Below are 55,851 nucleotides of genomic sequence, written 5' to 3'. Positions count from 1 at the left end.
CTCGAGCTGCCGGTCGACGTCCGTCAGCGCCGCGTACGCGAGGCTCGTCGTGGCGACCGCGGTCGAGGCATCCGGGACGGGCGCGGTGGTCGGTGTGGGCGTGGCGGTCGCGGAGTCCTGAGTCGCCCCGGTCTGCCCGTCGTTCGCGGCGCTGCCGTTGCCGTCCGAGGACTGGTTCGCCGACGGCGACGGCTCGATCGCGGTCGTGAAGAGTGCGACGTCCGCCGATCCGGGCGTGTACATCGCCTGGTGCGGTGCCGTGAACGTCACCTTCGTGGCGGTCGCCGTCACGTCGCGCGCGGCGATGCCACCGACCGTGACGCCCTTGACCGCTGCCAGCCCGGAGCCGGCCACGGTGATCGTCACGCCGCCGGCGAGCGGGACCTTCGCCGGGGTGAGCGCCTTCGCGACCGGCTTCGCGGTGGGCGTGGCCGATCCGCTGCCACCAGCGGGCCGACCTGTGCTCGTGCCCGCGTCCGTGCCGTCGCCTCCCGACGAACACGCGGCGACGGCGAGCCCGATCCCGGTCACCCCGGCGAGGGACAGCAGGGAGCGGCGCGTCAGGGAAGCAGTCATGGTGGTTCCCAGGGTAGGCGACGGCACGGCATGATCGCTGGCAGGAACCACCATCGAGAGGATCAGCACGCACATGCCCGAGAGCCACGACTTCTTCGTCGCCGCCGACCCCGAGTCGGTCCGGACCCGCGTCCGCGGCGCCCTCGCCCGCGAGGGCTACACCGTCGAGGACGGCGAGCAGGGAGCCCTCCGCGCCACCCGCGGCAGCATGGGCCTCACCCTGCTGATCGGCGGGATGGCGAACGACCGCACGTTCCACACCCGGCTCGACGTGCAGATCATGGTGACACCGGACGGCCGGACGGTCGCGCGGCTCCTGCGCGGCGCCGGGAAGTCGGCGCTCAAGGGCGGTGCGCTCGGGATCGCACGGGGCAACCGCGCCTTCGAGCAGGCCGCGAACGCGATCCACACCGACCTCGCGCACGCGGGCGTCCTGACGGACAGCGTCCCCGGCTGACGTCGGACGACCCCGGGAACGGGAGAAGGCCACCCGATCGGGTGGCCTTCTGCCGTGGAGTGGAGCTAAGGGGATTCGAACCCCTGACCTTCTCATTGCGAACGAGACGCGCTACCAACTGCGCCATAGCCCCAAGTGCTCGACCACACTAGCACCAGCGCGCGGTCGATCCGAAATCGACCACTCAGACGGCGCGCCGCCGACGCATGATCGCGTCGAGGTCGGTCTGCTGGTAGCCGTCGTCGTCGATGACCCCCATCCCCGCCCACTTGCTCGGCGGTGCCGGGGGCGCGGCGGGTGCGGGCGACGGTGCGATCGACGGCTCGGCGGCCGCCGTCTCCGTCACGGGGGCTCGGAGTCCCAGACGCTCCGCGAGTCGGCCCTGGTCGTGCGCGGACAGCGACGCGACGGCCTCCTCGACGTCGGGGCGCATGCGCGACACCCGGGCGAGCGACGGGTCGGTTTCGGCGGCACGGATCGCGGCCGCTTCGGCCTCGGCTTCCGCCTTGGCCGCGGCGACGCGCTCCCTGAGTCGCGCGGCGAGCTCCGCCGACGACTCCGGCGACGCCACCGGCACCTTCGGGCGCTCGACGTACAGCGGCTTCGGCATGCTGTTCGGCGTCCAGCTTCGGTCACGAGCGGGCTCGGCGGCCTGCTCGGTGGACAGCGGCGGCGCCGGGTCCGTCCACTCGCTCGCGGGCCTGGAGGCGCGGCTGGGCTCCGGCACGGCCGTCGCGGTCCGCGCCTTCCGCGCCGTCGCGACCTGGTGCAGCTGCGCGAGGACCGCTGCGGATCCACCGACGGCGACGAGACCGGCGACGCCGACGAGCCAGGCGGCGGGTGCGGCGACGAACACGACGACGGCGACGACGAGACCCGCCGTGCCGAGCAGGGTGGCGCCGAGCCGCGACCGGCGCATGCGCATCGCGGTGAGGGCGGGGACCGACGAGGCACGTTCGAGCACGGGCGCCTGCTCGGCGAGGCGACGGGTGATCTCGCGCTGCCGGGCGGCCTCGTGCGCGCGGACGATCGCGGTGCGCTTCGCCTCTTCCGACTTCGCGACCCGCTGGGCCTCGGCGAGGGACTTCGCGTTCATCTCGATGCGGACCTCGTCCGGCAGCTCGGCGGTCTGCGCGAGGATCCGGAGGGTCTGCTGCAGCCGGATCGCGTTCCGCTCGGTGGCGAGGTACTGCCGACGGGCCGCCCAGGACGGCATGAGGTAGACGAGCCAGAGCACGGCCGCGATGAGCAGGACGATGCCGCCGCCCCAGGAGCCGATACCTGCCATGGGGACACGGTAGGGGCGGGCGTTCCCCCGTCCGGTGATTGCCGGACGCGTGTTGCGCGTGTCGCGACGAAATCACCGGGGACGAGCCGCGCCTCCCGGGCCGTCGCGCCGGACGGACCGGACCCTCGGATCAGACGCGGGGCGTGGTGTGCAGCGGCATCGCCGCCTCGTCGCGCGCCGCGAGCGGGACGGAACCGAGCCCGGGCGGCACCTGGCCGCGGACCCAGCGTTCGAGGACGCCCTCGCGGACCTCCTCCGCCACGAGGGCGAAGCAGAAGTGGTCGCGCCAGTCGCCGTTGATGTGGATGTAGCGGCGGCGGAGCCCCTCGTACCGGAAGCCGAGCTTCTCGACGACGCGCAGCGACGGCGCGTTCTCGGGGCGGATGCAGATCTCGATGCGGTGGATGCCGACGACGCGGAAGCAGTGGTCCACCGCCAGTGCGACGGCGATCGGCGTGACGTTGTGGCCGGCGGCGTCCTCGACCACCCAGTAGCCGATCGACGCACTGGCCAACGAACCGTACGTGATGCCGGAGACGTTCAGCTGCCCGACGAAGCGGCCGTCGAGCTCCATCGCGAACGGGAGCCCGAGCCCCGCGCGGGCGTTGGCCTGGAGCGCGCGGATGCTGCCGCGGACGTCGGTGGAGACGTGTCCGGAGGGGTTCGTGGCCTCCCACGTGCGGAGCCAGGAACGGTTGGTCGCGAGGGCGACGTCGAGGTCTCGGGTGTCACGGAGGCGGAGGGGCCGGATGGTGACCCGCCCGTGGGACAGGGTCGGGATCGTCGTCATCGCGCTGGTTCCTCCGGGAGCGTCGAACGGGCCCGGGGATGATCCCCGGACCCGTTCGGCGACGGGTCGTCTATTCGCCCGCGTTGAACTCCTTGAGCCACGACTTGAGGTCGGGGCCGAGGTCTTCGCGGTCCGAGGCGAGCTGGACGATCGCCTTGATGTAGTCGAGTTTGTCACCGGTGTCGTACCGGCGTCCACGGAACACGACGCCGTACACGCCGCCGGTCCACTCCTCGGCGTTCGCCATCTTCATGAGCGCGTCGGTCAGCTGGATCTCGCCGCCCTTGCCCGGCTCCTGCTTCTCGAGGACGTCGAAGACCTCGGGGCGGATGACGTAGCGACCGATGATCGCCAGGTTGGAGGGCGCCTCGCCCTGCGGGGGCTTCTCGACGAGCCCGGTGATCTTCACGACGTCGTCGGTGTCGGTCTCCTCGACCGTGGCGATGCCGTACAGGTGCGTCTGCGACTCCGGGACCTCGAGCAGCGCGACGACGGTGGCGTTCTTCTCGCCCTGGACCTCGATCATGCGCTTGAGCAGCGGGTCGCGGGCGTCGATGATGTCGTCGCCGAGGAGCACGGCGAACGGCTCGCGGCCGACGTGCATCTTCGCGCGGAGCACGGCGTGGCCGAGGCCGAGCGGGTCGCCCTGGCGGACGTAGTGCATGTCGGCGAGGTCCGTGGACTGGTTCACCTTCTGCAGCTTCTCGTGGTCGCCCTTCTTCTTCAGGGTCTCCTCGAGCTCGGACACGTGGTCGAAGTGGTTCTCGAGCGCGTTCTTGTTGCGGCCCGTGATCATCAGCACGTCGGTGAGCCCTGCGCCGACGGCCTCTTCCACCACGTACTGGATGGCCGGCTTGTCGACGACGGGGAGCATCTCCTTCGGCATCGCCTTGGTGGCGGGGAGGAAGCGCGTGCCCAGGCCTGCGGCGGGGATCACGGCCTTCGAAATCTGGAAGCCCATGCCTGGACGGTATCGGATGACCCTTGGACGGGGCATGTCGTCGCTACGGAGGACACGGCTTCCCGCGCTCGGCGGCGGAAAGCCGCAACACGTGCCCTCGGTAGACTCCTCGGCATGACCGCCGATCTCGGGAACGAGAAGCGCGCCCTGCGAGCCGAGCTCCGGCAGCGGCGGCGCACCCGGACCACGACCGAACGCGAGACGGACACCGAGTCGCTCACCGCGACCCTGCAGCGCTTCGCCGAGGAGCGGCAGGTCGAGTCGATCGCGGTGTACCTCTCGGCGCCGGACGAGCCGGACGTCCGGCCGTTCCTGGACTGGGCGTTCGAGCGCGGCATCCGGGTGCTCCTGCCGATCACGCGCGAGGACGGGCTGCTCGACTGGGCGGTCGGCGACGGCGTCTCGGAGACCGAGGGGATCGCCGGTGTGCCCGAGGTCGTCGGTGAGGTCCTCTCCCCCCTCGCGATCAACGACGTCGACGCGATCCTCGCCCCGGCCGCGGCGGTCGGCCACGACGGCGTCCGGATGGGCTGGGGACGCGGCTACTACGACAAGACCCTCGGGTCGATGGCGAACCGACCGCCCGTCTATGCTGTGATCTTCGACGCGGAGTACCTCGACGAGGTCCCGCGCGAGACCCACGACGAACCCGTCGACGGCATCATCACGCCGTCCCGCATCATCACCTTCCGGAGCTAGGGTGCCCACCTACTCGTACCGCTGCACGGAGTGCGGCAACGCCTTCGACATCAAGCAGTCCTTCTCCGACGCCACGCTCACCGAGTGCCCGGCGTGCGGCGGCGTCCTGCGCAAGGTCTTCTCGCCGGTCGGCGTGACGTTCAACGGCGGCGGCTTCTACCGCACCGACTCCCGTCCGGCCCCGAAGGGTTCGTCGGAGTCGTCCGGTTCGTCGGAGTCCGGCTCGTCGGGCTCGTCCGGCTCGTCGTCGTCGACGCCCGCGAAGACCGAGTCGAAGCCCGCGGCCGCGAAGCCCGCCGCCTCGACCACGCCGAAGCCCGCCGCGTCCTGACCGTCGTCCGGACTCCTCGGTAGGTTGAGAGCGTCGCCGTCCGGCGGCCGTCCTCGACCCGGAAGGAGTCCCGTGAAGGGGTTCAAGGAGTTCCTGCTCCGCGGCAACGTCATCGACCTGGCCGTCGCAGTCGTCATCGGTGCGGCGTTCACCGCCATCGTGACCGTCATCGTCAACGCACTCATCAACCCGCTCATCGGGGCCGTGTTCAACGCGTCCTCGCTCGACACGGCGTTGATCCTGAAGATCCCGACCGCGACGGGCACCGATCCCGCCGAGCTCAAGTTCGGTGCGATCATCGGCGCGGTCATCAACTTCGTCATCGTCGCCGCGGTGGTCTACTTCGCCCTCGTGCTGCCGGTGAACCACCTCAAGAAGGTGGCGTTCGAGCGGGTCAAGAACGACGAGGAGCAGACGCCGCAGGACGTCCCGCCCACCGACGTCGAGGTGCTGCTCGAGATCCGCGACCTGCTCCGTTCGCAGAACGGCGGCGCCGTGGCCACCGGCGGGGGTGCGCACGTGGCACCGTCCACCGCTCCCGAGGGTCCCGGCATCGGCGGCACGACGAAGCTCTAGCCCGGCGCACCACCGAAGTCCGTCCGAACCGCGCGATCGCGTGGCTCGGGCGGACTTTCGTCGTGCGGGGCGCAGCTGCGGCGCGCGGCGTCAGCGCGCGGCGGCGACCGAGCGGCGCTTGGCGAACATCGCCATCGCGTACTGCGCACCCGCGAGCACGTGGCCGACGGTGCCGAGGTACACGAACACCAGGGCGACGACCCGGACCCACGGGGCGTTCTCGTCGACGGTGTGCACGGCCGAGAACAGCAGCACCGGCAGTCCGACGAACAGCAGCGCCGAGCGGATCTTGCCGGTCCACGTGACGTCGAGGTCCGGGTTGCCGTGGAACAGCACGCTCGAGAGCACGACGAGCACCAGGTCGACGAGCACCACCACGGCGACGACCCACCACGGCAGCAGCCCGGTCAGCACGAGCGACAGCACGATCGCGATGATCGCGAGGCGGTCGGCGACGGGGTCGATGGCCTTGCCGAGCTTCGATCCCTGGTCGAACTTGCGGGCGATGAAGCCGTCCGCCCAGTCGCTCACGCCGATGACGACGAGCGTGACGAGCGCCCAGCCGGGGTGTCCCGCGACGACGAGCCAGACGAACACCGGGATCAGCAGCAGGCGGACCAGGGAGATCAGGTTCGGCCAGGTCTGCCAGTCGGGGCGCTCCCGCACGGTGTCAGTCATCGCAGGACAGGCTACCCGCTACCAGTGGGGCGGGACGTCCCGCCGGAGCTGGTCGTCGTTCTCCCCGTCGCGGTGCCGCGCCGGTTCCGGCGGCGCCACCGGGTCGTACCCCGGCACCGGCTGGGTGGTGACGCGGCGGCGGGGCCGAGCCGCGCCTCCTGGACGAGGTTCCGGCTCGTCGCCGTCGGTCGCCGGGCGGTCGGGAGGCGCGGCTGACGACGCGTCGTCGGCCCGCGACCACGTGCCCACCAGTTGGTCGGTCTCCGGCGTCACCGGACCGGCCGGCCGGGAGGCCCGCCGGCTCGGCCGAGGGCTCATCGGCGGGCGGGCCCGGTGGCGGGCACGCCGGGATCGAGATCCGACGTGCTCATCGGCGGGCGGGGATCGGCGGGATCGAGATCTCCTGCGTCACGCCGCGGTCGACGCCGAGCACCTGGGCGACGGTGTTCGCGACACGGTCCGGGTCGGAGAAGAGTTGGAACGCGTGCACGCGCACGTAGTGCCAGCCGAGTCGGCGCAGGACCTCGGGGCGGAGGCGCAGGGACTCGCGGAGCGACCCCTGCACGAGCGTCGCGTCGGTCTCGATCGTGACGCACACCCCGCCGTGCGCGGCGACGAGGCCGAGCTTGCCACGGTGCCCGAGCGCGACCGGGATGCCGCGCATCTCGAGCCGGCGGGCGAGGTCGACGAGCAGCGGGTCGGAGTCGTCCGGCACGTACTCGGCGGTGGTTCGGGCGCGGACCTCGGCGAGGATCTCGGCGAGGGCGACGGTGCCGTGCCCCATGCGCTCGGCCTCGATGTCCGACGGCTGGAAGCACGTGACGATCACCATCGAGCGGCGCGCACGGGTCATCGCGACCGCGAGCAGCCGCTCGCCGCCGGGCTTGCCGAGCGGGCCGAAGTCGCGGAGCACCCGGCCGTGCGGCGTCCGGCCGTAGCCGATCGAGAAGACCACGCGATCGCGGCTCTGGGCGACGGACTGCTCGAGCGTCGCGACGATGAACGGCTCCGCGCGGTCGCCGATGACGAACTCGGTGAGGTCCTTGTGCCCCTGGGCTGCGGTGAGCACGGCCTGCTCGACGCGGACCGCGTGCTTCGCCGACGCGGTGATGACCATGAGCGACTCGGTCGGGCGGGTGCGGGCGTGGTCCATGACGAGCCGGACGACACGGTCCACCTCGGCGTCGACGCTCTCGACCGCTCCGGACTCCGGATCCGGCACGGCCTTGCCGTCGCTGACGTAGTCGAGCGCGATCGAGCCGTGCCCGAGGAACGAGCCGGCCCACGGGAGCGACTCGATGCGACCGCCGTAGAAGCGACGGTTGACGAGCTCGGCCAGGTCCTCGCCGCCGGCCCGGTACGAGCGCGTGAGCGACAGCGTCGGCAGGAGCGTGGAGAGCTTGGCGAGCGCGGAGTCGGCGTGGAAGGCGTCGAGCGTGCCCTCGTCGACCTGCAGCGCACGGTGCGCCGGGTCGACGGCGATCCGGAACGGCGACGGGGTCTGCGTGACCGGGTCACCGAACACCACGGTCTGTCGGGCGCGACGGACCGCACCGACCGTTTCGGCGATGGTGACGGCACCGGCGTCGACGAGGATGACCGTGTCGAAGGGCATCGTGTCGGCGATCTGCGACACCTCGTACGGGCTCGCGAGCCAGACGGGCGCGATGGACCGCGACAGGTGCGGCGCGGAGTCCTGCAGCAGACGCGAGGTGATCGCGCCCTCCTTGAGCTGCGTCTTCAGGGCGGTGGCCTCGTCCGGCCAGTCGACGAGTCCGACCTTCCAGTTCTCGGCGAGCTGCCACGCGAGGCCCTGGGAGACCCCGGCCGCGTGGGCGTCGTCGACGAGCCGGAAGTCGGCCTCGACCCGGTCGAGCATGTCGGTGTTCGCACCGAGCAGCGCCCGGTCGGACTCGAGCATCGTCTCGAGGGCGGACTGCCACCACGCGAGCTCGAGCTCGGCGGGCACGTGGGTGTCCGGCACGTGCCGGTTCGCCAGGTCCGTGATGAGCGGCTCGAGCTGCAGGTCGCGCAGGGTCTGCATGAGCTCGGTGCGTTCCTGCAGGTTGTGCAGGACGTCGGACTCCTCGGCGAGGCGGGCGATCGTCGGGACGAGCTCGTCGATCGGCACGTTCGCCAGCTGGGTCTCACGGGCGGTGCGGCCGAGCGGCTCGTCGAGGCGCGCGAGGTCCTCCACCACGTTCGAGAACAGCACCTGGACGTCCGCGATGCCGGTGGGCACCTCGGGGTTCACCCCGGCGGCGACGTACCGCTGCCACAGGACGCGCTGCTGCTGGACGCGGGTGAGCGCCTCGTGCAGGTCGGACACGTGCACACCCGGGCGGACGTACTCGCGGGCGAGCTTCTTCAGCCGGCGCCGGTTCGTCGACGACATCGGCGCGCCCTCGCCCCGGGGGGCCGTGGCGGCGACGAGCTCGGAGACCGAGCGGTCGAAGACGACGGGCAGGAAGCGGTCGAGCGTGTCGCGGATCTCGGTGAGCAGGCGCAGGTAGATGCCGAGCTCGTTGATCGTCGTGAACTGCCGCATGTGGGTGGTGGCGACGAGGTCGTGCGCGCGGCGGAGCAGGGTCGGCAGCGCGTCGGCGTCGAGGTCCTTCGCGATCCGGTGTGCCCGCTGGGCGCCGTCGCTCGTGGAGAACTTCGCGCCGTACCAGGGCGAGTCGTCGGGGCCGTAGCGGAACTCGCCGAGGTTCGCCGCGCTGACCATCGTCTCGGCGACGCGCGAGCGTCCCTCGACCATGCTCGTCACCGACGTCGCGGACAGGCGCGCGGTCGTCGACGGCGGGACCGGCAGCAGCGACAGGCGGGAGAGCTCGACGAGGCAGTCGAGCACCGAGACCCGGAAGTCCGGGTCGACGCGGGTCAGCGAACCGCGGTAGTCCTTCAGCACCTTGCGGAGCCGGACGAGGGCGTCGTCGACCTCGCGCAGGTTCGGACGAGACGCCTTCTCGTTGCGGGCGATCGCGCGGACGACGTCACGGCGGAGGGTGCCGGGGGTGACCGCGACACCGGGGAGCTGGACCTCGGCGAAGCGCGCCGCGATGCCGCGGAGGGTCGCCCGGCGCGGGCTGACCACGAGCACGCGCTTGTTCGCCGCGACGAGACCGCCGAGCGCGTTCACGATCGTCTGCGTGCCACCGGTGCCGGGGAGGGTCTTCACGACGATCGAGTTGCCGGCCGTGATCTGCGCGATCACGTTCTCCTGCTCGTCGTCGGCGTCGAGCAGGAGCGTGTCGGTCTCCGGGCTCCGCTCGTCCGACGGGGTCTGCTCGACCGGGTGGTAGGACTGCTCGACCTGCCACTTGGCGCTGGGGTTGCCGGCGAGGGCGTCGAGCACGGGGTGCGACAGGTCCTCGGTGTCCTCGACCATGCCGGTCGCGACCTCGGCGAAGGTCGACACGACGAGGCGTGCGTGCACCGAGAAGCCCGGGATGTGCGCGGTGAGGCCGCGCAGCCGGTCGATGACGGGGTTCGGCGTGAACGAGCCGTCCTGCTGGGCCAACGCCACGAAGGACTGGGCGTCGAGGATGACGCCGAACTGCTCGTGCAGGGCGTCGGCGAGTCCGGGGTTCAGGACGGGCTCGCCGAGCAGGCGGACCTCGAAGTCGCGGCCGTGCCGACGGATCGCGAGCGGGCGCAGCAGGACCGGTCCGCGGAACTGCTCGTCGCTGTGCTGCCAGTCGGCCATGCCGATGCCGAGCTTGACGGCGTCGATACCGCGCACGGTGGACAGCTCGGTGCCCTTGGCCTCGACGTGACCGGCGGCGATGCGGGCCGCGCGGAGCGCCACCTCGTCGCGGATCAGGCTCGACAGGAGCGTCGTCTTGCCGGTGATGAACTGTGCGAGGCCACCAGGGTGCGTCGTCGAGAGCTCGATGCGGGCACGCGGGTGGTCGCTGAAGTGCGTGAGGGGGCTCGTGCCGCCGACGCCGGCGAGCTGGCCGCGCCAGACGTCCCACACCGGCTCGGCGGCGTTGCCGGCCTGGAGGCGCGGGTCACCCAGGCTGATCGCCTGCGGACTCGTCAGCTGGAGTTCCGGGCGCAGGGTGCGGTCGGGTTCGTCCGTCACGGCGGTCTCTTCCTGCTGCCCCCGCTGGTCCTGCTCCCCCTGCTGTCCGTCCCGCCCGTCCGCGGGCGCGTCGGCGCCCTCGACGGGGACGTCGTCGTTCACGTCGTCCTCGCCGTCGGTCACCCTGTCCGCTCGCCACACATCCGACACTGTAGGCGGAAGCGGGCTGGCACTCTGGCAATGACCCGAGGTTTCGGACTTTCCGGACCCCGCCGACGCGCGACCGGGCGCGCCGGTGTGGTACCAACGGGGCATGGCCATCGACGACCGCACCGCCCCTCCCACCCCCACGCCGAACCGGCGTCGATCGGTCCCCGCCGAGATCTCACGCTCGTGGCTCCTCGTCGCCGGCACCGCCGCCGACCGCTTCGAGAAGGCCCAGCGGTCCCGCGCCGACCAGATCATCCTCGACATCGAGGACGCGGTGGACCCGGCGGCGAAGCCCGAGGCCCGCGGCACCGTGGCGTCCTGGCTCGCGGGCGGCGGCGAGGCCTGGGTGCGGATCAACGACGTGACGACGGACTTCTGGGCCGACGACGTCGAGGAGCTCCGCGGCCTGCCGGGGCTGCAGGGCGTGATGCTCGCGAAGACCGAGTCCCCGGCGCAGGTCACCGACACGTGGCACCGGCTCGGCGGGCAGACCCCGGTGATCGCCCTGGTGGAGTCGGCGCTCGGCATCGAGGAGTCGGTCTCGATCGCGAAGGCACAGGGCGCGTTCCGCCTGGCGTTCGGCTCGGGCGACTACCGACGCGACACCGGGACGAGCGCGGACACGCTCGCGATGGCGTACCCGCGCTCGAAGCTCGTCGTGGCCTCGCGCGTCGGTGACCTGCCCGGACCGATCGACGGCCCGACGGTGGGGTCGTCGCACCCGATCCTCCGCGAGCAGTCCCAGGTCGCGGTCTCGCTCGGGCTGACCGGCAAGCTGTGCCTCGACACCGAGCAGCTGCCGGTCATCAACGAGGTCATCTCCCCGACGCCGACCGACGTCGCCTGGGCGCAGGACTTCCTCGACGACTTCGAGGCCCGGGGCCGCGTCATCCGTGACGGCTCCGACCTGCCCCGACTCGGGCGCGCGCAGAAGATCCAGCGCCTCGCACAGGCGTTCGGCGTCGAGGCGCGGTAGGACTGCAGCCATGACCTGGTCCAACGTCCCCGGCGGCCCGCCGCAGTCCTCGCCCGACCCCCGGGACCCGCAGCGCGGCGCCTGGGAGCGGGGCGGCACGACGCTCTTCCCACCCGCGAAGCTCGCCGACCGGATCTCGACCGTGCTGCTCCTGGCGTTCGGCGCGGTGATGACGATCGTCACCGCGGTCGTCGGGATCATCGCGGTCGTGTCGGCGACCGCCACGTGCGACGCCACGTCCGGGTGCACACCCGGCGGCTACCTCGGCGGGGCGGCGATCGCGGTCGGTGGCGCCTTCGTCGTCGGCGTCGCCACGCTCGTGCTGTCGATCGGCGCGTGGATCCGCCGACGGTCGTCGTGGTGGATCGCCGCGATCGGGTTCGTGCTCGCGATCGTCGTGATCGCGTGGGGCGGCGTGGTGTTCGCGGACGCCGCCGACGGCCCGTCGGCCTCGTCCTCGGTCTCCGCGAGCGCGTAGGGCGCACGTCGCTCCGATCGGCGTAGCGTCCCCGGCATGGTGACGGTCTCGCGGACGACGGTCGCGGTGGTCGGCGGCGGCCCCGCCGGGGTCGTCCTCGGCCTGCTGCTCGCCCGCGCCGGCATCGCCGTCCGGGTCGTCGAGAAGCACGACGACTTCAACCGGGACTTCCGCGGCGACACCGTGCACGCGTCGACGATCCGGCTGCTCGACGAGCTCGGACTCGGTGCCCGCTTCCGGCGCCTGCCGCAGTCGCGCCTCGACGACTTCTCGCTGCCGATGCCGGACGGGTCACGGCTGCTGCTCGGTGACTTCTCCCGCCTGCGACCCCCGTACGACCACGTGGCGATGGTGCCGCAGTGGGACCTGCTCGACCTGCTCGTCACCGCCGCTCGCGAGGAACCGTCGTTCCGGATCTCGATGGGCCTCGCGGCGACCGGCACCATCGAGGAGAACGGGGTGGTGACGGGCGTGCACCTCCGCCCGTACCGCGATCCCGACGGCCCCGTCGAGGAGCTCCGCGCCGACGTGGTGATCGCCGCGGACGGCCGCGACTCGGTGCTCCGCGACGCCACCGGTCTCCGCCCGCGGTCGTTCCCGGTACCGTTCGACACGTGGTGGTTCCGGCTCCCCCGCGAGCCCGGCGACCAGGCCACCGCGCTCGTCCCGGCGTTCTCCGGCACGGACGTCCTGCTGAGCTTCCCCCGACCGGAACACCACCAGGTCGCGTACTTCGCCCCGAAGGGCTCGGACGCCGCGCTCCGCGCCGAGGGGCTGGCGTCCTTCCGGGAACGCGTCGCCAGGCTCCGACCGGACTTCGCCGACCGGGTGGACGCGATCGCCTCGATGGACGACGTGCACGTGCTCGACGTCCGGATGGACCGGCTCCCCCGGTGGTGGCGTCCGGGGCTGCTCTGCATCGGCGACGCCGCGCACGCCATGTCCCCCGCGGGCGGCGTCGGCATCAACCTGGCGGTGCAGGACGCCGTCGCGACGGCCGCGGTCCTGGCCCCGGCGCTCGGGCGCGGACTCCGCGGCGCAGCCCTCGACGGCACCCTCGCCGCCGTGCAGCGTCGCCGGATCCCACCGGCGGTCGTGGTGCAGGCGGCGCAGGCGGTGCTGCACCGGGTGGTGTTCGCCCGGGCCTTCGCGGGGGCGCTCCGGGACGGGCCGCCCCTGCTCCCCGTCCTGCTCGCCCGGTACGTGCCGCCGGTGCGGGGGCTCTACGCGCGGGGGATCGCCTTCGGTCCGCTCCCCGAGCACGCACCGGCGTGGGCGCGACGTCCGACGGTGTGACCGGCCCCTGACGCACCTGGGCGCGTGCACGCCCCTCCGGCGCATGCTGGGGGCATGAAGCAACGAGTCATCGGAGACGTGTCGGTCAGTGCCATCGGACTGGGCGGCATGCCCATGTCCATCGAGGGGCGTCCGGACGAGCGGCAGGCCGTCGCGACGATCCACGCGGCGCTCGAAGCGGGCGTGACGCTCATCGACACCGCCGACGCCTACCACCTGGCCGCCCACGACGAGGTGGGGCACAACGAGGAGCTCATCGCCAAGGCCGTGCGCGGCTTCCACGGCGACACCTCGGACGTCCTCATCGCCACCAAGGGCGGACACCTCCGCCCGGAGCCCGGCGCCTGGGCCCAGGACGGCCGTCCCGAGTACCTCAAGGAGGCCGCGAAGGCCTCGGCGAAGCGCCTCGGAGTCGACGCGGTCGGGCTCTACCAGTTCCACCGTCCCGACCCGGCCGTGCCGTACGCCGACTCGATCGGCGCGCTCGCCGAGCTCCTCGACGAGGGCGTCATCCGGATGGCCGGCATCTCGAACGCCGACCCCGACCAGATCCGCACGGCGAACGAGGTCCTCGGCGGCCGGCTCGCCTCGGTGCAGAACCAGTTCTCCCCGAAGTTCCGTTCGAGCGAACCGGAACTCGCGCTGTGCGACGAGCTCGGCATCGCGTTCCTGCCGTGGAGCCCCCTCGGCGGCATCGCGAACGCCGCGACCCTCGGCACCGCCTACGAGGACTTCGCCACCATCGCCCGCGACCGCGGCGTCACCCCGCAGGTCGTCGCGCTGGCGTGGGAGCTGCAGAAGAGCGACGTCGTCGTCCCGATCCCCGGCGCCTCGCGGCCGCAGTCGATCCTCGACTCGGTGACTGCCGCGACGGTCAAGCTCCGTCCGGAGGACGTCGCCCGCCTGGACGCGTCGCGACCGGCGGCTGCGTAGACGACGCGACCCGCGCCTCCAGGACGGTCCGTGACGGTCCAGGAGGCGCGGGTCGCGCGCGCGTGTCGGCCAGCGTCAGGACTGGCAGACCTGCTGGAACTCCTTGCCCGTGGTCTCCAGCTTCTGGAGGCCCTCGGTGAAGCCGGAGCTCGACAGCGCGGACGGGTCCTTCGAGGCGGCGAGCTCCTTCGTCATGCCGACGAAGTCCGAGAAGGCGCCGGCGAACGCGTCGGTCTTCGGCTTCACCTCGGTGTTCGTCACCTTGTCGGCGCTCTCCTTCAGCGTGGCGTCGAACTCATCGAGCTTCGCCATCGCGGCCTGCGGGTCGCTCTGCAGCTCGGTGAGCTGCGACTGCATGCCCTTGGTGGCGTCGGTGACCTCGGTCGTGAACAGCTTGCATGCCTCGGCCTTGGTCTGGGTCGCGGTCGGCGTCGACTCGGCGGCCGTCGTGGCGTCGGACCCCGAACCCGAGCCGCCGGCCGAGCAGCCGGTGAGGAGTGCGACGGCGATGACGGCCGTGGTGAGCGAGACGAGTTTCGTGCGCATGGTGATGGTCCCCCGGAGATCGTGCCCGCGACCCCGGACGGGGTGCGGATCCGCATCGAGGCTACATGGGAGACGCACAGGAGGGACGGGCCCACGGGGACGGCTCACCGGCCCTGAGTACCGTCGGGTGCATGCGAGCGATCACCTCCGAGCACGGCACCCTCGACCTGCACGACGTCCCGGACCCGGTCCCCGGCGCCGGTGCGGTCCTGATCGAGGTCGTCGCCGCCGGCGTGAACAACGCCGACCTGCAGCAGGCCGCCGGCAACTACCCGCCGCCGCCCGGTGCCTCCGACGTCCTCGGGCTCGAGGTGTCCGGCGTGGTCCGCGCGCTCGGTGACGGCGTCGACGGGTTCGCCGTCGGCGACCGGGTCTGCGCCCTGCTCTCCGGCGGCGGCTACGCGTCGCTCGTCGTCGCCCCGGCCACCCAGGTGCTGCCGGTCCCGGACGGGGTCGACCTCATCGAGGCCGCCGGGCTGCCGGAGGCCGCGTGCACGGTGTACTCGAACGTCGGCATGCTCGCCGGGCTCCGACCGGGGCAGACCCTGCTCGTGCACGGCGGCACCGGCGGGATGGGGTCGCACGCGGTGCTCTGGGCGAAGGCGCTCGGCGCACGTGTGGTCGCCACGTCCGGGGGCGAGCGGAAGGTCCGGGCGTCACGGGAGCTCGGCGCCGACCTCGTGGTGGACCACCGCACCGAGGACTTCGTCGCGCGCACGCTCGCGTTCACCGACGGCCGCGGGGTCGACGTGGTGCTCGACGTCGTCGGACCCGACTACCTGGCGCGGAACCTCGAGGTCCTCGCCCCGAACGGGCACGTCGCCGTGATCGCCTCGGGCAGCGGGAGCACGGCCGAGCTCGACCTCGGCGCGATGATGCGGAAGCGGGCGACGATCAGCGCGACGACGCTCCGTGCCCGCCCCCTCGACGAGAAGGCCGCGATCGTCGAGGCCGTCCGACGGGAGGTCTGGCCGTTCGTCGCCGACGGTCGGGTGCGTCCGGTGGTCGACTCGGTCCTGCCCCTCGACCAGGCCGCCGAGGCCCACCGCCGGGTCCGCGACGGCGAGGTCGTCGGGAAGGTGCTGCTGACGCCCTAGGCGCGCGGTCAGGCGTGGACGCGGGCGAGGAACGCGACGAGGGCCGGGTGCTGCGGTGCGTCGAGGACGTCGGCGGGGGCGCCCTGCTCCACGACCTCGCCCCGGTGCAGGAACACGATCCGGTCCGCCACGTTCCGCGCGAAGTGCATCTCGTGCGTGGTCATCAGGATCGTCGATCCCTGACGCTTGAGCTCGGTGACGAGGTCGAGCACCTCGCCGACGAGCTGCGGGTCGAGGGCGCTCGTGACCTCGTCGAGCAGCAGGAGCTCGGGGTCGGACGCGATCGCCCGGACGATGGCGACGCGCTGCTGCTGCCCGCCGGAGAGCCGGTCCGGGTACGCCCCGGCGAAGTCGGCGAGACCGATCCGGTCGAGCAGCCGCCGCGCGGTCGCCTCGGCCGAGGCCTTGCCGACGCCGTGCACCTGTCGCGAGGCGAGCGTCACGTTGTCGAGCACGCTCATGTGCGGGAACAGGTTGAACTGCTGGAACACGACGCCGATCCGCGCCCGGGTCGCGTCGACGTCGATCCGCGGGTCCGCGATGTCCGTGCCCTGCAGCAGGATCTCGCCGTCGTCGATGCCCTCGAGCAGGTTGACCGTCTTGAGGAGGGTCGACTTGCCGGAGCCGGACGCGCCGATGACGCAGATGACCTCGTGGCGGTGCACCGCCAGGTCGATCCCGCGCAGCACCTCGTGCTCACCGAAGGACTTGCGCACCCCGCGCAGCTCGAGGACGCGAGCCGACGTGTCGGGCGCGACCCGCTCCTCCTGGCTGACCTCGCTCACACGGTCCCTCCGATCTGCTCACGGCGCTGCTGCCGGCGCGCGATCGCGTCCGTGACGCGGATCAGCGGCAGGCTGATCAGCACGAACAGCAGACCGGCGACGAAGTACGGCGTGAAGTTGTAGGTCTCCGCCTGGGCGATCTGTGCCGACCGGACGGCGTCGACGGCGCCGAGGATCGACACGAGGCCGACGTCCTTCTGCATCGAGACGAAGTCGTTCATGAGCGCGGGGGTGACCTTGCGGATCGCCTGCGGCAGCACGACCAGGCGCAGGGTCTTCGCGTGCGACAGCCCCAGCGACCGGGCCGCGAGACGCTGCGACGGGTGCACGGCCTCCATGCCGGCGCGGAGCACCTCGGCGATGTACGACGAGTAGGTCAGGATGATCGCGATCGTGCCCCAGACCTCGGCGGGGAGGCGGGGGAAGACCCCGAGCCCCGGGATCCCGTAGCCGACCAGGTACAGCACGATGATGAGCGGCAGACCGCGGAACAGGTCGGTGTACCCGGTGGCGAGCATCCGCAGCGGGAAGAACACCGGGCTCCGCAGCCCCCGGACCACGGCGAGCAGCGTGCCGAACACGGCGACGCCGATCGCGCTGAAGAACAGGATCCGGATGTTCAGCCAGAGGCCCAGCAGGATGTCGGGGAACGAGTCGATCGCGGTCTGCGGGTCGAAGAACGACTGCTGGACCGCGGCCCACCCCGGGGTGTTCACGACGCCGAAGTAGACGACGGCGACGACCACGAGCGTCGACACCACGGACACCACGAGCGATCGCCGCCCGCGCTGGCGACGGTACAGCCGACGCTCCAGCTCGACCTGGCTCGGCGCGGGTGCGGTCACCGGGGACCCGGCGCCGGCTGGCAGGCTCACGGAGCTACTTCAGGACCGGAGTGCCGGTCTCCGAGGAGAGCCACTTGGTCTGCAGGTCCTCGAGCGTGCCGTCCGCCTTGAGTGCCTTCAGCGCCTCGTCGACCTTGCTCGTCAGCTCGGAGCCCTTCGGCAGCACGAAGCCGAACTGGTCGCCGGAGCCGTCCGCCGGGAACTGCGCCGAGACGGTGCCCTTGCCGTCGAGCTGCGCGCCGGACATGTAGAACGCCGTCGGCAGGTCGGTGACGATCGCGTCGATCTGGCCGGACTTGAGCGCGAGGATCGCGTCGTCGTTCGAGTTGAAGACCTGCGGGGTCACGCCGAGGACGTCCTTGACGCTCTGGATGCTCGTCGAACCGGTCGCGACGCCGATCGCGTCCTGCTTGAGCGCGGCGATGGTCGTGTCGCCCGCGGCCTTCGAGGACTCGGTGGTCACGACGGCCTGGGTGGTCGTGTAGTACGCGGTGGACATGTCGACGGCCTTCTTGCGCTTGGCGTCGATCGAGAACTGCTGGATGTTGAGGTCCCAGTCCTTCGGACCCGGGGCGATCGCACTGTCGAAGGTGCTGCGCTTCCAGACGACGTCGGACTTCGCGTAGCCCATCTCCTTCGCGACGGCGTACGCCACGGCGGCCTCGAAGCCCTTGCCGGACTGCGGCTTGTTGTCCTCGACCCACGGCGAGTACGCGGGCTGGCCGGTCGCGATGGTGAGCTTGCCGTCGGTCACGGTCCCCGCGGCGTTGCTGCTGCCGGTCGAGCACGCGCTGAGGGCGAGGGCGGCGACCGCGGCGGTCGCGACGGCGATGGTCAGGCGGAGGGATCGGGTCACGGTCGGGCCTTCGTGCGAGGGGGAGGGGGCAGGACGAAGTGTACTTCGCGGTGGGATACCAACGCGAAACGGATGTCTCGCGACTACTCGGCGAGCGTGAAGTCCTCGAACGAGAACCCGGGCGACACCAGGCAGCTCAGCAGCACCTCGCCCTCGCCGGGCAGGGTCCGCTGCCACACGCCGCCGCGCACGAACGCCTGCGCGTCGTTCACCCGGTCGCGTCCGGCGTCCGGGCCGAGCGTGATCGTCGCGCCGGGTTCCGGCTGGTCGCCGTCGCCGCCGAGCTGCAGGTCGACGGCGTCGGGTCCGTGCCACATCCAGATCTCGTCGCTCGTCACCCGGTGCCAGGCGGACGCCTCACCCGGCGGCAGCAGGAAGTGGATCAGGGTGGCCGCGGGGCGGTCGCCGGCGGGCGTCGACACCGTCGCGGGCGAGGTCCAGGTGCGGACGTACCAGCCGCCCTCCGGGTGCGGTTCCATGCCGAGGGCGACGGCGCGCTTCGGCACGTCGAGCCACTCGATCAGCGTGCCGTCGACGGTGCGACGGGCGGCCATGCCGGGGCGGGGTGCGGTCTCGGTCACGATTCCTCCAGGGGACGTCCAGGGGCGGTGGGCACGGCGGTGAGCGCGCCCTCGACGGCGCGGACCGTGCCGCGGACGACGGTCGAGACCGCGCGGCCGGCACCGTCCTCGACGAGTTCGGCCAGCGCGTCCGGCACGGTCCGGGCGTCGACGTCGAACACCGCGAGGTCGGCACGGGCCCCCACGGCGAGGTGCCCGATCCGGTCCGGCCCGACGGCGAGCCCCATCGCGTGCGCGCCGCCGAGGGTCGCCGCGGCGAGGAGCCGTTCGTGCAGGTCGCGGTGTCCGTAGCCCTGGGCGCGGGCTATCCGGTGCAGGGCCGTCACGTCGGCCATCAGGTCGAGCGACGGCGACGAGGACAGCGAGTCCGTGCCGATGGCGATCGGGCTGCCCTCGCGCAGGTAGTCGGCGACGGGCGGTGGGTCGAGTCCGATGACGGCGTTCGAGCGCGGGCAGAGTGCGACCGCGGTCCCCCGCGCGCGGAGGAGTGCCCGGTCGGCGGCGGTCATGTAGACGCCGTGCGCGATGTGGCAGTCCGGCCCGAGGACACCGAGTCGGTCGACGAACGCGGTCGCGCTCGCGCCGAAGCCGAGGGCGCGCATGGCCCGGAACGACGGGACGTTGGCGAGGTGCCAGTCGTTGCCGTGGCCGACCCCGTCGACCCCCTCGAGTCCGGGGACGGGACCGAGGGCGGTGCGCTCCCCCTCGAACGCGGCTTCGCCGAGGTGCAGGTGCAGCCGGAGTCCGCGCTGGCGCACGATGTCGGGGAGCTCGAGCAGCGGTGCGACGTCGAGCGAGTACGGCGCGTGCGGCGAGAGCCCCGCGCCCGGGTCCGTCGGGATCCGCTCGAGCTCGGCGAGGACCTGGTCGCGGCCGTGGGTCTGCCACGCCGCGTTCTCCCAGTCCATGACCTCCCAGTAGGCGATGCCCCCGAGTCCGGCCTCGGCGAGCACGGTCGACGCCTCGATGTCCGTGACGATGTCGGCGATGCTCGTCACGCCCGCGAGGATCGACGCCGTCGCACCGAGGGTCGCCTCGGCGTGCCAGTCGTGCGGTTCGGCGTAGTCCTCGTTGAACGCGGCGGCCCAGTCCTCGAACCCGGTGTACTGACGCTGGCCGACACTGGCCATGCCGGTGTACTGCAGGTGGGAGTGCGCGTTCACGAGCCCCGGCAGCAGGGCGCCCCGCCACGGGCGCTCGGTGAAGGGCGTGCCCGAGCCGGCGAGCTGGTCGACGACCCAGGAGCGGTCGCCGACGTGCAGGATGCGACCGTCCCGCACCGCCACCGCGCCGTCCGCGATGGGCGGTGCGGTCATCGGCACGACGACGCGCGCCGAGTGCACGGTGACGGGGTGCGCGCCGCTCACGCGGGGTCTCCGAACCGGTGGGTCCGGACGTCCGGCTCGCGGTCGGCGGGGTGCTCGGCGAGCGGTCCGGGAGGCGCGGCCGGCGCGCCGAACGCGGCGAGCGCCACGCGGGCGGTCGCGTCGTCGACCGCGGGGTCGATCGGCACGACGGCACGGTCGAGCTCGTCGCCGCGTTCGAGGAGCATCCGGACGGCACCGAGCTGTGCGGCGAAGGACAGGTCCATGATCTCGACCGGGTTGCCCTCGGCTGCGGTGATGTTGATGCAGCCGCCGCCGTCGAGCACGATCGGGCCGTCGTCCCGACCGGGGAAGACGAGCCGCTCGGCCTTCGGGCCGACCGGGGTCCGCTCGGCGCCGGCCGCGCGGGCGTCGTCGAGTGCCACCTCGTGCTCCACCCCGCCCGCGACCGCGACGACCGCACCGGGTGCCGAGGACCGCAGTGTGCGGAGGTCGATCGTGTCGGCGACCCCGGTGGCGCTCATCACGAGGTCGGCGTCCTGCACCGCTTCGGCGAGGGGCGCGACGGCGTACCCGGCGAAGAGCGCCTGCAGGGCGCGCACGGGGTCCGTCTCGGCGACCGTCACCCGCAGGCCGAGCGCCGTGAGCACCAGCGCGACCCCTTCGCCGACGTGCCCGAACCCGGCGACGACCGCCGCGCCTCCCGGGACCACGCGGTGCGTGCCGGACGAGAGCCGGTCGAGCAGGTCGAGCACCGCGAACACCGTGGACTGGCCGGTGCCGTACCGGTTGTCGAAGAAGGTCTTGGTGCGGGCGTCGTTCACCGCGACGACGGGGATGCCGAGCTCGCCGCGCGCCGCCATGGTGCGGAGCGGGCGGAGGCCGCTCGTCGTCTCCTCGGCGGCGCCGAGCATCGTGGGCACCAGGTCCGGCCGCTCCTGGTGTGCGAGACGGATCACGTGCGAGCCGTCGTCGAGCAGGATGTGCGGCCGGGTGTCGAACATCGCGAGGGCGAGGGCCCGCTGCTCGGGGAGCGAGGCGGCACTGCTCGCGTACACGGTCAGCCCGGCTGCCCGGAGGGCGTCGGCCACGGCGTCGTCGGTCTCGTCGGCGTGGGCGTAGACGACGACCTCGGCGCCGGCGTCGCGGAGGAGCAGGCTCAGCACGGCGGTCTTCGGCTCGAGGACCATCGCGACGCCGATCCGGGTGCCACGGAGGAGTCCCCCGTCCCGGAGCTCGGCGGCGACCGCTCGCGACACGGGCATCGACCGGCGGGCCCAGCGCAGGCGGGCCTCGGCCGCGGGGTCGTCCTCGGGGTCGCGGCCGGTGGAGACGAGGAACACGTCGTCGGACAGCATCGGCACCGCGAGGACGCCGGGACGGGCGATCGCGACCGGGCCGAAGGCGTCCTCGTCGACGGCGGGGAGGTGCCGTCCGGCGTCGACCACGACCAGGGTGGCTCCACGTGGTCGGTCGGCCTCGCGTTCGATGACGGGCGTGGAGTCCTCGGGTGACCCGGCGCACCAGAGTTGGTCGACGGGTTCGTGGGGCAGGGCCTCGCGCGCGCCGAGTCCGGTGAGGAGGGCGCGGAGGGCGGCGACGTCACGGGGGTCGCCGCCGACGATGCGGAACCGACGAGCGGCGACGAGCAGGTTCGTCGCGCCCGCGAAGCGTCGGACGGCCGCCGAGGCCCAGGCGCGGGTCTCGGGGTCGGCTCCTGACGGCATGCCCCAATCGTAGGGCGAGCGGGTGGCGGGGAGGCGCCGGCGCTCAGCGCACCACGTGCGGCGGCGGTGTGCCGTCCCAGCCGCCGTCCGCCGGCCCCGACCGCCACGGCGCGGGCCAGGCATCGGGTGCGGTCCCCGCCCGGTCGAGCCGGCGGTGCCGACGCAGCACCGTGACGAGGACCACGACGCCGACGGCCGACACGATCGCCAGCCCGATGACGTACAGGGTCGTGGCGACACCGGCGATCGACGCCGGGACGTACCCGTTCCGCGCCGCCGAGAACGGGGTGCCCGTCACGACGAACGCCAGGAGCGTGGAGATCGTCGAGTTCGAGTCCCAGAGCCCGTGCAGCAGCGACACCCCCACGTAGGCGACGAGCGGCGCCCAGGACCACCGGAAGCGGTCCCGGCCGCGGGCGGCGCCGAACAGCACCGCGCCGAGGATCGACGTCCAGAGCACGTGCCCGACGGGCGAGAGCACGGCCCGGACGACCTCGGTCTGCAGCAGGGAGGCCAGGTCGATGCCGCGCGCGGTGATCGCCGCGTTGAACGCGTAGCCCGCCGACTCGAACGCGGCGAACCCGGCACCGACCGTCGCCCCGAGCAGCGCCCCCTGCCTGGCCGTCTTCGGACGGACGCGCCACCCGACGAACAGCAGGAGGACGCCCTTGACGAACTCCTCGACGAAGCCGACGACGATGTACACGAGGGCGTCCTGCTGCAGGTTCGCCTCGAGCAGCGACGCCCCGAGGACGCCGAGGATCCCGCCGACGAAGAACGCGACGATGAGCTGCATCGTGCTCACCGAGCCGGTCACCCGCTCGATGACGAAGAGCACGACAGTGAAGGGCACGAGGAAGCTGCCGAGCAGGATGATCGTCGGGACGAGGTTCGTGTTCAGCGTCGTGATCGTGACGACGATGGTGACGACCCACAGCAGGAACCCGACGAGCAGGGTCTTCCACCACCAGCCGTGGCGGTGGTGCGGGTGGACGGCGCGGACGTCCGTGGACAGGCTCATGGGGCCATGCTGCTCCGTGGCGGCGCGGGTCGTCACGGGAATGCGGCGGGGGCGCCGGACGTAGTCTCTCGGCATGAGCGATGCATCCTTCGACAAGGTCACGATGTTCGGTGCGGACTGGTGCCGCGACTGCCGCCGTTCCAAGGCGCTGCTCGACACGCTCGGCGTGGACTACGAGTACGTCGACGTCGAGCAGGACCTGGCGGCCGCGGACCGCGCCGAGGAGATCAGCGGGCGGAAGAACATCCCCGTCGTCGTGCTGCCGAACGGCAAGCACTTCGTCGAGCCGTCCGACGCCGAGCTGCGTTCGGAGCTCGAGGCCGCCGGCGTCGTCTGACGTCGGGTCGCGACGCGACCAGGACGGGAGGCGCGGTGTGCGTCCGACGCGCACCGCGCCTCCCGTCCGCTGGTCGCGTCGACGTCAGTTGTGCGCGGACATCGGATGAATCCGGCATGATGGCCGCGTGATCATCGACGCTCACCACCACCTCTGGGACCCTGCCGACCGGCCGTACCCCTGGATGGACGACTCCGTCGCCCCGATCCGACGCCGCTTCGACGTGGACGACCTGCGCCGGGCGACGGCAGGCACGGACGTCCGCCGGACGATCGCCGTGCAGGCCGTGCACGATGCCGACGAGACCGCCTGGCTCCTGGCGCAACCGGCACCGGTCGCCGGGGTCGTGGGGTGGGTCGACCTCACCGCGTCCGACGTGGCCGATCGGCTGGCGTCGATCCGGAGCAGCACCGGCGGCGACCGACTGGTCGGCATCCGGCACCAGGCGCAGGACGAGCCCGACCCCGCCTGGCTCGCCCGCCCCGAGGTGGTCCGTGGCGTCCGGGCGGTCGCCAGCGCCGGCTTGGCGTTCGACCTGCTCGTCCGTGCCCGCGAGCACGAGGCGGCGGTCGCCCTCGTCGACGCGGTACCGGAGGGGTCGTTCATCCTCGACCACGCCGGCAAGCCGACGATCGACACCGGGGACTCCGCGTGGCCGGACCGGATGCGGGAGCTCGCCGCCCGGCCGAACGTGACGTGCAAGGTGTCGGGGCTCCTCACCGAGGCCGGCACCGACTGGCGGGAGCGTCCCGTCGCCCGGTACGCCCGCATGGTCGTCGAGCACTTCGGCCCCGACCGCTCGCTGTTCGGGTCCGACTGGCCGGTGTCGACGCTGGCCGCCGGGTACGCCGAGGTGCTGCGGACGACGGGCGACGCACTCGCCGACCTCTCGTCGACCGAACGCGACGCGGTCTTCCGGGGAACGGCCGAGCGTGTGTACCTTGCCGGAGCGCCCACGCAGACATAGGATGTTTCCGCTGCACCGGCGCAGCAGGAGAGCGAGGAACGATGCGGTTCGCACGACTTGGCCCGGCGGGGAGCGAGATCCCCGTGGCGATCGACGACGACGGCGAGGTCCTCGACCTCCGGAGCCTCACGAGCGACATCAGCGGTGGCTTCCTGGCGTCCGACCCCGGTCCCGACGCGCTCGTCCGGCACGCCCGCGCCGCCGGCGACCTGCCCGTGCTCGACCGTGCGGACGACCTCCGGCGCGGAGCGCCCGTCGCCCGGCCCGGCAAGGTCGTCTGCATCGGCCTGAACTACCGCGACCACGCCGCCGAGACCGGTGCCGAGATCCCCACCGAGCCGATCGTGTTCATGAAGGACCCGATGACGGTGATCGGCCCCGACGACGAGGTCATGATCCCGCGCGGCAGCGAGAAGACCGACTGGGAGATCGAACTCGCGATCGTGATCGGCACGACGGCCAGGTACTGCGCGTCCGAGGACGAGGCCGCGGCGCACATCGCCGGGTACGCCATCGCCAACGACGTCTCCGAGCGGGCGTTCCAGCTCGAGCGCGGCGGGCAGTGGGACAAGGGCAAGTCGTGCGAGACGTTCAATCCGCTCGGCCCGTGGCTCGTCACCCCGGCGGCGCTCGAGGCGGACGGGCTCGACCCGGACGCGCTGTCACTGCAGCTCCGGGTCAACGGCGACCTGCGGCAGGACGGCAGCACCCGGGACATGATCTTCCGGCCGGCCGAGATCGTCCGGTACCTCTCGCAGTTCATGGTGCTGTACCCGGGCGACGTGATCAGCACCGGGACGCCGGCGGGGGTCGCGCTCGGGAGCGGAGCGCCCTACCTGCGGCCCGGCGACGTCGTCGAGCTCACCGCCGAGGGTCTCGGCTCGCAGCGCCAGACGGTCGGTGCGGCGTGACCGCCGGGACCCACGAGGGCCTGCGCGCGATCGTCACCGGCGGCGCCTCGGGGATCGGTGCCGCGATCGCCGCCGCCCTGCGGGACCGCGGTGCCCGCGTGGCGGTGCTCGACCTGCAGCCCGGCGACGACGACCTGTCGTTCCGCTGCGACGTCGCGTCCGACGACTCCGTCCGCGCGGCGGTGCGGGAGGCGGTGGACGCGCTCGGCGGTCTCGACGTACTGGTGAACAACGCCGGCATCGGCGCCCAGGGCACCGTCGAGGACAACCCCGACGACGAGTGGCGCCGGGTGTACGAGGTGAACGTCCTCGGCGCCGTCCGCCTGTCCCGCGCCTGCCTGCCGCACCTGCGGGAGTCGGACGCCGCGAGCATCGTGAACACCTGCTCGATCGCGGCCACCGCCGGGCTGCCGCAGCGGGCGCTGTACTCCGCGACGAAGGGCGCCGTCGCCGCACTCACCCGTGCGATGGCAGCGGACCACATCCGCGAGGGCATCCGCGTCAACGCCGTGAACCCCGGCACCGCGGACACGCCCTGGGTGGCGCGACTGCTGTCGACGGCGGCGGACCCTGCGGCGGAACGGGCCGCCCTGGAGGCGCGCCAACCGCACGGACGCCTCGTCGCCGCCGACGAGGTCGCCGAGGCCGTCGCGTACCTCACGAGTCCCCTCGCCCGGTCGACGACGGGCGTCGACCTCGCGGTCGACGGCGGGATGCAGGCACTCCGGCTCCGTCCGGCCTGATGGTGCCCGGAGGCGCGGCTATCGTCGTCTTGTCCGCTCACGTCCGCGAGCGGCCGAGCAGGAGGTGGTGACGTGGCGTCGCTGACCGACGATGCGATCGCACGCATCCAGCAGATGATCGTGAGCGGCGAGCTCCAACCCGGGCAGCGCCTCCCGCCCGAGAAGGAGCTGAGCGAGTCGCTCGGCCTGTCCCGCAACAGCCTGCGCGAAGCGGTGAAGGCCCTCGAGCTCATCCGCGTGCTCGACGTCCGACGCGGCGACGGGACCTACGTCACCTCGCTCGAGCCCGCCGTCCTGCTCGAGGCGGTCTCGTTCGTCGTCGACATGCACCACGACCGCTCGCTCGTGGACCTGCTCGAGGTCCGGCGCATCCTGGAACCGGCGTCCGCCGTCCTCGCGACCGCCCGCGCCTCCCAGCAGCAGATCGACGACCTGCACGCGCTCATGCAGTCCGTCGGCGAGGACACCGGCGTCGAGGACCTCGTCGCCCACGACCTCCTCTTCCACTCCACGATCGCGGGCATCGGCGGCAACCAGTACCTGTCCGGCCTGCTCGACGCGCTGTCGAGCAAGACCGTGCGGGTGCGGGTCTGGCGCGGGCTCACGCAGAACGGCTCCGTGCAGCGCACGCTCGACGAGCACGCGGCGATCGTCGACGCGATGCAGCGCCGCGACCCCCAGCTCGTGCAGGCGCTCGTCGTGGCGCACGTCGAGGGCGTCGAGCGCTGGCTGCGGCGGTCGCTCGACTGAAGCCGACAATCCTCCCAGGCAGGGGCGAGTTGGGTCTGACCTCGGCGCTGACTCCGGCAAACCATGCCGCGGCAACCGCACCCACGAGGAGGAAACCGTGCTCGGTCTCATCATCAGCTTGATCATCATCGGACTCATCGCCGGCGCACTCGCCCGGCTCATCGTCCCCGGCAAGCAGCACATCTCGATCCCCATGACCATCCTGCTCGGCATCATCGGGTCGTTCGTGGGTGGGTTCCTCGGGTTCCTGATCTTCCAGCACGACCCGATGGACGGCTTCTTCCAGCCGGCCGGCATCATCGGCTCGATCATCGGTGCGGTCATCGTGCTCTTCATCTACACGCGCTTCGCCGGCCGGAGCGCCCGCACCCGCTAGTCGGACGCACGTCGAACCACGGAACCGACGTCGAACCAGCCACTGCTGCTGGTTCGACGTCGGTTTCGTGGTTCCACCCCGCGCGCGGCGCGTCAGACGGCGAGCAAGCCCGCGGCGCGCAGGTCGTCCCAGAGCGCCCCGGGCACCGTCGCCGCGGCCCGAGCCACGTTGGAGCGCACCTGCTCGGCCGACTGCGCACCGAGGGCGATCGCCCGGACGGCGGCGGCCCGGCGCGGGAACGCGAGCGCGGCCTCCGGCAACGTGACCCCGTGCCGTTCGCAGACGTCCGCGATCGCGTTCGCCCGGTCGACGAGCGCCCGCGGAGCAGTCGCGTAGTCGTACGTCGCCGTGGCGTCCGGCCGCTCCTGCCCGAGCAGCCCCGAGTTGTAGACGCCGACTGCGACCACGGCGACCCCGAGGTCCTCGCACCGTGCGACCAGGGCGGCCGCCGGCTGTTCGAGCAGCGTGTACCGCCCCGCGAGCATCACGACGTCGCACAGGCCCGTCGACACCGCCGCGTCCAGGGCCTCGACCGAGTTCGACCCGACGCCGACTGCCCGCACGACCCCCTCGTCCCGCAGCTCGGCGAGCGTCGGCAGGGCCTGCGTCAACCCGTCCCGCAGCGAGTACACGTCCGGGTCGTGCAGGTACGCGACGTCGACGTGGTCGAGCCCGAGTCGCCCGAGGGACTCGTCGAGGGACCGCCGCACGCCCGACGGCGACGGGTCCCACTGCCGCACCAGGTCGTCCGGGACGGCGAACCCGCCGGAGGCCAGGTCGTCCCCGGCTCCCCGCCCCGGCACGAGCAGGCGTCCGACCTTCGTCGACACCAGGTAGTCGGACCGCGGCCGCTCGGCGAGTGCCCGGCCGAGCCGTCGTTCGGACAGCCCGAGCCCGTAGTGCGGCGCGGTGTCGAACCCGCGCACTCCGCCGTCCCAGGCCGCGTCGACCGTGGCACGGGCGTCCTCGTCGGAGACCTCGCGCAGCAGGTTGCCGATCCCGGCGCCACCGAACCAGAACGGCCCGCGGTCGAGGTCCGGAAGACCGCCGGTCACGCGTCCACCTGCGCCGCGAGCGACCAGACCCGCGGGATCCCGTCGTCGCTGCCGGAGTAGTCGTCGTCCACCTCGAGCAGCGGGTTCACGACCGCCTGCCACTCGGCGTTCACGGGGTCATCGGCGAGCGCCTTCCGCATCGCCCGGTAGTCCTCGACCTCGACGAGGTGGACGAGGTCCTGCCCGTCCCGCCAGATCGTCCAGTCGCGCACACCGGCAGCGCGCAGTCGGGCGGCCAGCTCGGGCGGGACCGAGGCGTGCACGCGTTCGTACGCCGCCTCGCTCCCCGCCCGCAACCGGGTGCGGGTCAGCACGCGCTGCATCAGTCGCGCAGGAACAGCTCGACCACGGGCACCGCGACGTCGGGCCGCACGATCGGCAGCGTGAGCGTCAGCGTCCCCGCGGGCTGACCGCCGAGCCCGGTGTTCTGCGCCCGGGTCCCCGGCGGGATCTCACGGAAGTGGATCTCCGACGCGTCGTTCAGGAGCTGGGCGTACTCGACGCGTCCGGCCAGGTCGGCGAGGTGCACGTGCTCGAACGGCCACGTGAACAGGTGCAGGTACAGCCGGTTCCCGTTCTGGGTGAGGACGGTCCCCGCCGGGGCCGTGAACGAGGACGGTCCGGCGCCGTACACCGACCGGGCGTGCTGACGCATCCACTCCCCGATCCCGGCGAGCGCGGTGCGGGCGACCCCGTCGAACTCGCCGCGACCGGTCGGCCCGACGTTGAGCAGCATGTTCCCGTTGTTCGAGACGCCGTCGACGAGCATGCGCACGAGCAGGTCGGTGCTCTTGACGTTCAGGTTGTCGCGGTCGTAGCCCCACGAGCCGTTCAGCGTCTGGCAGGCCTCCCACGGCACCGGCACGCCGTCGACCTCCATCGGCTTGTCCGGCTGGTACTGCTCCGGCGTGACGATGTCCCCCGGCAGGTCGAGGCGGTCGTTGACGATGATGCCGGGCTGGAGCCGTCGGGTGAGCGCCAGGAGCTCCTCGGAGCCCCAGTCGTCGCGGCCCTTGCCGCCCCAGATGTCCTCGTGGTCGTTGTCGCGGTACGAGAAGTCGTAGAACAGGTAGTCGATCCGCCCGTAGTCCGACAGCAGCTCCGTCACCTGTCCGTGCAGGTACTCCCGGTACCGCGCCATGTCACGGCCCTCGTTCAACGCCGCGATCGCCTCGTCGCCGTCGTCCCGGCGCGGGTGCACACCGTCGACGGTGAAGTCCGGGTGGTGCCAGTCGATGAGCGAGTGGTAGAAGCCGACCCGCAGGCCCTCGGCGCGGACGGCGTCGACGAACTCGCGGACGATGTCGCGGCCGAACGGGGTGTTCGTGGACTTGTAGTCGGTGAGCGCGGAGTCCCAGAGCGCGAAGCCCTCGTGGTGCTTCGTGGTGAGCACGACGTACTTCATGCCGGCCTCGCGGGCGCGACGTGCCCAGTCGGCGGCGTCGAACAGGTCCGGGTCGAAGTGGTCGAAGTACTTCTGGTAGTCCGCGTCGGTGATCCGCTCGCGGTTCTTCACCCACTCGTGCCGGGCGGGCAGGGCGTACAGCCCCCAGTGGATGAACATGCCGAACCGGTCGTGGCGGAACCACGCGGGCAGCCCGGAGGCGTCGGTCGCGGTCTGCGGCTCTGCGGGTGCGGTGATGGTCATGTGGGGCGGTTTCCTTTCTGGGGTGACGGTCGGGAGGCGCGGCGCGCCCTGGCGAGGTCGGCTACCGGCCACCGAGGCCGGAGGTGACGATGCCCTTGACGAGGTGCTTCTGCAGCAGGATCAGCAGGATCACGGTGGGCAGCATCGAGATCACCGACGCCGCCATGACGAGGTTCCACTCGGAACCCTGCTGTCCGAAGAACTGCTGCAGACCGAGCGGGATCGTGCCGTGGGCCTCGACGTCGTTCACCACGACGAGGGGCCACAGGAACGAGTTCCAGTAGGAGATGAACGAGAACACGGCGAGCACGGCCATGGTCGGCCGGGCGAGCGGCAGCATCACCGACACGAAGGTCCGGATCGCGCCGGCGCCGTCCACGCGTGCGGCGTCGTCGAGCTCCTGCGGGACGGTCAGGAAGAACTGCCGGATCAGGAACGCCCCGAGGGCCGTGAACGCCCACGGCACGATGAGCGCCTGGAACGTGTCGACCCAGCCGAAGCCCTGCATCATCACGTACATCGGGATGACGAGGACGTCCTGCGGGATCATCAGCGTCACGAGGAAGAGCAGGAACACGGTGTTCCGGCCCCGCCAGCGCAGCCGTGAGAAGGCGTAGCCGGAGAGCACCGCCACGACGACGTTGATCGCGGTGCCGGCGGCCGCGACGAGGATCCCGTTGAGGATGAATCGGGCGAACGGCAGGTAGGTGAACGCCTGCACGTAGTTGTCCCACTCGAGGGACCGCCCCCAGAGCGTCGGCGGCGTGGTGAACACCTGGTCCGCCGGCTTGAGGCTCGTGGCGACCATGTAGACGAGCGGCGACACGAACAGCAGCGCGACGAGACAGAGCAGCGCGTAGCCGATCGCGTGCCGGACGCGTCCGGGGCGGGGCGCCGAGGCGGTCCGGGGCACGGACCGCGGGTTGACCGTCCGGTTCGCCGTGGTGAACCCGCTCGTGCGGGGTCGGGTCAGCTCACTCATAGTGCACCCACCGCTTCTGTCCGAGGAACTGGACGGCCGTGATCCCGAGGATGATGACGAACAGCACCCAGGCGCCGGCCGAGGCCAGCCCGAGCTGCTGGTTCTGGAAGCCCGTGTTGTAGATGTACTGCACGAGGGTCTCCGTCGCGGTGCCCGGTCCGCCCTTGGTGAGGACGAAGGGCTGTACGAACACCTGGAACGACGTGATGAGGGTCATCATCGTGGCGAAGAACACCGACGGCGAGATGAGCGGGAACTTGATCGCCCAGAACGTCTGCCACGCGTTCGCCCCGTCGAGCTGCGACGCCTCGATCTGGTTCTCCGGGACGGCGTCGAGCGCCGCCGAGAAGATGAGCATGTTGTACCCGAAGCCCTGCCAGACGCTCATCGCGACGATGGCGAGCATCGCCCAGTGCTCGTCGGCGAGGAAGTTCGGAGCCCCGACGCCGACGGTCGACCGCAGGCTCGCGTCGATCGCCCCGCCCGGCTGGTAGAGCATCCGCCAGACCACGACGTTCGCGACGATCGGCGTGATGGTCGGGATGAAGAAGAGGACGCGGAAGACGTGCCGACCGGCGATCCTGGGCGTCAACCAGGCCGCCAGCCCGAGTGACACGACGAGGTTGAGCGGCACGTACAGCACGACGAACAGGGCCGTGTTGAGCGTCACCGTCCGGAACACCGGGTCCTGGAACAGCCGCGCGTAGTTCTCGACGCCCGCCCAGCTGCGTTCGCCGAGCATCGGCCAGTTCATGAAGCTGACGACGAGCGACGCGATGATCGGGAACGCCGTGAAGACGACGAGGCCGATCGAGTGCGGGGCGGCGAAGGCGGCGCCCCACCACGATCGTCGTCCGACGACGCCCGCGGCGTCGCCGCCCCTGGGGCGAGGCGTCGCCGTGCCTGTCGCGACCGCGGTCGCGACGGCGGGGACCGCCGGTGGGTCCTGGATGGTGGTCATGGACGACCTCCTCGTCGTTCGCCGGTTCCTGCTGGGTGGGTCGGACGGGAGGCGCGGGGCGGGGTCGACCCGCGCCTCCCGTCCGTCAGACGGTCACGTCGGTCACTGCGTGCCGAGCTGGCCGGCGATCGAGGACATCGTGTCCTTGCCGGACGTCTGCCCGTTGATCGCCTGGAGCGCGTACTGCGTGAAGAGCTGGCCGAGCTGGTCGCTCTGCTTGTTGCCGGGCAGCGGCGAGGACTTCGCGAGGGCCGCCTTGAGCGCGGTCTCCGCCCCGTCGATGCCGGCGCTGGAGTACCACGCCCCCTGGGCCGCGGTGCGTGCCGGGAAGGCGCGTCCCTGCTCGGCGAGCGACGTGAGCACCTTCTCGCTCGTCATCGTCTGGACGGCCTTGAACGCCTGCTCCGGGTACTTGCACTGCTTCGAGATGCCGAAGCCCGAACCGGCGGCGAAGGTCGACGGGCCCGAGGTCCCGGCCGGCAGCGTCGTGACGCCGAGGTCGAACTGCACCTTGGCCTTCTGGCTGATGAGCGACCACGGACCGTCGGTGTACATCGCCACCTTGCCCGCGGCGAAGTCGTTGCCCGGGGTCGAGGTGTCCGACGACGCCTCGGTCGCGTAGCCCTTCTTCACGAGGCTGGCGAGCCAGTCGAGGCCGTCCGCGAACTTCGGGTCCGTGGCGTCGATCTTGCCGGCCTCGGTGATCACGCGGCCGCCGTTGTAGCCGTAGATCATCGACTCGAGGTTGAGGTCGCCGACGGTCGAGCCGAACTCGGTGATGCCCTTGGCCTTGAGCGCCTTTCCGGCCTGCTCGAAGTCGTCGGTGGTCCAGCCCGGCTCCGGGTCGGCCACGCCGGCCTGCTTGAAGAGGTCCTTGTTGTAGAACATCAGGATGGGCCCGGTGTCGTACGGCAGACCGTAGAGCTTGCCGTCGACCTTCATGCCGTCGAGTGCCGTGCTGTCGTACGCCGACAGGTCGAGCCCGTCGTTCTTCGCGAGGTCGTCGAGCGACAGGAGCGACGAGGTGTAGTTCGCCGCGCGGAGCGACTGCATGCTCACGATGCACTGCGCGCTGCCGGCACTGAGCTGCGTGCTGAGCTTCGTGAAGTAGTTCTCGAACGGGGCGCCCTGGATGGTGAGGGTGATGCCGTCCTCGCTCTTCACGGTGTCGGCGACCTTCTGCCAGGCGGCCTTGTCCTCCTTCCCGGCGATCCACATGGACCAGGTCATGGCGTCCTTCGACTGGCTGCCACCGGCACTGCTGCCGGACGAACAACCAGCCAGGACGAGCGCGGTGGCGGCGGCGGCCGCCAGTCCCGCGACGATTCGGCGTCGGTGCATCGGAGTCTCCACTTCGTCGTGGTGATCGGGGTGAGGGATGGAGCGGATCGGGAGGCGTCAGGCGACGCGCACGGCGTCGGGGACGTCGGTGTCGACGGCGGCCCAGACCGGTCCGTCCGGGAACGCGTGGTCGTCGAGGCTGTCGGCGAGCATCTCGGTCCCGGCACCGGGGGCGGTGGGCGGCCAGTAGCGGCCGTGGTGCACGTCGACCGGGGTCACGAAGTGCTCGTGCAGGTGGTCGACGAACTCGATGCAGCGGGTGTCGAGGTCCCCGGTGAGGGCGACCGCGTCGAACATCGACAGGTGCTGCACCGCCTCGCACAGGCCGACCCCGCCGGCGTGCGGGCACACCCGGACCCCGTGCTTGGCGGCGAGGAGCAGGATCGCGAGGTTCTCGTTCACCCCGGCGACCCGCGTCGCGTCGATCTGCAGCACGGACATCGCGTCCGCCTGGATGAGCTGCTTCGCGATCACCCGGTTCGCCATGTGCTCGCCCGTCGCGACCGGGATCGGGGCGATGCGGCGGGCGATCTCGGCGTGCCCGAGGACGTCGTCGGGGCTGGTCGGCTCCTCGACCCACGCCAGGTCGAACGGACGGAGGCGCTCGATCCACGTGACGGCCTCGTCGACGTCCCAGCGCTGGTTGGCGTCGATCGCGATCCGGACGTCCGGACCGACCGTGGCGCGGGCGATCCCCAGACGTCGGACGTCCTCGTCGAGGTCACCGCCGACCTTGAGCTTGATCTGCGTGAAGCCCTCGTCGACGGCCTCGCGGCAGAGGCGTGCGAGCTTCTCGTCGTCGTAGCCGAGCCAGCCGGGGGTGGTCGTGTACGCCGGGTAGCCGGTCTGCTCCAACCGCCGGCGCCGCTCGGCGCGGAGCGGTTCGGCCGTCCGGAACAGCTCGAGGGCCTCGTCCGGGGTGATGGCGTCGCTCAGGTAGCGGAAGTCCACCAGGTCGACGAGCTCCTCGGGGCGGAGGTCGGCGAGCAGTGCCCACAGCGGCTGTCCGGCGCGCTTCGCCCGGAGGTCCCACAGTGCGTTCACGACGGCCCCGATGGCCATGTGCATGACGCCCTTCTCCGGACCGAGCCAGCGCAGCTGCGAGTCGTGCACGAGGGTGCGCCAGGTCCCGCCCATGTCGGCGAGGACCGCTTCGGCGTCCGCTCCGACGACGTGCTCGCGGAGCGCTGCGATCGCTGCCTCCTGCACCTCGTTGCCGCGTCCGATGGTGAAGACGAAGGCGGCGCCGACGTGCCCGTCGAGGGCGTCCGTCGCGATCTCGACGTAGGCGGCGGAGTAGTCGGGCGCCGGGTTCATGGCGTCGGATCCGTCGTGGTCCCGCGAGGTCGGGAACCGGACGTCGCGGACGCGCAGACCGGTGATGCGGCTCATCGTCTCTCCTACCCGTCCGGTCACCGTCGACCGAACGGACTCATCGAAACATCCGATGTCTTGCCTGTCAAGAGGGACTTTTGCGATGTTCCGGCCACGAAGCGCGGCGAGTGATCGGATGACAGCGTGAGACGGCGGGCAGACGGACAGGAGGCGCGGTGCGGGTCGGACCCGCACCGCGCCTCCTGTCACGGCCGCCACGCCGCCGGCTCGTCGCGCCGGTACCGGCCGGCGGGGCGCTCCTCGTGGACGTGGTCGCGCCGCTCAGGCGGTGGCGAGCAGACCCATCTCCGCGACCACACCGCGGAGCCGGTCCGCCAGGTCGTCGCGGGACGCGACCGTGAACCGGTGCGCGGCCTCGATGACCGCGGCCATGACGAGGGTCACCGCGGTCCGGGCCGTGTCGGCGTCAGCCCGCTCGGCGGCCACCCGGACGATCGCCGTCCGCGCGTCGGCCGTCCACTGCAGCATCGTCGGCACCATCTCCGGCCGTGCCTGCACGAGCGCCTTCATCCGGCGGCGGTCCTCGGGCAGGGTCACGGTCTGCGCCACGAGGTCGCAGAGGTCGGACACGAGCACACCGGAACCGGCGAGGAACCGCGCGCGGGCGTCGTCCGGGACGGTGGTCGACGGCAGTCCGAGGGCCGCGTTGCCCTTCGACGGGAAGTAGTTGAAGAAGGTCCGTGGCGAGACGTCGGCGGCCGCGCAGATCTCCTCGACGGTGACGCCGGCGAGTCCGCGTTCGGTGACGAGCTCGAGGGCGGACCGGTGGATGGCAGCCCGGGTCTGCTGCTTCTTGCGCTCCCGCAGGCCGCTGTCGGCCACCGGGTGGGACTCGATCGTGCTCACTGCTGCTCCTGGTGCGGGCCGGGGCCTCCCGTCCGGTGACGGGAGGCCCCGGTGTCCGCTGCTAGACGCGGTCCCGCTGGACGGGGATCGACCCCGTGCCGGGGGCGGTCGGCGAGCCCATGGTGTCGGCGGCCTTGACCGCCTGGACCTCGAGGTCGTCCGCGGTGCTCGCGCTGTCCGCCTGCTCCTGCAGGGCCGAGCTCTTGCGGAGCGGCGGCGCCTTGAAGAACCAGCTCAGGACGAACGCGAGCAGGATGACCGCGAAGCCGACCCAGTAGACCGTGACGGCCGAGGCGTTGAACCCGGACATGAACGGGCGGGTCAGTGCCGCGTCCGCGCCGTTCAGGTAGGACGTGTCGCTCGTCTCGCTGCTCGAGGAGGCCGAGTCGCCCGTGCCCTTCTCGATCTGCTTCGACAGGGTCGGCGCGAGGTCGTCCACCCAGTAGGTGCGCTGGGCGTCGTCCGACCAGTCGACGACCAGCTTGCCGTCCTGCACCGACGCGTGGGCCTTGTCGGCCGCCGCCGTGAGTGCCTGCTGCTGCACGGCCTCGGGGGCGCCGGTGGTGGCCTGGGTGACCTGGGCGGTGGCCTGGTCGAGGCCGGACTGGACCTGCTGCTTGATCGGCGTGACGATCGGGTTCCAGATCTGGTCCATCACGCCCTGGTTCGCCTTCGCCGTGGCGACGGTCGGGTCGAGCGCGGCGTCGAGCGCACCGGTGAGGTTCTCCTGGTCGGCGGTGGCGTGCAGGATGTTCGCCGGCATGATCGAGAAGAGCACGGACAGGAGCACCGCGGTGCCGAGCGTGCCACCGATCTGGCGGAAGAACGTCGCCGAGCTGGTCGCCACACCCATGTCACGCGGCTGCACCGAGTTCTGCGAGGCGAGGGTGATGCTCTGCATGAGCTGCCCGAGGCCGAGGCCGATCAGGAACATGCCGATCATCAGGAACCAGAGCGGCTTGTCGATCGTCATGAACGTCAGGACGACGTAGCCGAGCGACACGAGCGCCGTGCCGATCACCGGGAAGATCCGGTAGCGGCCGGTGCGGGCGACGATCTGGCCGGACGCGATGGAGGCGATCATGAGCCCACCGATCATCGGCAGGGTCGCGAAGCCCGACTCGGTCGGCGTCAGGCCGGTCACGATCTGCAGGTAGAGCGGGATGGTCAGCATGGCGCCGAACATCGCGAAGCCGACCAGGAACCCGAGGACCGTGGCCATCGAGAAGGTGCCCGAGCGGAAGAGCTTGAGCGGGATGATCGCGTCGTCCTGCATGAGCGTCTCGATGACGAGGAAGGCGACCAGGCCGAGGGCGCCGATCACGTAGCAGGCGATCGCGCCGGCCGAGCCCCAGCCCCAGGTACGGCCCTGTTCGGCCACGAGGAGGAGCGGGACGAGCGTGACGATGACCGAGGTGGCACCCCACCAGTCGATGCGGGGCTTCGCCTTGGCGTCGCCGAACTTCGGCAGGTGCAGGAACGCGATCACCATGAGGAGCGCGGCGATGCCGATCGGGACGTTGATCAGGAAGACCCAGCGCCAGCCGGTGACGCCCAGGATGGTGGAGGCGCCCGAGAACAGGCCGCCGATGAGCGGTCCGATGACGCTCGAGATGCCGAAGACGGCGAGGAAGTAGCCCTGGTACTTGGCACGCTCGCGGGGGGCGAGGATGTCGCCCATGATCGCCAGCGGGAGCGACATCAGCGCACCGGCGCCGATGCCCTGGAAGGCACGGAACGCGGCGAGCATGATCATCGACGTGGACATCGTCGACAGCAGCGAGCCGATGATGAAGACCGCGATGCCGAAGATGTAGAGCGGGCGACGACCGAAGACGTCGGAGAGCTTGCCGTAGATCGGCGTCGTGATCGTCGACGCGATCAGGTAGGCCGTGGTGACCCAGGCCTGCTGGTCGAGCCCGTGCAGGTCGTCACCGATCGTGCGGATCGCGGTGCCGACGATCGTCTGGTCGAGCGACGACAGGAACATGCCGGCCATGAGGCCGTAGATGACGAGGAGGATCTGGCGGTGCGACATGATCGGCTTCCCCGGCGCGCTGGCCGGGGAGTCCTGTCGCCCGCGCTGGACCTCGACGGGAGCGGTGGCAGTGGACAATGCGGGTCCTTCGGGGATGCGTGTGGTGGCTGGAGGTGGTCGCGAGGGACGCCGGAGCGTGTGGCGGGCCGATGACGGCGGGTCAACCTTGCAGACGCTGCAACTTTACATCACCAGCAGGTTTGCCCGCAACGCAATGTTTCCCATTGTGCATGCTTGGTGAACGTCTTCGCAGGTATCGTCGGACGGCATGGGGCGGACGACCTGGACCGACGTGCCGGCGGTGGTACGAACGGGCATCGAGACGGCGCTCGGCGGCGCGGTGGTGCACGCCGTGTCGCAAGCGGGCGGGTACTCCCCCGGCGGTGCCGACCGGGTGGTCACCGAGGGCGGTCGACGCGCATTCGTGAAGACGCTGGCACGGTCCCGCAACCCGGACGGCTTCGGGATGCTCGAGCGCGAGGCCGAGGTGCTCGGGCACCTGCCGTCCACCGTGCAGGCACCGCGGCTCCACACGGTGCTCCGCGCGACCGTGGACGGCGACGACTGGATCGCCCTCGTCATCGAGGACGTCGACGGTCGCCACCCGGGCGGCGCCCGTGACGGCTCGGACATCGGTGCGGTGCTCGACGCCCTCGACACCCTGCCGCCCGCCACCGGAGCCCTCGCGCGGCTCCCCCGGGTCGCGGACGACCTCGTCGTCGAGTTCGCCGCGTGGGACCGGATGCTCGACGGCGGGTTCCCCGGGGTCGTCCCGGCCCACGTGGTGGCCGCCGCACCGGCGTTCGCCGAGGCCGCTCGCGGAGCCGCCGCGGCGACGGACGGGCAGTCGCTGGCGCACGTGGACTGCCGAGCCGACAACCTGCTCGTCGACGCCGACGACGTGGTCTGGATCGTCGACTGGCCGTGGGCCTCGGTCGGCGCGCACTGGCTCGACCCGCTCACGTACCTGCTCGACGTGCTCGTCCGCGGAGAGGACACCGACGTCGAGCACCACCTCGCCACCCACCCGGTGTTCGCCGGTCTGCCGTCGGCGAGCGTGGACGCGGTCCTCGCCGGGTTGGCCGGCACGTTCTTCGAGAAGGCGGCGCGACCGGACATCCCGCACATGCCGACGCTCCGCGACTTCCAGCGGCGCGAGGGGTTGGCCGCGGCCGAGTGGCTGCTCCGACGGTGGGCGGAACGGCCGTCGGGGGAACCGCCGGCGTACCCCGCTGTCCAGGAAGCGTGATCCGGTCGAGCGTACGGTCCCGCTCATGACTGACGAGCACGAAGGCCAGCGCCCGGAAGACGATGCCGCGCGGCTCGGACTCGTCGTCGTCGGCGAGGCGGCAGCGCTGCACTCGGGTGACGAGGCGGCCCTGGACGCGAGCGAGCAGAACATCCGCGACACCGTCGACGAGATGATCGACGAACCGTTGACCGACCGGCAGGAGCAGGTCGTCGAACGACTCGCGTCCGCCGGCGGCACCCTGACGGCGGGCCTCGGCGGAGCCCTCGCCGCCCAGACCGGGCGGAGCGTGGACGACGTCCTCGAGGGGGCCGCGCGGAGCGTCGTCTGGCAGCAACGGCTGGCGGACCAGCGTCGGGGCGCGGAGCGCGACTCGGGCGAGCACGACGGTCGGGGCGAGCGCGAGGACGCCGGTGGCCAGCAGCGCGACCGTCGGGACGACGACGGGCGCGACGAGGACTGATCCCCGCCGCGCCCGCGCCTGGCGCGTGACCGGCTACTCGGCCGTCGCGGACTCCTGCTCACGCACGACCGCACGGGCCGCGGCCTGCCCCGTCGTGGTGCTCTTCACGATGTCGCTCAACGTGAAGCCCGCGGTGGTCCCGAGCAGGGCGTCGACCTCGCTGAACTGGCTGACGACGCTCTTCGAGAGCGCGCCGGCACCGTCCGAGGACACGACGGTCAGCTTGTCGATGTTGCCCATCGGTGCCGCCAGCTCGCGGGCGATGCTCGGCAGCGTCTCGATGGCCTTGACCCGGAGGACCGCCTCGGAGTGCTGGGCGAGGGCGTCCGCCTGGGCCTTGGTGGCGTCGGCCTCGGCCTGACCCTTGGCACGGATCGCGTCGGCTGCCGCCTCGCCCTCGGCGCGGGAGGCGTCGGCGGCGAGCTTGCGGGCCTCGGACTCCGCCTGGGCCTCGGCGGCGATCGCCTCGGCCGAGATGCGTCGGGCCTCGGCCTGGGCCCGGGCGGTCTCGACCTGGGCGGCAGCGGCGGCCTCTGCCTCGACACGGGTCTTGCGGGCCTGGGCCTCGGCGACGGCGGAGACCTCGGACTCGAGCTCGGCGCGGCGGAGCTCGGCACGCTTCTGCGCGGTCAGCTGCTCCTGCTCGACGACGCCCTGGGCGGCACGCGCCTGGGCGAGCGGGCCGGCGGCGGCGGCCTCGGCAGAGGCACGGTCGGCGTCGAGCTGCAGGGCGGCCCGGCGGATCGCGAGCGTGTTCTCCGCCTCGGCGATCGCCTGGTCGGCCGTGGCACGGGCCTCGCGGGCTTCACGGTCGGCCTGGGCCTCGGCGTTCTCGGCCTCGAGCCGGACCCGGGCGCGCTCGGCACGGCCGAGGTCGCTGATGTAGTCGTTGCGGTCCGAGATGCCCTTGATCTCGAACGAGTCGACGTCGAGCCCCTGGCTGTGCAGCGCGTCCTTCGCGACGTCGAGCACGGCGACCGTCAGCTGGTCGCGGTTGCGGATGATCGTCGACACGTCGGTCGCACCGATCGACGCACGGAGGGAACCGGACAGGACCTCGCGCGCGAAGTCGTCGATCTTCTTCTCCTGGCCGAGGAATCGCTGTGCTGCCGCCCGGATCGAGGCGTCGGCCTCGCCCACCTTGACGAGTGCCACGGCCTCGACGTCGATGGTCACGCCGCGCGAGTCCTGGGCGTTGACGTTGATGTCGATGGCCCGCGAGCTCAGCGAGATCTTGGCGACCCGCTCGAAGAACGGCCGGACCAGCACACCGGCTCCGAGGACGACCTTGATGCCGGACTCGACCGTCTCGGTGCCGTCCGGGTTCTTCACCTTGCGGGACCGCTTGCCGGTGATGATGAGTGCTTCGTCGGCGCCGGCGTTCCGGTAGACGAGCTTCGCGTAGATCAGGACGACGACCGCCAGGACGACGATCCCCACCACGATCAGCGGGACGGCTCCGAGTGCGAACAGGACTTCCATGACTCCCCCTCGCGGAACGGGTCACCGGCGGCGACCTGGATTCCGCATCTGTTGTTCTGTCGGTCTCCATCCTAGGAGCGCGCGGGGACGGACAGGAGGCTCCCACCGGGCACGGCCGAACCGCCGCTGGCGCGTCGCTCCGGAACCGGCCGGCGGGGCCCAGGTGCGGGTCGGACCCGCACCGCGCCTCCTGGACGGGGTGGCTCGAGCGTCTACGCGCCCTGGCGCCACCACGCGTCGAAGGGCGTCGCCGGGACCTGGCGCTTGTGCTCGGTCGCCCGGTAGCGCGACTCGATCGCCTCGGCCACCTCGACCGGGACGTCGTGGCCCTGCAGGTAGGCGTCGATCTCGGCGTAGGACAGGCCGAGGTTCGCCTCGTCCGTCTGCCCGGGGGTCTCGTCGAGCAGGTCGGCGGTGGGGGCCTTCTCGTACAGCCGCGCCGGCGCGCCGAGGTGTTCGAGCAGCTGTCGGCCCTGGCTCTTCGTCAGGCCCGTGAGCGGGGTGAGGTCGACGCCGCCGTCGCCGTACTTCGTGAAGAAGCCGGTCACGGCCTCGGCCGCGTGGTCGGTCCCGACGACGAGCAGGCCGCGCTGCCCGGCGACGGCGTACTGCGCGACCATGCGCATGCGGGCCTTCACGTTGCCCTTGACGAAGTCGCTCAGCTCCACGCCGGAGGCAGCGGTGTCCTGCACCACACCGTCGACGCCGTGCTCGATGTTGACGGTGATGCCGGGGTCGGCGCCGATGAACCGCAGCGCGAGCTGGGCGTCGTCCTCGTCGGCCTGCACGCGGTACGGCATGCGCACGGTCGTGAAGGACGCGTCGTGCCCGTCGGCACGGAGCGACTCGACGGCGAGCTGGGTCAGCTTGCCGGCGAGGGTCGAGTCCTGCCCGCCACTGATCGCGAGGAGGTACCCCTTCGCGCCGGTGGTGAGCAGGTAGTCGCGGAGGAACCCGACCCGGCGGTCGATCTCCTGCTGCGGGTCGATGGTCGGCTGGACGTCGAGGTCTGCCGCGATCTGGGCTTGGAGTTCACGCACCACCCCAGTATCCCGCTGCACCGGCCGCGTGCACAGGCTTCAGTGCACGCGATCCGCGCCGATCGGCCGGATCGTGTTGTCGTGGTCCGCACCGATCGCGCAGGTGCAGACGACGCCGATGGTCTCCTGGGCCCGGGTCAGCACGAAGCGTTCGACGTGCGGGGGTCCGACGTGGCGGTCGAGCGGGTGGGTGTCGTGGTCGTGCACGGAGGTCCTCACGTCGCGAGCGGGAGCAGGAGCGGGAGCGGCCGACCGGTGGGACCGGTCGGCCGGGGGAGCAGCTGGAAGAGTGCCGGTGCGGTGGTGGCCCGAACCGCCACCGCACCGGCGGGACCGCGACGACCCGAAACGCGCCGCGGGCCCGGGAGACGGGCGCCGGTCACGACCGACGCCCGTCAGGGTCAGACCCGACGCATGCGACGGGCGACGAGCGTCCCGCCACCGGCGGCGAGGAGCAGCCCGGCGAGGAGCAGCATCGGCAGGACCTCGGCACCGGTGAAGGCGAGGTTGCCGGTCCCGGCACCGCTGCCGTTCCCGACACCGCCGGCACCGCCACCGCCCGTGCCGCCGCCGGCACCCGGCGTGCCGGGCGTACCGGGCGTGCCCGGGTCGGTGGGGTCGGTCGGGTCGACCGGGGCCGCGGCGACCGCGAAGGTCACCGTGTCGGGGTCGCTCACGAGCGTGCCGATGGTCTCGATCGCCTCGGCCTCGTGGTCACCGACGGCGACCCCGGGGAACGTGACGGTCCAGGTGCCGTCCTCGTCGGCGACGGTCGACTGCGTGCCCTCGTCGTCGCCGTCGAGCGTGACGTCGACGTCGGCGCCCGGCTCGGCGGTCCCCGTCACCGGGACGTCGGTGGTGTCGTCGTCGGTCTCCACGGCGTAGTCCGTGCCGTCCTCGGGCGAGGTGATGACGATGCCCGCGAACGGGTCGGCCTGCACGGTCGCCGTGGCGAGGTCGACCGTCGCCAGGTCGGCCGCCGGGACGAGCTGCAGGCGGACGGCCCGGACCGTGGTGGCCCCGGTGTCGTCGGCCGTCGGCTCGGTGAAGGACGGGTCGGTCTGCGAGTTGATCGTGACCGACACGACCTCGTTCACGACGTCGAGCAGCGGGTCGAGGGCGGTGACGGTCGAGGTGATCGTCGTGACCAGGGTCTGCACGGTCTCCGCGACGAAGTCGCCGCCGAGGACGTCACCGAGGATGCCGGTGAGCCCCGGGACGATGGTCGACCCGAGCAGCGGCTGCAGCAGCGGGTCGAGCTCGTCGAGCACCGGGGCGAGGATCCCGGTCCCGGCGACCGCGAGCGTGGCGCCGTCGCCGGTGCCGAGCAGGTCGCCGACCGTGGTGTCGACCGTCAGGGTGAGGCCCGCGACGTCCGCGCCGAGGAGGTCGACGCCCGTGTTGACGACGAGCTGCACGTCGGCGACGTCCAGCGCGTTCGTGAGGCTGGTGGTGAGCAGCGCGGGGAGCTGGTCGGTCAGGATGTCCGAGATCGCGCCGGTGATCTGGGCGTTGATCGTCGCGTCGTCGAGCAGCGTGGTGTTCGCCGGCAGGTCGTTCAGCGTGTAGAGCTGCGCGAGGTCGATCGTGACGACGCCGGAGGACAGGTCGATCGTGACCGGCCCGTCGGTGAGCGGCTGCTGCGTCACGCTGGCGAGCGCGCCCTGCAGGTCGATGTCCGCGGTCAGCTGGGCGGTGGTGTCCTCGAGCGTCAGCGTGCCGAGCCCGAGGGTGTTCACCGCGTCGGTCACCGGGTCGAGCAGCGCGTCGGTGAGCTCGGTGGTGCGACCGTCCTCGCCGATCGCCGTGTTCACGGTGTCGTCGGTCGTGCCGAGCGTCGTGTCCAGCGAGGTCACGAGCTGCTGGACGGCCGGGCTCACGAGCCGGACCTGCGCACCCGCGACCTGGTAGTCGGTGGTGACGTCCGAGCCGTCGAACGTGCGCGTCGCCTCGGCGCGGGCCGACAGGGCACCGAGACCGACCGAGAGCTCGCTCACGACGTCGTCGACGTCGATCCCGCCGAGCAGCGGGGTGAGGTTGACGGTCGCGCCGGCGCCGGGGGTGCCCGGGCCGACCTGGATCGCGCCGTCGGCACCGACCGCGCCGGCGGCGGCGACCGCCGAGGTGGTGTCCGTGCTCGCGACCTGGCCGGCGACGCCGACGTTCACGAGGCCGTTCTGGCCGAGCAGCTGGATGCCGCCGGGGACGGTGATCCCGAGGCTGTCCAGCACCGAGAGGTCGAGCGGGTCCGACTGCCCGGCGGTCGTCCCGCCGGGCGCTGTGGCCCCGAAGGACCCGGCGAGCGCCGCGACGGTGTCGAGGTCGACGGTTCCGCTGCCGGCGACGAGCCGACCCTCGGCCTGGGTCACGTCGCTCGCGGCGGCGTGCGCGGGGAGGGCTGCTCCCCCGATGATCACGGCCGCGACGGTGGCCGTGGCGCCCGCGCGGAGCGCGAAGCGTGTTGCAGTGCGTGGCATGGTGCCTCTTCCTCCAGGCGGAGGTCGTCCGCCTGCTGATCCATCCCCCGCTGGTGGGCGGGGGATCCGACGGGCGCGCTGGTGGGGCGGCCCGGAGTCACGTGTGCGCGTCGTGCTGCGCGCGGGCGCGGCTATCCGGAGTGATCACCTCCGGCGAGGCGGGGAGCGGTGCAGGCAGCGTCCACGGACGGGCGCATCGATCGTGCGCGCATCGTTCGTCCTCGTGCCATGTCCTGATCCCCCCGGGGTGGGCTCGGCGACGTCGTCGAGCTGAGGATGTGCGGTTGGTGAGACCGCGCTTCCTGAGCAATCTACAAGGCGCTTCCCCGGTGCTGGCGATACCCCCGTTCGGGGGCACACGGGATTCGATGTTCGATCGTTGACAGTTAGATGTCGAACGGTTAGCGTTCTGATCATGACGCACCAGGCACCTCGGCTCGACTCCCCCCTCCAGCAGATGCGTTGGATCGGGTGGGCCCAACGGAAGGCTGCCGAGGAGTGGGTCCGCGAACGCGACCTCACCCAGGAGCAGAGCTTCGTCCTCGGGTACCTGCAGCACACACCCGGCGCGATCCAGCGGGACATCGCCGACATCACCCGGACGAGCGCGGCGAGCGTCTCGAGCCTCCTGCAGGGGCTCGAGCGGCGCGGGCTCGTCGAACGCCGGGCGGACGCCCGGAACGCCCGGACGAAGCGCGTCTTCGCCACCGACGAGGGGATCGCCCTCATCGCCGGCTTCGAGGACGCCATGGTCGCCCTCGACGACGTCCTGCTCGCACCGCTCGACGCCGACGAGCGCGCCACCCTGCAGGCGCTCCTGCACAAGGTGACCGCGGAACTGCCGGAACCCACCCGGTGACCTGACCCGCGCCTCCAGGCCCGTCCAGGAGGCGCGACCCACCCACGCGCGTCGGCCCACGCCGATCGCGTCATCCGTCATGCCCTGCGGCGCCGACCCACGGTCGGCGCGCGCTCCGCCGTGCCCAGAAGGAGGCAGCCATGAGCACCACCGCACCCGACACCGCCGCGGCGAGGAACCGCTGGTACCTGTCCGCCGCCCCGATCGGCCGCGCCCTCGTCCACCTGTGCGTCCCGATGGCCGCCGCGATGGTCGTCAGCGCCGTCTACAACGTCATCAACGCCGGCTTCGTCGGATCGCAGCACGACACCTCGCTGCTCGCCGCGATCACGTTCGGCACCCCGCTCCTCGGCATCGTCATGGCCGTCGGCGGCGTGTTCGGCGTCGGCGGCAGCGCCCTCATGTCGCGCATGCTCGGGGCCTCGGAACACGATCCGGCCCAGGCCGACGACATCAAGCGCGTCGCCGCCTTCGCCCTCTGGGGAGCCGTCGCCACCGGGGTCGTCCTCGCCGTGCTCGGCCTGGTGTTCCTGCACCCGCTCGTCGCCGTGCTCGGTGCCGACGCCGCCGCGGCGCCCGCCACGAGCGCCTACGTCGCCGTCATGCTCGCGTTCGTGCCGGTGCTCGCCGCGTCGTTCACGCTGGAGCAGATCGTCCGCTCCGAAGGGGCGGCGCGACAGGCCATGATCGGGCTCGTCCTGTCGACCGTCGGCAACCTCGTCTTCGACGTGCTCTTCATCCTCGTGCTGCACTGGGGCGTCGCCGGCGCCGCCCTCGCCGTCGGCCTCGGCAACGTCGTGGCGATCGGCTACTGGATCGTCTGGCTCCAGCGGAACAGCGCGAACGTGCGCTTCGCACCGAAGTGGTTCACGCTGCGGAGGGACGTCGTCGGGCCGGTGTTCGGCATCGGTTCGAGCGAACTGCTGCAGGCCGGGTTCCTCATCGTGACGACCCTCGTGCTGAACAACCTCGCTGCCGGGTACGGGGACGACCCGCTCGCGGCGATGGGCGTCGCCGTCCGCATCGCCCAGGTGCCCGAGTTCCTCGTGATGGGCGTCACGATCGGCGTCCTGCCGCTCCTCGCCTACGCGTTCGGCAAGGGTGACGCCGACCGGCTCCGCGCCGCGCTCCGTGGTGCCGCGTTCACCGTCGGGACGATCGTCCTGGTGTTCTCCGGCACGGTCTTCGTGTTCCGCGAGCAGGTCTTCACGATCTTCTCGGGCGACCGCTCGGTGCTCGCGATCGGCCTGACCATCCTGACCGCGCAGCTCGTCGCCACGATCGTGAACGGCTTCACCGGCCTGCTCACGTCGCTGTTCCAGGCGACCGGGATGGTGCTGCCCGCCATGGTCCTGTCGATGGCGCAGGGCGTGCTGTTCATCCCGATCGTGCTCGTCGGGAACCTGTGGTTCGGGCTCGCCGGGATCATCTGGGCACTGACCGTCACCGAGGTGCTCGTGTTCGTCGCGGCGCTGGTGCTGTGGGCGCTGTCCCGCGGACGGATCGCCCGCGGTCTCGCCGCGGGGTCATCGGAGCGGGCGGACGCCGCGCTCGAGGAGGCGGCGGCGGTCTGACCGGACGCCACGACGGACGGGAGGCGCGGTGCCAGCCGGCACCGCGCCTCCCGTCCGTCAGACGCGTCAGCGCGTCAGCGGTCGGTTCAGAGCTGTTCGCCGAGGAAGTCCGCGTAGGACGGCTCGTCCCACGTCGGTCCGACCGCACGGAGCGTCTCGTCCGAACCACCGAGCCGCGCGGCGAGCAGGTCGGCGATGTCCTCGGGCGAGCGCATGCCGTGGCGGTGCCAGTCCTCCTGGCGGCGGTCGGTCACGCGAGCACCAGCTCGACGACGGAGACGGCCAGCGGGCCGAGGGGCGTCCGGGGCGAACCGGCGAACAGTTCGACGGGGTGCGAGAACGTGTGGAGCGTGGCGGTCACGTCGACCAGCCCTTCGTCGGAGTGATGCGCACTCCGGATCCGATCGGACCGTCCCGTCACGCCAGACCCCGCAGACCGCGAGGAGCATCATGACGACGGGACCCTGAGTCGGTCCGATGTCCACCAGCGTACTGTCGCGCGACGATCGGCACGAGAACCGTCCGGAACACGCATCGAGCACCCGTCGACACACCCCGGCCCGGATCGTCGCCGCGCCGGTACGGTGGGCGGGCACACCCGTACCCCGAGGAGCCCCATGCCATTGTTCGGCAGCCCGCACACCCCGCACCCCGACACCCCGCCGAGCAGGGTGACGAAGCTCTGGTCGGACTCGTTCGGCGGTCTGGCCACCCGCTGCCTGCAGCTGATCGTCCTGCTCGTGGTGGTGATCGGCATCGTCTACGCCGCGGCCACGCTGAGCGTCGTCACGATCCCGGTGCTCCTCGCGCTCATCATCGCGTCCGCCATGCACCCCGTCGTGTCGTGGCTGCGCCGGCACCGGGTGCCGTCCGTACTCGCGACCCTCGCAGTCCTCATCGGCGTGCTCGTCGTGCTCGGGCTGGTGAGCTGGCTCATCGTCGTCGCCGTCGTCTCGCAGTGGCCCGACCTGCAGAAGTCCGCGTTGCGCGGCTTCGACCAGCTGCAGGACTTCGCGTCGACGCTGCCGATCTCGATCGACCAGTCGCAGATCGACGAGGCCGTCAAGGGCATCCAGGACTTCGTCACCAGCTCGCAGTTCGGCTCCGGCGCCCTCGCGGGAGCGTCGGCCACGGCGAACTTCCTCACCGGTCTCGTGCTGATGATCGTGGTGCTGTTCTTCTTCCTCAAGGACGGGCCGCGCATCTGGGAGTTCCTGCTCCGCCCGTTCACCGGCGCACGCTACGAACGGGCCCGTCGCGTGGGCGACCGGGTGGTGCTGACCCTGGGCGGGTACGTCCGCGGCACCGCCACCGTCGCCGCGGTCGACGCGATCGGCATCGGGGTCGGCATCGCGATCGTGGGCGTCCCGCTCGCGCTCCCCCTCGCCGTCGTCGTGTTCATCACGGCGTTCATCCCGATCGTCGGCGCCACCGCGGCCGGCATCCTCGCCGCACTCGTCGCCCTCGTCGCACTCGGTCCGGTCCCGGCGCTGATCGTCGTCGGCATCGTCGTGCTCGTCAACCAGCTCGAGGGCAACCTGCTGCAGCCGGTCCTGATGGGCAAGACGCTGAAGCTGCACGGCCTCGTCATCCTGATCGGGCTGACCGCCGGCACCGTGCTCGCGGGCATCACCGGCGCGATCATCTCGGTGCCGCTGCTCGCCGCCGCCTGGGGAGCGATCCAGGTGTGGGACGGGCCCGACCAGCCGGCACGCCCGTGGCGCCAGAAGCGCGAGGAGACCGCGGAGGCGCGCTGACGCGGGTCGTGCGTCCGCGTCGGGCGCGGGTGCGGTCGGGCGCTCGGGCGCTCGGGCGCTCGGGCGCTCGGGCGCTCGGGCGCTCGGGCGCTCGGGTCGGCTGTGCCGTCCGCGCTGCCGCCCCGGAACGACAACGTCGATGTCGTACGACGTCGACGATGTCGTTCGCCCGCGGCTGCAACAGTTGCACACGCCCGGCAGCGACGTCATCGATGTCGTACGACGTCGACAATGTCGTTCGACCCCGGCCCGTCCGCCGGCCCGGGCGCAGCACACCACGTCGAAGGGGGCCTCCGCACGTGGCGGAGGCCCCCTTCGTCGTACCGTGTGGTGGTCAGTCGGTGCCGGAGTCGAACGCTGCACCCTCGGACGCGAGGTCCGTCCGACGACCGAGCGCGTCATCGGCGTCCGAGGTGACGACCGCGCCGCCGAGGATCTCCTCCGACTCACCCGCTTCGAGCTGCCCGACGAGCTCGCCCGTCGCGCCACCGATGAGGCCGGCGGCGGCGTACTGCTCAAGGCGTGCCCGGGAGTCCGCGATGTCGAGGTTGCGCATCGTCAGCTGGCCGATGCGGTCGTCCGGACCGAAGGCGGCGTCGCCCACGCGCTCCATCGAGAGCTTGTCCGGGTGGTACGACAGCGCCGGCCCCGTGGTGTCGAGGATCGTGTAGTCGTCACCGCGACGGAGCCGCAGGGTGACCTCGCCCGTGACCGCCGAGGCGACCCAGCGCTGCAGCGACTCACGGAGCATGAGCGACTGCGGGTCGAGCCACCGGCCCTCGTACATCAGGCGACCCAGTCGGCGGCCCTCGTTGTGGTACGACGCGACCGTGTCCTCGTTGTGGATCGCGTTGAGCAGGCGCTCGTAGGCGATGTGCAGCAGCGCCATGCCCGGCGCCTCGTAGATGCCGCGGCTCTTCGCCTCGATGATGCGGTTCTCGATCTGGTCGGACGCACCGAGGCCGTGGCGGCCACCGATCGCGTTCGCCTCGTACACCAGGGCGACGGCGTCCGCGTACTCGACGCCGTTGATCGCCACGGGGCGGCCGGCCTCGAAGCGGACGGACACGACCTCGGTCGCGACCTCGACGTCGTCACGCCACGCGGCGACGCCCATGATCGGCTCGACGATGTCCAGGCCGCTCGAGAGCTCCTCGAGGCTCTTCGCCTCGTGCGTGGCGCCCCAGATGTTGGCGTCGGTCGAGTACGCCTTCTCGGTGGAGTCGCGGTACGGGAAGCCACGGGCGACGAGCCACTCGCTCATCTCCTTGCGGCCGCCGAGCTCCTCGACGAACTCGGAGTCGAGCCACGGCTTGTAGACACGCAGCCGCGGGTTCGCCATCAGGCCGTAGCGGTAGAACCGCTCGATGTCGTTGCCCTTGTAGGTGGAGCCGTCGCCCCAGATGTCGACGCCGTCCTCCTTCATGGCGCGGACGAGCATCGTGCCCGTCACGGCGCGGCCGAGCGGCGTCGTGTTGAAGTAGGTCTTGCCGCCGGAACGGATGTGGAACGCGCCGGTCTGCAGGGCGACGAGGCCCTCTTCCACCAGGGCGCTCTTCGCGTCGACGAGGCGGGCGATCTCGGCACCGTACTCGTGCGCGCGCCCCGGGACGGCGTCGATGTCCGGCTCGTCGTACTGGCCGATGTCGGCCGTGTACGTGCAGGGCACCGCTCCCTTCTCGCGCATCCAGGCGACCGCGCAGGAGGTGTCGAGACCTCCGGAGAACGCGATGCCGACTCGTTCGCCGACGGGGAGACTGCTCAGGACCTTGGACACGACGTCAATCGTACGGGGAGTCCAGCCGGTACATCGCGCTCGCGGTGCAGGGACTCGAACCCCTGTGCGTGTGCTGGTGCCCCTGGAGGGACTCGAACCCCCAACCGTTTCCTTAGGACGGAACTGCTCTTCCATTGAGCTACAGAGGCTGGCCCCACCACTCTAGCGGCGGAACGGCTCCAGGAAGGCCCGCACCTCGTCGACGAAGAGCACCGGCTGCTCGAACGGCGCGAAGTGCCCGCCCCGGTCGAGCTCGTGGTGGTACACGAGGTTCGTCGTCCGCTTGAGCCACTCCACCGGCGCCCGCACGATGTCGCCCGGGAAGATCGAGAACCCGGACGGCACCTCGACCCGACGGGCCAGCTGCGACGCCGGGATCGCCGCGTTGGCGTGGTACATCCGCATCGAGGACCCGATCGTGGCCGTCGCCCAGTACTCGGTGACGAGCGCGAGCACCTCGTCTCGCGTGTACACCGACCAGAGGTCGCCGCCGCAGTCGCTCCACGACCGGAGCTTCTCCACGATCCAGGCCGCGAGCCCGGCTGGTGAGTCCGTCAGCCCGACCGCGGCGGTCTGCGGCCTGGTGCGGTGCAGCATCGCGTAGGCGCCCTCGGCGGTGCGCCAGCGGTCGGTCGCCGCGACGAACTCCTGCTCGGCGGCGGAGAGCGTTGATGCGTCGAGGCCGGGCCACGCGAGCCCGCCGTCGATCCGGTGCACGGCGACGACGCGGTCGGGCTGGTCGAGCGCCAGGTACCGGGCGACGTGCGAGCCGATGTCCCCGCCGGACACCGCGAACCGCTCGTACCCGAGGTCGGTCATGAGCGTGGCCCACAGGCCCGCGACCTCGCGGGCGTCGAGCACGCGGGGCGGGGCGTCCGAGAAGCCGTACCCGGGCATGTCCGGCACGACGACGTCGAACCCGGCGTCGACGAGCATCGGGACCACCTTGCGGAACCGCCACCCGGAGTCCGGCCAGCCGTGCGCCAGCAGCAGCGGGAGGGCTCCCGGTGTCGCCGCGCGCACGTGCAGCACGTGGATGCCGATGCCGTCGACGACCGTCCGACGCGACGGCAGGGCGGCGAGCGTCGCTCGGTGCGCCGCGAAGTCGAAGCCGTCCGCCCAGTACGCGACGAGCGCCCGCAGCTCGTCGACGTCGATCCCGAGCGACCAGCCCGTGCCGACCGGGGCGTCGGGCCACCGGGTGGCCCGGAGCCGCGCACGGAGGTCCGCGATGGTGTCGTCGTCGATCCACGGGGTCTCGGCCATGGCGGCACGCTACGCCGCGCACCCGACACTCCGACGCGGGTCCCGGCGGACGCATCGCGCGCGCAGGCGGCGCCCGACCGTCCGACGCGGGTCCCGACAGTCCGACGCGGATCCCGGCGGACGGGAGGCGCGGGCCGGTGCCGACCCGCGCCTCCCGTCCGCCACGCCGCCAGGCGCGGCATCAGCCGCTACGCGGCCACGAGGTACTCGTCCCACTCCGACTGCGGACGCTCGATGCCCCGCACCACCCACGACGCCCCGTGCGGCGCCTTCGGGCGGAAGCGGAGCCGCCACCCCATCTCCTGCGGGGTGCGGTCGCCCTTGGTGTTGTTGCACGCCAGGCAGCAGGCGACGAGGTTCTCCCACGAGTCCTCGCCACCGCGGGAGCGGGGCTGCACGTGGTCGATCGTCGTGGCGTGCCGGTCGCAGTACGCGCACCGGTTCGCGTCCCGGCGCAGGACGCCCCGGCGGGACACCGGCACGAGCCTCGAGTGCGGGATGCGGACGTACCGGGTGAGGATGATGACGGACGGACGGTCGTAGGTCGACGTCGATCCCGTGACCGGGTGGTCGAGGTCGGCGGCGACGATGGCGGCCTTCTGGTTCATGACCAGCACGAGGGCCCGACGGAACGAGATCACCGCGAGGGGCTCGTAACCGGCGTTGAGGACGAGAGTGCGCATGGGTTCCCTTCCGACGTGCCTGGACGGCTTCCAGGCTGTGCGGGTGCGTCGGACCGGGGTACCGCGCAGGTGACCTCCGCTCGCGCGAACGGCCCCTGAACCACGAAGAGCACCACCCGGATGGGCAGTGCTCTCGTCATGCAGGGGCGTGCTCGTGCACGCAGGCGGTGGTCGACCATATGTCGACGTGCGCGCGCCGACCCATGGTGCGGGTCGTGCGGAACGCTGACATGGGGTCTCCCTGCTCGGACCGTTCGGGCCGGTGCAGGGTCAGGGTACGTCAGAAACCGGCCCGGCACGAGGGTGCACGGGCCGGTTCCGGCGATGTTCACGGGATCGACGCTCGGGCGTCGCAGGCGAGGGGCCCCGTGGGCACCCCGTCGTCAGATGCCGAAACGGACGATGTGGTAGTCGCTGGTCCAGATCGGACGGATCGAGACGGAGCCGCCGGGCTTCGGGGCGTCCATGATCATGCCGTTGCCCATGTAGAAGCCGTCGTGCGCCTCGTTGTTGAAGATGACGACGTCACCGGGCTGCGCCTCGGACTCGGGGATCGTGGTGCCGGCCTGGTCCTGCAGCGGCACGGAGTGCGCGAGGTTGATGCCGTACTGCGCGTACACGAACATGACGTAGCCCGAGCAGTCGAAGCCCGACGGGTCGGCCCCGCCGAAGACGTACGGGGTGCCGATGTACTGCTTGGCGGTGGCGACCACGGCCGGCAGCGAGAACGGGGTGTTCGCGGCGGTCGACGAGGCGACGTAGTCGGAAGCGCTGGGGCCCGTGTACGAGGCGTACTGCGACGCGGTCTGGGCGCGGGCCGCCTGGGTGGCCGCAGCCTGCGCGGCGGCCTGCTTCGCGGCGGCGTCGGCGGCCTTCTTCGCGACCTCGGCGTCGAGCGTCGACTGGGAGGTCGCGCCGTAGCCGTCGCGGCTCGTCCCGGCGAGGGCGACCGCGTCGGAGACGGAGAAGTTCTGGGCCTGGGTGGTGCGGACCTGGCGCTGCGCGGCGGCGGCGTCGGCGTCGGTGCCGGTCGACTGCGACGTCGCGGCGAACGCGGGGGCGACCGCGACGGTGCCGAACATGCCGACGGCGACCGTCAGGACGACCGGCGCGAGGAACCGGCGCTTGCGGGCCGACGAGCTCGCCTTGGTCGTCGCGGCGGCACGGGCTGCCTGGGCTGCGCGGCGACCGCCGGGGAGCGGGGCATCGCGAACCGGGGTCACGGTGCGCGCTGCGCGGCGTGAGACGGGGGCGTCGGTGGCGATCACGGTGTTCGTCGGGTTCGCGGGCGTCTGGTCGTCCGCGGCGGAACCGGTCTGCGTCAAGGGGTGTCTCCGGCGTCTCGTCACCACTGCCAGCGGGGGTGATCGCCGGCCGTGCAACCCCATCCGTTCGTCATCGTTTCCGATCGAGACAGGAGACGGGTTCGAGACGTCCTGTCACGGGTCCTGGGCCTCGTGGGTGGCCGGCGGACTCGGACGAGTGTACGTGGCGACCGTTACCTTGTCGAGATGAAAACGCCCGTTTGTAACAGAACGGTAAAGAAGCCCTGATCAGCGCGCAGGAATCGGCCTCGCCCCAGTTCCGGGGGCAGACGCCTCAGGAACGTTCGATGTAGACGTGCTGCGCGACCTCGGTCGGCAGCTCGATGCCGGCGTCCTCGCCGTCGACACGCACCGCCACGTAGGCGCCGGCGCGCTGCACGCTCGCGACCCGGCCGGGCATGACCCCGGCGGACCGCAGCTGGTGGAGGAGCTCCGGCTCGAACTGCACGGGCTCGCCCAGGCGGCGGATGACCCCGGTCGCCACGGCGTCGGTGCCCTCGGTCGCGGCGACGATGTTCTGCACACCGTCGAGGAAGCCCGGTGCCGCCGGTCCGCCGATCTCGGCCAGGCCGGGGATCGGGTTGCCGTAGGGGGACTCGGTCGGGTTGCCGAGCATCTCGAGCAGCCGGACCTCGACCTGCTCGCTCATCACGTGCTCCCAGCGGCATGCTTCGTCGTGGACGAACGCCCAGTCGAGGCCGATGACGTCGGAGAGCAGCCGCTCGGCGAGCCGGTGCTTGCGCATCACGTGCGTCGCGCGGGACCGTCCCTCGTCGGTGAGCTCCAGGTGACGGTCGCCCGAGACGACGACGAGGCCGTCGCGCTCCATGCGGGCGATCGTCTGCGAGACCGTGGGACCCGAGTGGCCGAGGCGCTCCGAGATGCGGGCGCGCAGGGGCACGATCGCCTCTTCCTCGAGGTCGAGGATGGTGCGAAGGTACATCTCCGTGGTGTCGACGAGATCGGTCACGGTCCGCCTCTCATGTCTGGGCCCAGCGCGCCCCACCCTACTTGTTCGGGACGACATGGAGCGACCGACGCTTGTACGACGCAAGGAAGGACGTGCGTGATGCGGCCAGGAGGCGCGGTATCGGCCCGCCCCGTCCGGCCGGTACACGGTCACTTGCGCTGGGATACCGCTCGTTAGGATCGGTGCATGGCAGACATCGTCATCCCCGCCGAACTCCTCCCGACCGATGGCCGATTCGGCTGCGGACCGTCCAAGATCCGTGGCGCCCAGCTCGAGTCCCTCGTGACCCGCGGCGCGACGATCCTCGGCACCTCCCACCGTCAGAAGCCCGTCAAGGACCTCGTGGGCAGCGTCCGCGCCGGCCTCGCCGACCTCTTCGAGCTGCCCGACGGCTACGAGGTCGTCCTCGGCAACGGCGGCTCGACCGCGTTCTGGGACGCCGCCGCGTTCGGGCTCATCGAGCGCCGTGCCGAGAACCTGTCCTTCGGCGAGTTCGGCTCGAAGTTCGCCAAGGCCGCGGGTGCCCCCTGGCTCGAGGCACCGCACGTGGTCGAGGCCCCCGGCGGATCCCTCGCGTCGCTCGAGCCGGTCGAGGGCGTCGACGTCTACGCCTACCCGCACAACGAGACCTCGACGGGCGTCATGGCCCCGGTCGTCCGCGCCGCGGGTGACCCCGGCGCCCTGACCGTGGTCGACGCGACGAGCGCCGCCGGTGGTGCCCGGTTCGACGTCGGCGCCACGGACGTCTACTACTTCGCCCCGCAGAAGAACTTCGCCTCGGACGGCGGCCTGTGGCTCGCGCTCTTCTCCCCCGCGGCGATCGAGCGCGTCGAGCGGATCGCCGCGAGCGACCGCTACGTCCCCGAGTTCCTGTCGCTCAAGAACGCCGTCGACAACTCGCGGCTGAACCAGACGCTGAACACCCCCGCACTCGCCACCCTGATCCTGCTCGACGACCAGGTCCGGTGGATCAACGAGTCCGGCGGGCTCGGCTGGGCCGACGCGCGCACGAAGACCTCGTCGTCCACGCTCTACGACTGGGCCGAGTCGGTCGACTACGCGACGCCGTTCGTGACCGACCCCGCAGCCCGGTCGCAGGTCGTCGCCACGATCGACCTCGACGACGCGATCGACGCCAAGGCCGTGGCCGCGACCCTCCGCCAGAACGGGATCGTGGACACCGAGCCGTACCGGAAGCTGGGTCGCAACCAGCTGCGCATCGCGACCTTCACCGCGATCGACCCGGACGACGTCGCCAAGCTCGTGCGGGCGATCGACTTCACGGTGGACGCCCTGCGCTGAGGCGGTCGGTCCTCGTGACAGGAGGCGCGGGGGGCGCGGGCCCCCCGCCCCCGCGACCGCGCCGGGGCCCGGGCGGGCCCCCGCCGGGGCGGGGGGGGGGCCGGGGGGCCCCCCCCCCCGGGGGGGGCATTTGGCGGAGGCGTTTTTTGTGGGGTGCTTGGGGGAAGGCCCTGGGCGGGATTGTTGCGGGGCGAAGCGGGGGGACCAGTGGGGGG

The 55,851-nt window shown here is 71.9% G+C and carries 54 protein-coding genes and 2 tRNA genes (1 of these 56 only partly in view); 21 read left to right on the top strand and 35 right to left on the bottom strand.

Annotation, left to right across the window (positions count from 1 at the left end):
- Positions 1 to 576, bottom strand: the 5' portion of a protein-coding gene (locus ACNQOV_RS09570) for an amidase domain-containing protein (protein ID WP_416394315.1). It extends 468 nt beyond the left edge of the window; 576 of the gene's 1,044 nt are visible here — the first part of the coding sequence; it begins with the start codon at positions 574 to 576; its stop codon lies off the left edge, out of view.
- 73 nt (positions 577 to 649) lie between these two features.
- Here ACNQOV_RS09570 and ACNQOV_RS09565 point away from each other — a divergent pair, with 73 nt between their 5' ends.
- Positions 650 to 1,033, top strand: coding sequence for a hypothetical protein (locus ACNQOV_RS09565; protein ID WP_416394314.1), 384 nt, complete (start codon positions 650 to 652; stop codon positions 1,031 to 1,033).
- 60 nt (positions 1,034 to 1,093) lie between these two features.
- On the opposite strand, the gene ACNQOV_RS09560 is transcribed toward ACNQOV_RS09565, so the two are convergent.
- From ACNQOV_RS09560 to galU, 4 genes are all read right to left on the bottom strand, one after another.
- Positions 1,094 to 1,166, bottom strand: a tRNA-Ala gene (locus ACNQOV_RS09560).
- A 51-nt stretch (positions 1,167 to 1,217) separates the two neighbouring features.
- Positions 1,218 to 2,321, bottom strand: coding sequence for a hypothetical protein (locus tag ACNQOV_RS09555; protein WP_416394313.1), 1,104 nt, complete (start codon positions 2,319 to 2,321; stop codon positions 1,218 to 1,220).
- 130 nt (positions 2,322 to 2,451) lie between these two features.
- A complete protein-coding gene (locus tag ACNQOV_RS09550; protein ID WP_022907538.1) occupies positions 2,452 to 3,111 on the bottom strand; it encodes a GNAT family N-acetyltransferase in 660 nt (219 codons plus the stop codon).
- 70 nt (positions 3,112 to 3,181) lie between these two features.
- Positions 3,182 to 4,072 carry a UTP--glucose-1-phosphate uridylyltransferase GalU gene (galU, locus tag ACNQOV_RS09545; RefSeq protein WP_022907539.1) on the bottom strand — a complete coding sequence of 297 codons (891 nt, stop codon included), beginning with the start codon at positions 4,070 to 4,072 and terminating at the stop codon, positions 3,182 to 3,184.
- Positions 4,073 to 4,186: 114 nt separating this feature from the next.
- Here galU and ACNQOV_RS09540 point away from each other — a divergent pair, with 114 nt between their 5' ends.
- From ACNQOV_RS09540 to mscL, 3 genes are all read left to right on the top strand, one after another.
- Positions 4,187 to 4,771, top strand: coding sequence for a 5-formyltetrahydrofolate cyclo-ligase (locus ACNQOV_RS09540; protein ID WP_022907540.1), 585 nt, complete (start codon positions 4,187 to 4,189; stop codon positions 4,769 to 4,771).
- Position 4,772: 1 nt separating this feature from the next.
- The gene (locus tag ACNQOV_RS09535; RefSeq protein WP_416394311.1) at positions 4,773 to 5,102 is read left to right on the top strand and encodes an FmdB family zinc ribbon protein; all 330 of its coding nucleotides are present in this window, start codon (positions 4,773 to 4,775) and stop codon (positions 5,100 to 5,102) included.
- Between the two features lie 72 nt (positions 5,103 to 5,174).
- Entirely contained in the window at positions 5,175 to 5,678 is a 504-nt protein-coding gene (mscL, locus tag ACNQOV_RS09530; protein WP_022907542.1) for a large conductance mechanosensitive channel protein MscL, read from the top strand.
- 90 nt (positions 5,679 to 5,768) lie between these two features.
- Here the strand turns inward: mscL and ACNQOV_RS09525 are convergent, their stop codons facing one another.
- The gene (locus tag ACNQOV_RS09525) at positions 5,769 to 6,356 is read right to left on the bottom strand and encodes a CDP-alcohol phosphatidyltransferase family protein (RefSeq protein WP_416394310.1); all 588 of its coding nucleotides are present in this window, start codon (positions 6,354 to 6,356) and stop codon (positions 5,769 to 5,771) included.
- A gap of 367 nt (positions 6,357 to 6,723) precedes the next feature.
- A complete protein-coding gene (locus tag ACNQOV_RS09520; RefSeq protein ID WP_416394331.1) occupies positions 6,724 to 10,446 on the bottom strand; it encodes an AAA family ATPase in 3,723 nt (1,240 codons plus the stop codon).
- Between the two features lie 253 nt (positions 10,447 to 10,699).
- On the opposite strand from ACNQOV_RS09520, the gene ACNQOV_RS09515 reads away from it, so the two are divergent.
- From ACNQOV_RS09515 to ACNQOV_RS09500, 4 genes are read left to right on the top strand one after another with little or no spacing between them, the layout of a single operon-like run.
- Positions 10,700 to 11,572: an HpcH/HpaI aldolase/citrate lyase family protein gene (locus ACNQOV_RS09515; RefSeq protein ID WP_022908609.1), complete on the top strand. Its 873-nt coding sequence runs from the start codon at positions 10,700 to 10,702 to the stop codon at positions 11,570 to 11,572.
- 10 nt (positions 11,573 to 11,582) lie between these two features.
- The gene (locus ACNQOV_RS09510) at positions 11,583 to 12,050 is read left to right on the top strand and encodes a DUF6264 family protein (protein ID WP_022908608.1); all 468 of its coding nucleotides are present in this window, start codon (positions 11,583 to 11,585) and stop codon (positions 12,048 to 12,050) included.
- A 36-nt stretch (positions 12,051 to 12,086) separates the two neighbouring features.
- Positions 12,087 to 13,346: an FAD-dependent oxidoreductase gene (locus ACNQOV_RS09505; RefSeq protein WP_416394309.1), complete on the top strand. Its 1,260-nt coding sequence runs from the start codon at positions 12,087 to 12,089 to the stop codon at positions 13,344 to 13,346.
- 54 nt (positions 13,347 to 13,400) lie between these two features.
- The gene (locus tag ACNQOV_RS09500) at positions 13,401 to 14,279 is read left to right on the top strand and encodes an aldo/keto reductase (protein WP_022908606.1); all 879 of its coding nucleotides are present in this window, start codon (positions 13,401 to 13,403) and stop codon (positions 14,277 to 14,279) included.
- A gap of 75 nt (positions 14,280 to 14,354) precedes the next feature.
- Here the strand turns inward: ACNQOV_RS09500 and ACNQOV_RS09495 are convergent, their stop codons facing one another.
- Complete coding sequence (locus ACNQOV_RS09495) at positions 14,355 to 14,825, bottom strand: hypothetical protein (RefSeq protein WP_022908605.1); 471 nt, start codon at positions 14,823 to 14,825, stop codon at positions 14,355 to 14,357.
- A 131-nt stretch (positions 14,826 to 14,956) separates the two neighbouring features.
- Between ACNQOV_RS09495 and ACNQOV_RS09490 the strand changes: the two genes are divergently transcribed.
- A complete protein-coding gene (locus tag ACNQOV_RS09490; protein WP_416394308.1) occupies positions 14,957 to 15,922 on the top strand; it encodes an NAD(P)H-quinone oxidoreductase in 966 nt (321 codons plus the stop codon).
- A gap of 8 nt (positions 15,923 to 15,930) precedes the next feature.
- On the opposite strand, the gene ACNQOV_RS09485 is transcribed toward ACNQOV_RS09490, so the two are convergent.
- From ACNQOV_RS09485 to ACNQOV_RS09455, 7 genes are all read right to left on the bottom strand, one after another.
- Entirely contained in the window at positions 15,931 to 16,707 is a 777-nt protein-coding gene (locus tag ACNQOV_RS09485; protein WP_416394307.1) for an amino acid ABC transporter ATP-binding protein, read from the bottom strand.
- Positions 16,704 to 17,582, bottom strand: a complete 879-nt coding sequence (locus tag ACNQOV_RS09480; RefSeq protein ID WP_416394306.1) for an amino acid ABC transporter permease — start codon at positions 17,580 to 17,582, stop codon at positions 16,704 to 16,706. The genes ACNQOV_RS09485 and ACNQOV_RS09480 overlap by 4 nt, the downstream gene beginning before the upstream one ends.
- 4 nt (positions 17,583 to 17,586) lie before the next feature.
- Complete coding sequence (locus tag ACNQOV_RS09475; protein WP_416394305.1) at positions 17,587 to 18,408, bottom strand: ABC transporter substrate-binding protein; 822 nt, start codon at positions 18,406 to 18,408, stop codon at positions 17,587 to 17,589.
- A gap of 83 nt (positions 18,409 to 18,491) precedes the next feature.
- Positions 18,492 to 18,989: a cupin domain-containing protein gene (locus tag ACNQOV_RS09470; protein WP_022908599.1), complete on the bottom strand. Its 498-nt coding sequence runs from the start codon at positions 18,987 to 18,989 to the stop codon at positions 18,492 to 18,494.
- A complete protein-coding gene (locus tag ACNQOV_RS09465) occupies positions 18,986 to 20,356 on the bottom strand; it encodes an amidohydrolase family protein (RefSeq protein WP_416394304.1) in 1,371 nt (456 codons plus the stop codon). Before ACNQOV_RS09465 ends, ACNQOV_RS09470 begins: the two co-directional genes overlap by 4 nt.
- Positions 20,353 to 22,041, bottom strand: coding sequence for an adenosylhomocysteinase (locus ACNQOV_RS09460; protein ID WP_416394303.1), 1,689 nt, complete (start codon positions 22,039 to 22,041; stop codon positions 20,353 to 20,355). Before ACNQOV_RS09460 ends, ACNQOV_RS09465 begins: the two co-directional genes overlap by 4 nt.
- A gap of 43 nt (positions 22,042 to 22,084) precedes the next feature.
- A complete protein-coding gene (locus ACNQOV_RS09455) occupies positions 22,085 to 23,062 on the bottom strand; it encodes a PrsW family intramembrane metalloprotease (RefSeq protein ID WP_416394302.1) in 978 nt (325 codons plus the stop codon).
- A 73-nt stretch (positions 23,063 to 23,135) separates the two neighbouring features.
- Here ACNQOV_RS09455 and ACNQOV_RS09450 point away from each other — a divergent pair, with 73 nt between their 5' ends.
- The 6 genes from ACNQOV_RS09450 (at position 23,136) to ACNQOV_RS09425 (ending at position 27,146) form a co-directional block, all read left to right on the top strand.
- A complete protein-coding gene (locus ACNQOV_RS09450; RefSeq protein WP_416394301.1) occupies positions 23,136 to 23,399 on the top strand; it encodes a glutaredoxin family protein in 264 nt (87 codons plus the stop codon).
- A gap of 127 nt (positions 23,400 to 23,526) precedes the next feature.
- A complete protein-coding gene (locus ACNQOV_RS09445; RefSeq protein ID WP_416394300.1) occupies positions 23,527 to 24,366 on the top strand; it encodes an amidohydrolase family protein in 840 nt (279 codons plus the stop codon).
- 41 nt (positions 24,367 to 24,407) lie between these two features.
- Positions 24,408 to 25,277, top strand: a complete 870-nt coding sequence (locus ACNQOV_RS09440; RefSeq protein WP_416394299.1) for a fumarylacetoacetate hydrolase family protein — start codon at positions 24,408 to 24,410, stop codon at positions 25,275 to 25,277.
- Complete coding sequence (locus ACNQOV_RS09435) at positions 25,274 to 26,020, top strand: SDR family NAD(P)-dependent oxidoreductase (protein ID WP_416394298.1); 747 nt, start codon at positions 25,274 to 25,276, stop codon at positions 26,018 to 26,020. The genes ACNQOV_RS09440 and ACNQOV_RS09435 overlap by 4 nt, the downstream gene beginning before the upstream one ends.
- A 72-nt stretch (positions 26,021 to 26,092) precedes the next feature.
- Entirely contained in the window at positions 26,093 to 26,770 is a 678-nt protein-coding gene (locus ACNQOV_RS09430) for a FadR/GntR family transcriptional regulator (RefSeq protein ID WP_022908592.1), read from the top strand.
- 97 nt (positions 26,771 to 26,867) lie between these two features.
- Complete coding sequence (locus ACNQOV_RS09425) at positions 26,868 to 27,146, top strand: GlsB/YeaQ/YmgE family stress response membrane protein (protein WP_416394297.1); 279 nt, start codon at positions 26,868 to 26,870, stop codon at positions 27,144 to 27,146.
- Positions 27,147 to 27,238: 92 nt separating this feature from the next.
- On the opposite strand, the gene ACNQOV_RS09420 is transcribed toward ACNQOV_RS09425, so the two are convergent.
- The 9 genes from ACNQOV_RS09420 to ACNQOV_RS09380 all read right to left on the bottom strand — a co-directional run bounded on the left by ACNQOV_RS09420 (position 27,239) and on the right by ACNQOV_RS09380 (position 37,412).
- Positions 27,239 to 28,201: an aldo/keto reductase gene (locus ACNQOV_RS09420; RefSeq protein ID WP_416394296.1), complete on the bottom strand. Its 963-nt coding sequence runs from the start codon at positions 28,199 to 28,201 to the stop codon at positions 27,239 to 27,241.
- Positions 28,198 to 28,524: an L-rhamnose mutarotase gene (locus ACNQOV_RS09415; protein WP_022908589.1), complete on the bottom strand. Its 327-nt coding sequence runs from the start codon at positions 28,522 to 28,524 to the stop codon at positions 28,198 to 28,200. The genes ACNQOV_RS09420 and ACNQOV_RS09415 overlap by 4 nt, the downstream gene beginning before the upstream one ends.
- A complete protein-coding gene (locus ACNQOV_RS09410) occupies positions 28,524 to 29,849 on the bottom strand; it encodes an alpha-L-fucosidase (protein ID WP_022908588.1) in 1,326 nt (441 codons plus the stop codon). The genes ACNQOV_RS09415 and ACNQOV_RS09410 overlap by 1 nt, the downstream gene beginning before the upstream one ends.
- 61 nt (positions 29,850 to 29,910) lie before the next feature.
- Positions 29,911 to 30,831, bottom strand: a complete 921-nt coding sequence (locus tag ACNQOV_RS09405) for a carbohydrate ABC transporter permease (protein ID WP_022908587.1) — start codon at positions 30,829 to 30,831, stop codon at positions 29,911 to 29,913.
- The gene (locus ACNQOV_RS09400) at positions 30,824 to 31,792 is read right to left on the bottom strand and encodes a carbohydrate ABC transporter permease (protein WP_022908586.1); all 969 of its coding nucleotides are present in this window, start codon (positions 31,790 to 31,792) and stop codon (positions 30,824 to 30,826) included. Before ACNQOV_RS09400 ends, ACNQOV_RS09405 begins: the two co-directional genes overlap by 8 nt.
- Positions 31,793 to 31,894: 102 nt before the next feature.
- Positions 31,895 to 33,133, bottom strand: coding sequence for an ABC transporter substrate-binding protein (locus ACNQOV_RS09395; protein ID WP_022908585.1), 1,239 nt, complete (start codon positions 33,131 to 33,133; stop codon positions 31,895 to 31,897).
- A 57-nt stretch (positions 33,134 to 33,190) separates the two neighbouring features.
- Positions 33,191 to 34,525, bottom strand: coding sequence for an enolase C-terminal domain-like protein (locus ACNQOV_RS09390; protein ID WP_416394295.1), 1,335 nt, complete (start codon positions 34,523 to 34,525; stop codon positions 33,191 to 33,193).
- 264 nt (positions 34,526 to 34,789) lie between these two features.
- Positions 34,790 to 35,374: a TetR/AcrR family transcriptional regulator gene (locus tag ACNQOV_RS09385; RefSeq protein WP_402267124.1), complete on the bottom strand. Its 585-nt coding sequence runs from the start codon at positions 35,372 to 35,374 to the stop codon at positions 34,790 to 34,792.
- A gap of 61 nt (positions 35,375 to 35,435) precedes the next feature.
- Positions 35,436 to 37,412 carry an MDR family MFS transporter gene (locus tag ACNQOV_RS09380; protein WP_416394330.1) on the bottom strand — a complete coding sequence of 659 codons (1,977 nt, stop codon included), beginning with the start codon at positions 37,410 to 37,412 and terminating at the stop codon, positions 35,436 to 35,438.
- A 268-nt stretch (positions 37,413 to 37,680) separates the two neighbouring features.
- Here ACNQOV_RS09380 and ACNQOV_RS09375 point away from each other — a divergent pair, with 268 nt between their 5' ends.
- Positions 37,681 to 38,661, top strand: a complete 981-nt coding sequence (locus ACNQOV_RS09375; RefSeq protein ID WP_416394294.1) for a hypothetical protein — start codon at positions 37,681 to 37,683, stop codon at positions 38,659 to 38,661.
- A gap of 25 nt (positions 38,662 to 38,686) precedes the next feature.
- Positions 38,687 to 39,124, top strand: coding sequence for a hypothetical protein (locus ACNQOV_RS09370; protein WP_416394293.1), 438 nt, complete (start codon positions 38,687 to 38,689; stop codon positions 39,122 to 39,124).
- A gap of 33 nt (positions 39,125 to 39,157) precedes the next feature.
- On the opposite strand, the gene ACNQOV_RS09365 is transcribed toward ACNQOV_RS09370, so the two are convergent.
- The 4 genes from ACNQOV_RS09365 to ACNQOV_RS09350 form a co-directional block, all read right to left on the bottom strand.
- A complete protein-coding gene (locus tag ACNQOV_RS09365) occupies positions 39,158 to 40,606 on the bottom strand; it encodes an SPFH domain-containing protein (RefSeq protein WP_022905699.1) in 1,449 nt (482 codons plus the stop codon).
- Positions 40,607 to 40,818: 212 nt separating this feature from the next.
- On the bottom strand, positions 40,819 to 41,646 hold the full coding sequence (gene nadE / locus ACNQOV_RS09360; RefSeq protein WP_031261309.1) for an ammonia-dependent NAD(+) synthetase: 828 nt from the start codon (positions 41,644 to 41,646) through the stop codon (positions 40,819 to 40,821).
- A gap of 39 nt (positions 41,647 to 41,685) precedes the next feature.
- Entirely contained in the window at positions 41,686 to 41,865 is a 180-nt protein-coding gene (locus ACNQOV_RS09355) for a hypothetical protein (protein ID WP_416394292.1), read from the bottom strand.
- 182 nt (positions 41,866 to 42,047) lie between these two features.
- On the bottom strand, positions 42,048 to 44,123 hold the full coding sequence (locus tag ACNQOV_RS09350) for a choice-of-anchor G family protein (RefSeq protein ID WP_416394291.1): 2,076 nt from the start codon (positions 44,121 to 44,123) through the stop codon (positions 42,048 to 42,050).
- 415 nt (positions 44,124 to 44,538) lie between these two features.
- Between ACNQOV_RS09350 and ACNQOV_RS09345 the strand changes: the two genes are divergently transcribed.
- Both ACNQOV_RS09345 and ACNQOV_RS09340 read left to right on the top strand, forming a co-directional pair.
- Positions 44,539 to 44,982, top strand: a complete 444-nt coding sequence (locus ACNQOV_RS09345) for a MarR family winged helix-turn-helix transcriptional regulator (protein ID WP_416394290.1) — start codon at positions 44,539 to 44,541, stop codon at positions 44,980 to 44,982.
- A gap of 140 nt (positions 44,983 to 45,122) precedes the next feature.
- Positions 45,123 to 46,556, top strand: coding sequence for an MATE family efflux transporter (locus ACNQOV_RS09340; RefSeq protein WP_416394289.1), 1,434 nt, complete (start codon positions 45,123 to 45,125; stop codon positions 46,554 to 46,556).
- A gap of 86 nt (positions 46,557 to 46,642) precedes the next feature.
- Here the strand turns inward: ACNQOV_RS09340 and ACNQOV_RS09335 are convergent, their stop codons facing one another.
- Positions 46,643 to 46,810 (bottom strand): hypothetical protein, encoded by a 168-nt coding sequence (locus ACNQOV_RS09335; protein WP_022906582.1) that lies wholly within the window; start codon positions 46,808 to 46,810, stop codon positions 46,643 to 46,645.
- A 363-nt stretch (positions 46,811 to 47,173) separates the two neighbouring features.
- Here ACNQOV_RS09335 and ACNQOV_RS09330 point away from each other — a divergent pair, with 363 nt between their 5' ends.
- Positions 47,174 to 48,313 (top strand): AI-2E family transporter, encoded by a 1,140-nt coding sequence (locus ACNQOV_RS09330; RefSeq protein ID WP_416394288.1) that lies wholly within the window; start codon positions 47,174 to 47,176, stop codon positions 48,311 to 48,313.
- 334 nt (positions 48,314 to 48,647) lie between these two features.
- Here the strand turns inward: ACNQOV_RS09330 and argG are convergent, their stop codons facing one another.
- From argG to ACNQOV_RS09300, 6 genes are all read right to left on the bottom strand, one after another.
- On the bottom strand, positions 48,648 to 50,090 hold the full coding sequence (gene argG, locus ACNQOV_RS09325; RefSeq protein ID WP_402267101.1) for an argininosuccinate synthase: 1,443 nt from the start codon (positions 50,088 to 50,090) through the stop codon (positions 48,648 to 48,650).
- 74 nt (positions 50,091 to 50,164) lie between these two features.
- Positions 50,165 to 50,239: transfer RNA gene (locus tag ACNQOV_RS09320), tRNA-Arg, on the bottom strand.
- Between the two features lie 13 nt (positions 50,240 to 50,252).
- Entirely contained in the window at positions 50,253 to 51,356 is a 1,104-nt protein-coding gene (locus ACNQOV_RS09315) for an epoxide hydrolase family protein (protein ID WP_416394287.1), read from the bottom strand.
- Positions 51,357 to 51,544: 188 nt separating this feature from the next.
- Positions 51,545 to 52,039 (bottom strand): HNH endonuclease, encoded by a 495-nt coding sequence (locus tag ACNQOV_RS09310; RefSeq protein WP_022906594.1) that lies wholly within the window; start codon positions 52,037 to 52,039, stop codon positions 51,545 to 51,547.
- Between the two features lie 383 nt (positions 52,040 to 52,422).
- Positions 52,423 to 53,364 carry a C40 family peptidase gene (locus ACNQOV_RS09305; RefSeq protein ID WP_416394286.1) on the bottom strand — a complete coding sequence of 314 codons (942 nt, stop codon included), beginning with the start codon at positions 53,362 to 53,364 and terminating at the stop codon, positions 52,423 to 52,425.
- 274 nt (positions 53,365 to 53,638) lie between these two features.
- Positions 53,639 to 54,334 (bottom strand): metal-dependent transcriptional regulator, encoded by a 696-nt coding sequence (locus ACNQOV_RS09300; protein WP_022906596.1) that lies wholly within the window; start codon positions 54,332 to 54,334, stop codon positions 53,639 to 53,641.
- 186 nt (positions 54,335 to 54,520) lie between these two features.
- Here ACNQOV_RS09300 and serC point away from each other — a divergent pair, with 186 nt between their 5' ends.
- On the top strand, positions 54,521 to 55,636 hold the full coding sequence (gene serC / locus ACNQOV_RS09295) for a phosphoserine transaminase (RefSeq protein WP_416394285.1): 1,116 nt from the start codon (positions 54,521 to 54,523) through the stop codon (positions 55,634 to 55,636).
- The last annotated feature ends 215 nt before the right edge of the window (positions 55,637 to 55,851 follow it).

Origin of the sequence: Curtobacterium sp. LFS084 (assembly GCF_047977705.1) — a bacterium.
GTDB lineage: Bacteria > Actinomycetota > Actinomycetes > Actinomycetales > Microbacteriaceae > Curtobacterium.
Note: the sequence above shows the minus strand (reverse complement) of the source record. Positions and strands in the feature narration are given on the sequence as shown.

What these genes read in the sequence shown, in the direction of transcription:
- ACNQOV_RS09565 (WP_416394314.1), top strand. Translation starts at nt 650, where the DNA reads ATGCCCGAGAGCCACGACTTCTTCGTCGCCGCCGACCCCGAGTCGGTC.
- ACNQOV_RS09555 (WP_416394313.1), bottom strand. Translation starts at nt 2,321, where the DNA reads ATGGCAGGTATCGGCTCCTGGGGCGGCGGCATCGTCCTGCTCATCGCG.
- ACNQOV_RS09550 (WP_022907538.1), bottom strand. Translation starts at nt 3,111, where the DNA reads ATGACGACGATCCCGACCCTGTCCCACGGGCGGGTCACCATCCGGCCC.
- galU (WP_022907539.1), bottom strand. Translation starts at nt 4,072, where the DNA reads ATGGGCTTCCAGATTTCGAAGGCCGTGATCCCCGCCGCAGGCCTGGGC.
- ACNQOV_RS09540 (WP_022907540.1), top strand. Translation starts at nt 4,187, where the DNA reads ATGACCGCCGATCTCGGGAACGAGAAGCGCGCCCTGCGAGCCGAGCTC.
- ACNQOV_RS09525 (WP_416394310.1), bottom strand. Translation starts at nt 6,356, where the DNA reads ATGACTGACACCGTGCGGGAGCGCCCCGACTGGCAGACCTGGCCGAAC.
- ACNQOV_RS09515 (WP_022908609.1), top strand. Translation starts at nt 10,700, where the DNA reads ATGGCCATCGACGACCGCACCGCCCCTCCCACCCCCACGCCGAACCGG.
- ACNQOV_RS09510 (WP_022908608.1), top strand. Translation starts at nt 11,583, where the DNA reads ATGACCTGGTCCAACGTCCCCGGCGGCCCGCCGCAGTCCTCGCCCGAC.
- ACNQOV_RS09505 (WP_416394309.1), top strand. Translation starts at nt 12,087, where the DNA reads ATGGTGACGGTCTCGCGGACGACGGTCGCGGTGGTCGGCGGCGGCCCC.
- ACNQOV_RS09500 (WP_022908606.1), top strand. Translation starts at nt 13,401, where the DNA reads ATGAAGCAACGAGTCATCGGAGACGTGTCGGTCAGTGCCATCGGACTG.
- ACNQOV_RS09495 (WP_022908605.1), bottom strand. Translation starts at nt 14,825, where the DNA reads ATGCGCACGAAACTCGTCTCGCTCACCACGGCCGTCATCGCCGTCGCA.
- ACNQOV_RS09490 (WP_416394308.1), top strand. Translation starts at nt 14,957, where the DNA reads ATGCGAGCGATCACCTCCGAGCACGGCACCCTCGACCTGCACGACGTC.
- ACNQOV_RS09460 (WP_416394303.1), bottom strand. Translation starts at nt 22,041, where the DNA reads ATGCCGTCAGGAGCCGACCCCGAGACCCGCGCCTGGGCCTCGGCGGCC.
- ACNQOV_RS09455 (WP_416394302.1), bottom strand. Translation starts at nt 23,062, where the DNA reads ATGAGCCTGTCCACGGACGTCCGCGCCGTCCACCCGCACCACCGCCAC.
- ACNQOV_RS09450 (WP_416394301.1), top strand. Translation starts at nt 23,136, where the DNA reads ATGAGCGATGCATCCTTCGACAAGGTCACGATGTTCGGTGCGGACTGG.
- ACNQOV_RS09440 (WP_416394299.1), top strand. Translation starts at nt 24,408, where the DNA reads ATGCGGTTCGCACGACTTGGCCCGGCGGGGAGCGAGATCCCCGTGGCG.
- ACNQOV_RS09415 (WP_022908589.1), bottom strand. Translation starts at nt 28,524, where the DNA reads ATGCAGCGCGTGCTGACCCGCACCCGGTTGCGGGCGGGGAGCGAGGCG.
- ACNQOV_RS09410 (WP_022908588.1), bottom strand. Translation starts at nt 29,849, where the DNA reads ATGACCATCACCGCACCCGCAGAGCCGCAGACCGCGACCGACGCCTCC.
- ACNQOV_RS09405 (WP_022908587.1), bottom strand. Translation starts at nt 30,831, where the DNA reads ATGAGTGAGCTGACCCGACCCCGCACGAGCGGGTTCACCACGGCGAAC.
- ACNQOV_RS09400 (WP_022908586.1), bottom strand. Translation starts at nt 31,792, where the DNA reads ATGACCACCATCCAGGACCCACCGGCGGTCCCCGCCGTCGCGACCGCG.
- ACNQOV_RS09395 (WP_022908585.1), bottom strand. Translation starts at nt 33,133, where the DNA reads ATGCACCGACGCCGAATCGTCGCGGGACTGGCGGCCGCCGCCGCCACC.
- ACNQOV_RS09390 (WP_416394295.1), bottom strand. Translation starts at nt 34,525, where the DNA reads ATGAGCCGCATCACCGGTCTGCGCGTCCGCGACGTCCGGTTCCCGACC.
- ACNQOV_RS09380 (WP_416394330.1), bottom strand. Translation starts at nt 37,412, where the DNA reads ATGTCGCACCGCCAGATCCTCCTCGTCATCTACGGCCTCATGGCCGGC.
- ACNQOV_RS09375 (WP_416394294.1), top strand. Translation starts at nt 37,681, where the DNA reads ATGGGGCGGACGACCTGGACCGACGTGCCGGCGGTGGTACGAACGGGC.
- ACNQOV_RS09370 (WP_416394293.1), top strand. Translation starts at nt 38,687, where the DNA reads ATGACTGACGAGCACGAAGGCCAGCGCCCGGAAGACGATGCCGCGCGG.
- ACNQOV_RS09365 (WP_022905699.1), bottom strand. Translation starts at nt 40,606, where the DNA reads ATGGAAGTCCTGTTCGCACTCGGAGCCGTCCCGCTGATCGTGGTGGGG.
- ACNQOV_RS09350 (WP_416394291.1), bottom strand. Translation starts at nt 44,123, where the DNA reads ATGCCACGCACTGCAACACGCTTCGCGCTCCGCGCGGGCGCCACGGCC.
- ACNQOV_RS09345 (WP_416394290.1), top strand. Translation starts at nt 44,539, where the DNA reads ATGACGCACCAGGCACCTCGGCTCGACTCCCCCCTCCAGCAGATGCGT.
- ACNQOV_RS09340 (WP_416394289.1), top strand. Translation starts at nt 45,123, where the DNA reads ATGAGCACCACCGCACCCGACACCGCCGCGGCGAGGAACCGCTGGTAC.
- ACNQOV_RS09330 (WP_416394288.1), top strand. Translation starts at nt 47,174, where the DNA reads ATGCCATTGTTCGGCAGCCCGCACACCCCGCACCCCGACACCCCGCCG.
- ACNQOV_RS09315 (WP_416394287.1), bottom strand. Translation starts at nt 51,356, where the DNA reads ATGGCCGAGACCCCGTGGATCGACGACGACACCATCGCGGACCTCCGT.
- ACNQOV_RS09310 (WP_022906594.1), bottom strand. Translation starts at nt 52,039, where the DNA reads ATGCGCACTCTCGTCCTCAACGCCGGTTACGAGCCCCTCGCGGTGATC.
- serC (WP_416394285.1), top strand. Translation starts at nt 54,521, where the DNA reads ATGGCAGACATCGTCATCCCCGCCGAACTCCTCCCGACCGATGGCCGA.